Genomic DNA, 57,671 nt, shown 5'->3' with positions numbered 1-57,671 from the left:
TAAAAAATAAAGAAGGTCAAGTTTTTATCGATCCAACTGGGAAAGCAAATGGTCGTGGTGCTTATATCAAGCTCGATAACGAGGAAGCACTTCAAGCCAAGAAGAAGAAAGTCTTCAATCGCAGCTTTAGCATGGAAGTGGATGAAGCTTTCTACGATGAATTGATTGCTTATGTGGATCATAAGGTGAAAAGAAGAGAGTTAGGCCTTGAATAAGCAAAAAGTCAGTAATTTATTGGGATTGGCTCAGCGAGCAGGGAAAATCATCTCTGGAGAAGAGTTGGTCATCAAGTCTGTTCAAGAAGGAAAGGCTCGTTTGGTCTTTCTAGCAGATGATGCAGCTCCCAATCTTACCAAAAAAATCACAGATAAATGCCACTATTATGGCGTTCCGGTATTAACCGTGTTTTCAACACTAGAATTAAGTACTGCCATTGGTCGCTCACGAAAGGTAGCGACCGTGACAGATGCTGGATTTTCAAAGAAAATGAGGTCTCTTATGGAATAGAAGAGGAGGACAGCAATTGTCTAAGAAAAGATTGTATGAGATTGCCAAAGAACTAGGCAAGGAAAGTAAAGAAGTCGTCACACGGGCGAAAGAATTAGGGTTGGAGGTAAAGAGTCACGCTTCTAGTATCGAAGGTGAAGCGGTTGAGCGTTTGGTCAATAGTTTTGCATCAAAGGCGCCCCAAACTCCTAAAGTGAAGGAAGAAAAACAAGTAAAAGTTGCACCGGTTGCAAAAGAACCTGTTGCAAACCAACCAGAAAAGAAAACGGAAACAGCGGCAGCACCTGTTGTGAAGCCAAAGAGTCGTAATTTCAAGGCGGAACGCGAAGCCCGCGCAAAAGAGCAGGCGGAACGTCGTCAACAACAAGGAAATCGACCTAAGAAACAACAAAACGACCGTCGGGATGGGGATCGTTTCCAAAATCGTAATGAGCGAAAAAATCAAGGAAATGACCGCCGGAACCAAGGGAATGATCGTCGCCGTGAGCAATCTGGCAACGGTCAAGGACGTCCAAATCCTGTAAATGGCGCTCCGAAGATTGATTTCAAAGCCCGTGCGGCAGCATTAAAGGCAGAGCAAAATGCGGAATATGCACGTGGTAGTGAAGAACGCTACAAGCAAAACCAGGCAGCCAAGGTAGAGCAAGAACGTCAACAACGTCGTAAGCGTGAAGAGGCAGTTGCGACTGAAGTTGTCGCTCCACAACCGAAGGTAGAAGCAGCGAAGGCAACTCCGGTAGTGGCTCCAAGTCCTGCAGCAGTTGATACACGTCGGAAAAAGCAAGCTAGACCAGACAAAAAACGTGAAGATTTTGATCGCGAAGAAGATGGTCCAAGAAAACAACAAAAGAATCGAAGTAGTCAAAACCAAGTGAGAAATCAAAGAAATAGTAACTGGAACAACAACAAAAAGAATAAAAAAGGAAAGAATAACCGCAATGAAGCTCCAAAACCAGTAACAGAGCGTAAATTCCATGAGTTGCCAAGTGAACTTGAGTACACAGATGGAATGACGGTTGCGGAAATCGCAAAACGGATTAAGCGTGAGCCTGCGGAAATCGTTAAGAAACTCTTCATGATGGGAGTGATGGCGACACAAAACCAATCCTTGGATGGCGATACCATTGAACTTCTGTTAGTGGATTATGGAATTGAAGCCAAGAAAAAGGTTGAAGTGGACAATGCGGATATCGAACGCTTCTTCGTCGAAGATGGCTATTTGAATCCAGATGAACTGGTAGAGCGTCCACCAGTTGTCACCATCATGGGACACGTTGACCACGGGAAGACAACCCTTTTGGATACCCTTCGTAATTCACGTGTAGCGACAGGAGAAGCAGGAGGAATCACCCAACATATCGGTGCCTACCAAATCGTGGAAAATGGCAAGAAAATTACCTTCTTGGATACACCTGGACACGCGGCCTTTACCTCTATGCGGGCGCGTGGTGCATCTGTTACGGATATTACCATCTTGGTCGTAGCAGCAGATGACGGGGTGATGCCACAAACAATCGAAGCCATCAACCACTCAAAAGCGGCTAATGTTCCAATCATTGTGGCTATTAACAAGATTGATAAACCAGGTGCCAACCCAGAACGTGTCATCGGTGAATTGGCAGAGCATGGAGTTATGTCAACTGCCTGGGGTGGAGATTCTGAGTTTGTAGAAATCTCTGCCAAGTTCAACCAAAATATCGATGAGCTCTTGGAAACGGTCCTTCTTGTGGCTGAAATCCAAGAACTCAAAGCAGATCCAACTGTTCGTGCCATCGGTACGGTTATCGAAGCGCGCTTGGATAAAGGAAAAGGTGCGGTTGCAACCCTTCTGGTTCAACAAGGTACTTTGAATGTCCAAGACCCAATCGTTGTTGGTAATACTTTCGGACGTGTCCGTGCCATGACCAATGACCTTGGCCGTCGTGTGAAAGTAGCTGGACCATCTACTCCAGTTTCTATCACTGGTTTGAACGAAGCACCAATGGCGGGTGACCACTTTGCGGTTTATGAAGATGAAAAATCTGCGCGTGCAGCCGGTGAAGAACGTGCCAAACGTGCGCTGATGAAACAACGTCAAGCAACCAACCGTGTCAGCCTTGAAAATCTCTTTGATACCTTGAAGGCTGGAGAAGTGAAATCCGTTAATGTCATCATTAAAGCCGATGTACAAGGATCGGTTGAAGCCCTTGCTGCTTCCCTTCAAAAGATTGAAGTGGAAGGTGTGAAAGTGACCATCGTTCACTCAGCAGTTGGTGCCATCAACGAATCAGACGTCACCCTTGCAGAAGCTTCAAATGCCTTCATCATTGGATTTAACGTCCGCCCTACGCCTCAAGCACGTCAGCAAGCAGAAGCTGATGAGGTAGAAATCCGTCTTCACTCAATCATCTATAAAGTGATTGAAGAAATGGAAGATGCCATGAAGGGAATGTTGGATCCTGAGTTCGAAGAGAAAGTCATCGGGGAAGCAGTCATTCGTGAAACCTTTAAGGTCTCTAAAGTGGGTACCATTGGTGGATTTATGGTCCTCAGTGGTAAGGTCACTCGTGATTCCAAAGTTCGTGTCATTCGTGACGGTGTCGTGATTTATGATGGCGCTCTTGCTAGCTTGAAACATTATAAAGATGATGTCAAAGAAGTAACCAACGGTCGCGAAGGTGGATTGATGATCGAAGGCTACAATGATATCAAGACGGATGATACCATCGAAGCTTACATCATGGAAGAAATTAAAAAATAAACTGTTAACTAGGAAAGAAGAGAAGAAATCTCCCATTTCCTAGTTTTAAAGACAGATCAGAAAGGAGTTCCTATGGCAAGTCATTTTCGGACAGACCGAGTAGGGATGGAAATCAAGCGTGAAGTCAACGAAATTTTGCAAAAAAAAGTTCGTGACCCACGTGTTCAAGGTGTCACCATTACGGATGTTCAGATGCTAGGCGATTTGTCTATGGCTAAGGTCTACTATTCGATTATGAGTGACCTGGCTTCAGATAATCAGAAGGCTCAGACAGGGCTTGAAAAAGCAACAGGAACCATCAAGCGCGAATTAGGTCGGAATTTAAAATTATATAAGATTCCGGATTTAACCTTTATCAAAGATGAATCCATTGAATATGGAAACAAAATTGATCAAATGTTACGAGAGCTTGATAAAAAATAATGAACAAAACGATAGATTTTGTAGAGTCTATCGTTTTTTTAGGACAAAATTCAGAAGAAATTTCAAAAAAAAACTTGTGTCCAAGTGGTGGATGTTTTAAAATAGAGTGAGTAAACTTTTATCGAATGATGATGGAGGAAAGAAATGTCCATTGATTGGCAGAACATTTTATTTAACTTCTTAGGTGGCTTGGGTCTCTTTCTCTATAGTATTAAAACCATGGGAGAAGGCTTGCAACAGGCTGCAGGGGATCGCCTTCGATACTATATTGATAAATATACGAGTAATCCCTTTCTAGGGGTTCTAGTAGGGATTGGGATGACTGCTTTGATTCAGTCTAGTTCAGGGGTTACAGTGATTACGGTCGGTCTGGTGAGTGCTGGACTTCTAACCCTCCGTCAAGCTATTGGTATTGTTATGGGGGCCAATATTGGAACTACTGTTACCTCCTTTATCATTGGTTTTAAATTAGGAGACTACGCCTTGCCTATGCTTTTTATCGGAGCGATTTGTCTCTTCTTTACCAAAAATCGTTTGGTTAATAATGTTGGACGAATCGTTTTTGGTGTCGGTGGTATCTTCTTTGCCCTCAACTTGATGAGTGGGGCTATGGAACCTCTTAAAGATTTGCAAGTTTTTCGTGACTACATGGTGGAGTTGAGTAAAAGTCCTATCTTGGGTGTCTTTGTCGGATCAGGATTAACTCTTTTGATTCAGGCTTCCTCTGCAACCATTGGTATCTTACAAAATCTCTATGCTAGTCATTTGATTGACCTTAAAGGGGCTCTCCCAGTTCTCTTTGGTGATAATATCGGAACGACCATTACAGCCATCATTGCTTCCTTGGGAGCAAATATTGCGGCCAAACGTGTGGCGGGTGCCCATGTAGCCTTTAATGTTATCGGAACCATTATCTGTCTTGTCTTCCTTGTTCCGTTTACATCTTTGATTCAATGGTTTGAAACGACTCTTCATTTGTCTCCCGAGATGACCATAGCCTTTGCTCACGGGACCTTTAATATTACCAATACCATCATCCAGTTCCCCTTCATTGGAGCTTTGGCTTACTTTGTGACGAAATTGATTCCTGGTGAGGATGAAGTGGTCAAATACGAACCACTTTACTTGGATGAAAATCTGATTACCCAAGCTCCTTCGATTGCTTTAGGAAATGCCAAAAAAGAACTATTGCATTTAGGAACCTATGCTGAAAAGAGTTTCGACTTGGCCTATCGCTACATTGTAAATCAAGAAGAAAAGCTAGCTGAAAAAGGCCATAAAACAGAAGAAGCGATTAATACCATCGATGATCAGTTGACCAAATACTTGATCCGCTTGTCCAGTGAAGCTTTGAGTCCAAAAGAAAGCGAATCCTTGACCAATATTTTGGATTCTTCTCGAGATTTGGAGCGGATTGGAGACCACGCAGAAGCCTTGATCAACTTGACGGATTATCTCATTCGGAAGAAAGTTGTCTTTTCTGACAATGCCTTGGCTGAATTAGAAGATATCTACCAGCAAACGGCGACGTTTGTTAAAGATGCCCTTCGAAGTGTAGAAGAGGATAACCAAGAGTTGGCGGCAGAGTTGGAACAGCGCCATCAGGCAATTGAAAAACTCGAAAAGAAATTGCGGAAGACTCATATTTCTCGTCTGAACAAGGGCGAGTGTACACCTCAAGCAGGTGTCAACTTTATTGATATCATCTCTCACTATACACGTGTCGCAGACCATGCCATGAACTTAGCTGAGAAGGTACAATTGGAGCAGATCTAAAAAAACGAAAAATCCAGTTCTTTAGGACTGGATTTTAGAATGTAGACAAATTTTTTTCATAAAATAGCTAGAAAATTTTTTCAAAAAAATAATTTGTATTTTTAATTAATTAAACAAATTTATTACTTTCCGCTGTGAGAAAAGTGGCTGAAGCGCTAAAGTTTCAGCCACTCGGGAGTTTTGAAACTTTAGGTTCAAAACTAAGTCATGGAACTTCAAATAAGTTCGCTGACGTCCGTACTCACCTAAGGAAAGTTTTAAAGAAGACTTTATATTCAATCTGAAATCCAGCTCAAAAAAACTGGATTTTTTATCGTATTTATAGAGAATATTAATATATTTAAATAAAATAGGTCTAGACCATTTACAAATGCAGTACAAAGGATTATAATGTGTATGAATATATCGGTAGAAAAAGAAAGGAAATCACCATGACAACCTATATACAAGCAGATCAATTCTTTTATCCCCATGGCATTCGTAAGGGAGGATATCTAGAAATTGTCGATGGCAAATTTGGGAAACATGTAGATCAGCTACCAGAGGGAGCTACTGTTTTGGACTATACAGGCTATAGTATTGCTCCTGGTTTGGTCGATACGCACATCCATGGATTTGGTGGAGTTGATGTTATGGACAACAACATCGAGGGAACTCTTCATACTATGAGTGAGGGTCTCTTGAGCACAGGGGTCACTAGCTTTTTGCCAACAACCTTGACCTCTTCTTATGAGCAATTATTGGCAGTAACTGAAAACATTGGAGCACGCTACCAAGAAGCATCTGGTGCTAAGATTCGTGGCATTTACTTTGAAGGACCTTACTTTACAGAGAAGTACAAAGGGGCACAAAATCCAGCCTACATGAAAGATCCTCGAATGGATGAATTCCGTGCATGGCAAAAAGTAGCCAACGGCTTGCTCAATAAAATTGCCCTTGCTCCTGAGCGAGATGGTGTCGAAGACTTTGTCCGCACAGTGACAGGAGAAGGGGTAACGGTTGCGCTTGGTCACTCCAATGCAACCTTTGACGAAGCTAAAAAAGCAGTGGATGCTGGGGCTAGTGTCTGGGTGCATGCCTATAACGGAATGCGCGGTTTGACGCACCGTGAGTTGGGAATGGTTGGGGCTATGTACCAACTTCCTCATACTTATGCAGAGTTAATCTGTGATGGCCATCACGTTGATCCAAAAGCCTGCGACATCCTTCTCAAACAAAAAGGAGTGGAAAATATCGCCTTGATCACCGACTGTATGACAGCTGGTGGCTTGGAAGATGGCGACTACATGTTGGGTGAATTCCCTGTTGTCGTAGAAAATGGAACAGCCCGTTTGAAATCGACAGGGAATCTGGCTGGTTCGATCTTGAAGCTTAAAGATGGATTGAAGAATGTTGTTGAGTGGGGCATTGCCAATCCTCATGAAGCGGTCATGATGGCGAGTCTCAACCCTGCTAAATCTGTCCATATTGATGATGTCTGTGGCCAAATCCGTGAAGGGTATGACGCTGACTTTATTGTATTGGATAAAGATTTAGAGTTGGTAGCAACCTTCTTAGACGGTCAAAAACGATTTGAAGCTTAATGGTGAAAAAGAGGTTCAACTACGAATCGCTTGCTTTCGCCAAACTAAAAATTGAATGTATCCCATAAGCTGAGATGAAAGTCTCAGCTTATTTGAATAGGATTCCTTGATCTAGCCATTTGTCTCTTTGCTCTGATACATGGTATAATGAAAGTAATTGAATCGCGAGGTAGTTTTATGAATAAGATAAACGTACGTTTTTTATTGATGGGCTTGTTTTTCTTTATCTACGGTATGTTGCGCCGTAGTCCCGTCATTTTAGTGGCAGGTAGTGCCTTTTTACTCTATGCCTTTTTTAGTAAATCGATGGTGCAACCGAAGGAAAATATCTTTAAGCCAAAGTTGCGCTTGAATGCGAAGACTTCTAAGTCTGGTGAAAAAACAAAGGAAAGTGACGGGAAATAAGATGAAGAGTTACAAACTAAATGACGGACGCCACATTCCTGTACTTGGTTTTGGTACTTGGAAGGCGAAAGATGGCGAGGAAGCTTATCAAGCAGTAAAAGCAGCCTTAGAAGCGGGCTATCGCCATATTGATACGGCAGCCATCTATCAAAATGAAGAAAGCATCGGAAAGGCTATCAAAGATAGTGGTATTCCAAGAGATGAGCTTTTTGTAACGACCAAGTTGTGGAATAATCGTCACACCTATGAGGATGCTGTCAATGGTCTAGAAGAATCTTTGCACAAATTGGGACTAGATTATATCGATTTGTACCTCATCCACTGGCCGAATCCTGTGACTCACCGAGAAAATGAGGCCTGGAAAGAACGGAATCGTGAGGTTTGGAGAGCCATGGAAGATATGCAGGCAAAAGGAAAGATTCGCTCTATTGGTGTGAGTAACTTCCTGCCCCATCACCTGGATGCTTTGTTGGAGAGTGCAAAAGTTCTTCCGGCAGTCAATCAGATTCGCTTGGCCCCTGGAGTCTATCAAGAGGAAGTAGTCCGTTATTGTCGTGATAAAGGAATTTTATTGGAAGCTTGGGGGCCATTTGGCCAAGGAGAGTTGTTTCAAAATGAGACAGTCCTTACATTGGCTAAACAGTATGACGTGACACCAGCCCAGCTTCTGTTGGCCTGGAGTCTAGCAGAAGGATTTTTACCTCTGCCCAAGTCAGTGACTCCTGAACGCATTGCAAGTAACCTACAATGCTCTGCGATTGCATTATCCCCAGAAGATTGTGACCTTCTTCGGAAGATCCCAGTAGAGGCAGGAGCACCGAATCCAGATACCAAAGACTTTTAGGATTGTTTGTTTTTAATAGACAGTGAGAATTTGCTCTTACTGTCTTTTTTTGTGTAACGAGATGAAAAACGAATGATTTGTTTTAAATATCTAAATATTTGGATATCAAAACCATTAAAAAGCAAACAAAAAACAACTAATTAAAGATATTGTACGGGAATATTACAATTTGATAACAAAGTTAATGTTGAGTGAATTTTCTGAAAAATTAGGAGTATAATAAGAATAATTTAGTATATAGGGGGAATTTTATGAGTAAACAGCGTTTCTCATTGAGAAAATATAAGTTTGGTGTTGCATCGGTGCTGTTAGGATCTGTTCTTGTCTTTGGAGCAGGGAATGTAAGTGCTGATGAAGCGAAACAGCCAGAGACTGCAGTCGTTGCATCTGCAGAAGCAAATCCAGTATCGCCAAGTGAGTCTGCGTCTCCTGTAACGAATCAGGCAAGTGAGCAGACTACAGGCTCAGTAGTTGAAAATGGTAAAGTTGTTGACGAGCCGGTCTCCTCAGACAAAGGGGCAACAACTCCATCTGTCGAATCAGATAGCCAAGTTGTTACGCAGGAAGCCAAAACAGAGGCTCCAGCTACTGAAAAGCAAGCGGAAGTCGTAACTAAAACCGAAGAAAAAACTGCAGAAAAAACATCCGAAGGACAGGAAAAAACAGAAGCAAAACCTTCTTCAACAGAGGAGAAGAGTGAGGCTAAACCTGTAACGGAAGCAAGAACCGAAAAGAAAGCTGAAGATAAACCATTAAGTATTAGCAGCAATACGATTATTAATGTGCCCCAAACTTGGGAAAAAGGGTACAAGGGTGAAGGGACTGTTGTTGCGGTCATTGACTCTGGTTTAGATGTCTACCACGAAGTATTGCGGATTTCAGACCCTACAAAAGGGAAATTCAAAAATCAAACAGAATTAGAAGCTGCCAAAAAAGCAGCGGGAATTGACTACGGAAAATGGTACAACGATAAGGTTGTCTTTGCCTATGATTATATGGATGGAGATGACAATATCAAAGAAAAAGACCATGATTCACACGGTATGCACGTAACAGGGATTGCGACTGGGAACCCTGACAAAAAAGCTGGGGATGGCAACTACGTATATGGAGTTGCTCCAGAAGCCCAAGTGATGTTTATGCGGGTTTTCTCTGATCGTAGTGGATCCACCAGCGATGTTGTCTATGTAAAAGCGATTGATGACGCAGTGGCATTGGGAGCCGATGTCATTAATATGAGTTTAGGATCTGGGACAGGATCTACAGTGAATGCTAGTCCTGCTGTCAGAGAAGCGATTCAACGAGCACGCGCCAAAGGGGTTAGTGTCGTCATCGCGGCAGGTAATAGCAATACTTATGGATATGGTTATAACAACCCAAGTGCTGAAAACCCTGATTATGGTGTCGTGGGTAGTCCTTCAACCGTAGAAGAGTCTATTTCAGTTGCCTCAGTAAACGATTCATTCGTAACAGAAGAAGTCTTTACAGTTCGTGGTTTGGAAGACAATGCTGACTTGGATAAAGGAAAGTTCACCTATACAGCAGCTGAAACAGATGCCAATTTTGAAAATGGGAAAGAATATGACTATGTGGATGCTGGCTTGGGGCGTGAGAGTGATTTAGAGAGTCTCGATTTGACTGGTAAAGTCGCCCTCATCAAACGTGGTGAAATCACCTTCTCAGATAAGGTCGCTAATGTCTATAAAAAAGGAGCGATTGGTGCCCTCATTTACAACAGTGTCGAAGGCGCAAATGTCAAAATGGGTCTAGAAGGTGATGCGAGAAAGATTCCTGCGGTATTTATTTCCAAGCGCTATGGAGAAGCCATCAAAGACAAAGACTACAAGATAGTCTTTGATGGTAGTCTGGATAACCGTCCAAACCCTGACGCTGGGAAGATGTCTGAATTCTCTAGTTGGGGAGTCTCAACGGATGGACAATTAAAACCGGATGTCACAGCACCTGGTGGATCGATCTTCTCTTCACTAAATGATAATAGCTATGGCAGTATCAGCGGAACCAGTATGGCCTCTCCTCATGTGGCTGGGGTATCAGCTTTGGTGAAGGAATACCTTCAAGCTCATCATCCAGAACTTTCACCAGAGGAGCTATCTGCAACGGTTAAGGCCTTGATCATGTCGACTGCAAAACCGCACTTCAACAAAGAAACGGGGGCCTACACTTCGGTACGTCAACAAGGGGCAGGGATTGTAGATACTGCTGCAGCTGTCTCGACAGATTTATATGTAACGAATGAAGATGCTTACCCAAGCGTAACCCTTGGTAATGTAGAAGATCGATTCAGTTTTGATGTGACCGTTCATAATATTTCTGATACTGACAGAGAGTTGAAGATGATTGTGAATACCACTACCGACGATGTAAAAGACGATCACTTTACCTTGAAGCCACGGAAATTAACAGAGACAGTATGGCCAAATGTCACCGTAAAAGCCCATAGTAGTCAGACAGTGACGGTGACTGTCGATGCATCTAAGTTTGCGGAAGAATTGACTAAATTGATGCCGAACGGTTACTTCCTAGAAGGATTTGTTCGCTTTGTGGATCCAGCAGATGATGGCGATGTGGTTAGCATTCCATTTATGGGATTCCGTGGTTCCTTCCAAGATATCCCTGCGGTTGAAAAACCAATCTACAACTTGGTAAGAGAAGGGAAATCAGGATTCTACTATGATGTCCCAGAAACCAAACACGTGCCATCCAATGCGAACGTCACCTCTTTAGTTTCAAACGCGAATGATGTGCTCTATACGACTGCTAAGAAGGAAACAGCAGAACGAAGTCCAATCGTTCTTGGAACAGTGGAAACATCAGAAGGGTTGAATGTCCTTCATTTGGATACTGACGGCAATGTCCGTCTTGCTATTTCTCCAGATGGAGATGGGAACAAAGATTATGTGCAGTATCGTGCAGTCGTCTTGCGAAACCTAAAAAATATGAAAGCAGCTGTCTACAAGGCAGATGATCAAGCATTTGCTAATCCAATTTGGTCAAGTACAGGATCTTTCTCTGCTCGTAAGAATTATTTTGACGGACGTGGGAAACGATCTTATCTAGTCGACAATACGGCTTGGGAAGGAACGGATGCCAAGGGTGAAAAGGTAGCGGATGGTCACTATGTCTATGAAGTTCGCTATACGCCAGCCGTTCCAGGAGCAGAAGAGCAAGTTGTTCGCTTTAATCTCCAAATCGACACCCAAAAACCAGTCTTGACTTCAGGTTATACGACCAAGAAGGATGGGGTAGAAACCTTCTATGCTCGTAAAACAAAAGATATTGGCAATGGTGGAATCTTACGAGAGCAAGTCTTCTATGTCAAAGCCTTTGATGAAGAAGGAACCCTGGTTAAGGAGGGGAAAGACGCCCTAGGGAAGACCAGTCGCTTTGAAAACCGTGTCTATTTAACGGCGAATGAAGATGGTGGCTATACTCTTCCAGAAGGAATCAGTAAAGACTTACTTTACTATGTGGTAGAAGACTACGCTGGAAACCGCGACTTTGCCTCTCTTGCTGATTTTGCTGGTAGTGAAGATAGTGGCCGGATTAAGGTGTCAGTCCTAGATGCCGATACACATCAAGAATTAGATACTGATTTTGTCTACCGTATCAAAGATGAACAAGGGCAGTATGTCAACTTAGATAAAGGGAAAGAAATCAATTTCCTTAAGTTTGGTAGCTATGTTGCAGAACTCTTTGCCTATGACAAATCAGATCTGAAACTCGTCAGCGAACGAACTCAGAAATTTGAAATCACTGCAGAGGATAGCTTTAAGACCATCGAATTCTTGGCCAAAGAGATTGTCACTGCTCCTTTGAGCCTGGTCTTTGATCAAGCAGTACCTAGAACAACACCAGTTGTCTTGAAGAATCAAGCTGGTGAAACCTTTGTTCTTCCAGTTCAACGCTATGGCAAGAATGCTTTTGGGAAAGATGTCCCAGTTGGAACTTATACGATTTCAGTCAGTCTACCAACAGGCTATGAGTTGTTTGAGGATGCACCGACTGTGACCGTTCTGGCGGATCAAAACAACCTCGCAAAACTTTCTGTTGTCATTAAGACCCAATTGTTGCAATTGCTGGCTCAACAAGCTAACTTGACCAGCACTCCTCAGTACTTTAATGCAACAAGTGAAAAACGTTTAGCTTATGATGCAGCATACCAAGAAGCTCAGAAAGCTCTTGCGACTAAGTTATCACAAGCAGAAGTTGACCAAATCTTTTCAAATCTTGGATTGGTAACCAGTCAATTAGATGGGAAAGAGTCTGATTTCACAGCGCTAAAATCAGCTATTGCTGCCTATGATGCGACTTCAAAAACAGGCCGTTATGCGAACGCTAAGGATTCTGCTCGACGTGCCTTTGATCAAAGCTTTAAGGAGTTGGCTCTCTTGCTCGTCCGCGAAGGTGTGACACAAGAGCAAATCAACCAAGCGCTTGCGAACTACCAGGCGGCTGATCAACAATTAACTGGCAAAACAACCGATTTCTCAAGTCTTAAGAAATTGATTGCAGCAGAACTCCAGTTCCAAGCTAAGAACGCTAAGTTTATCTATGCAGCAGATAAGGTGAAGGTGAATTACCTTCAAGCCTTTATCCGCGCTCAAGCAGTACTGGCTAATCCTGGTGCTAGTCAACAGGAAGTCAAGGCGGCCTTAGCAGAGGTTAAAGCTGCTAAGAAAAAATTAAATGGGAAAAAACCAAAGGTTGCAAAACGCCCATAACAGTCACCTTTCTTTGAAAGGATTTGCAACAAGTCTGAAACACCTGTTTCGGACTTGTTTTTGGTTTACACTAGAGTAGAAATCTGCTATAATACTAGTCAAGAAAGAAAGGCTTATGGCGTTTTTTAAGCGAGCTTGGGATAGTGAAAGCCAAGCAGAACAAGATAAGCAAGTGGCGCTTTCTCTCAGTAAAAAGCTGAGTACAGTAGAATAAAATGAAGTAATAAATTAGGGTGGAACCGCGTTTTTGACGCCCCTAGGTCACTTGACTTAGGAGCAAAGACACGGTTTTTTTGTATCCAAAGTCGCAAGAAATTATAAAAAGGAGAAGAAGATGTCTAAAAAACTAACCTTCCAAGAAATTATTTTGACTTTGCAACAATACTGGAATGACCAGGGTTGTATGCTCATGCAGGCGTATGATAACGAGAAGGGTGCGGGAACCATGAGTCCTTATACCTTCCTTCGTGCCATCGGTCCTGAGCCATGGAATGCGGCTTATGTAGAGCCATCACGTCGTCCAGCTGATGGACGTTACGGGGAAAACCCAAACCGTCTTTACCAACACCACCAATTCCAAGTGGTCATGAAACCATCGCCTTCAAATATCCAAGAACTCTACCTCGAGTCTTTGGAAAAATTGGGCATCAACCCATTGGAACACGATATTCGTTTCGTTGAAGATAACTGGGAAAACCCATCAACTGGTTCAGCTGGTCTTGGTTGGGAAGTTTGGCTTGACGGTATGGAAATCACTCAGTTCACCTACTTCCAACAAGTCGGTGGTTTGGCAACTGGTCCTGTTACCGCTGAGGTCACTTATGGGTTGGAGCGTTTAGCTTCTTATATCCAAGAAGTAGATTCTGTTTACGATATTGAGTGGGCTCCAGGGGTAAAATACGGAGAAATCTTCCTTCAACCAGAATACGAGCACTCAAAATACAGCTTTGAAGTTTCTGACCAAGATATGTTGCTTGAAAACTTTGAGAAATTTGAAAAAGAAGCAGGACGTGCTTTGGAATTGGGCCTTGTTCACCCAGCCTATGACTATGTTTTGAAATGCTCACACACCTTCAACTTGCTAGATGCACGTGGTGCTGTTTCTGTTACAGAACGCGCTGGCTACATTGCACGCATCCGTAACTTGGCCCGTGTTGTAGCCAAAACCTTCGTCGCAGAACGCAAGAAACTCGGTTACCCACTGCTCGACGAAGCCACACGCGCAAAACTCCTAGCAGAAGAGGAAGAATAAAGAGAGCGTATTAGATGGGATTGGATGATAGAGCAATCCTACAGAACCAGTTGCCACAGTGATAAAGGTATCGTTAGAGAAACTAACGATACCAGGCAAAATTGGAGACCTTAGGCTCCAATTTTAGCAATGAAACGACGAAGTCGGTTGCTTGCGTGCCAATCACATAAGCCAAACTGGAAAAAAAGATATTTTTCGGAGAAAAAACATGACAAAAAACTTATTAGTAGAACTTGGACTTGAAGAGTTGCCAGCCTACGTTGTCACACCAAGTGAAAAACAACTCGGTGAGAAAATGGCAGCCTTCTTGGATGACAACCGTCTTTCATATGAAAGCATTCAAACCTTCTCAACACCACGTCGTTTAGCCGTCCGTGTGATTGGTTTGGCGGATCAACAATCTGATTTGACCGAAGATTTTAAAGGACCTTCTAAGAAAATCGCCTTGGATGCAGATGGAAACTTCTCAAAAGCAGCGCAAGGATTCGTCCGTGGAAAAGGCTTGACGGTTGATGATATCGAATTCCGTGAAGTCAAAGGGGAAGAGTACGTTTATGTTACGAAGCACGAAGCTGGAAAACCTGCCAAAGAAGTCTTGGCTGGCCTTCCAGAAGTGCTTGCTTCAATGACCTTCCCTGTTAGCATGCACTGGGCTAAAAACAGCTTTGAATACATTCGCCCAGTTCACACCTTGATCGTTCTTTTGGGTGATGAAGCGCTTGACCTTGATTTCTTGGATATCCAGTCAGGCCGTGTGAGTCGTGGACACCGTTTCCTTGGACACGAAGTGGAAATTACCAATGCGGATTCGTACGAAGAAGACCTTCGTACCGTTTACGTCATTGCAGACAGCAAAGAACGTGAAAACATGATTCGTGAGCAAATCAAAGCTATTGAAGCAGAACAAGGTGTGCAAGTCCAAATTGAAGAAGGCCTTTTGAATGAAGTCTTGAACTTGGTCGAATACCCAACTGCCTTTATGGGAAGTTTTGACACTAAATATTTGGACGTTCCAGAAGAGGTTTTGGTGACATCAATGGAAACACACCAACGTTACTTTGTTGTACGTGACCTTGATGGTAAGCTCAAACCAAACTTCATCTCAGTTCGTAATGGTAACGCTGAGCACTTGGAAAATGTCGTTCGAGGAAATGAAAAAGTCTTGGTGGCGCGTCTCGAAGATGGTGAATTCTTCTGGCGTGAAGACCAAAAACTTAAGATTGAAGACCTCGTTGCTAAATTGGCACACGTGACCTTCCATGAAAAAATTGGTTCTCTGTCTGAACACATGGCCCGTGCTGGTGTCATTGCAGCGTCATTAGCTGAGCAAGCTGGTTTGACTGCAGAAGAAAAGGCAGCCGTAGCTCGTGCAGCTGAAATTTACAAATTTGACCTCTTGACGGGTATGGTTGGAGAGTTCGATGAATTGCAGGGAATCATGGGTGAAAAATATGCCCTTCTCGCTGGGGAAGATGCTGCGGTAGCGACAGCTATCCGTGAGCACTACCTTCCTGATTCAGCAGACGGAGCCCTTCCTGAAACTAAGGTTGGTGCTATCCTTGCCCTTGCGGATAAATTGGATACCCTTCTTTCCTTCTTCTCAGTTGGCTTGATTCCATCAGGTTCAAATGACCCTTATGCGCTTCGCCGTGCAACACAAGGGATTGTTCGTATCTTGGATGCCTTTGGTTGGAACATCCCGATGGATGAGTTAATCGATAGTCTTTACGGACTTTCATTCGATAGTCTTTCGTATGCCAATCAAGCAGAAGTGCTCAACTTCATCAAGGCGCGTGTAGACAAGATGATGGGACGCACATCTAAAGACATCAAAGAAGCTGTACTTGCTGGTTCAAACTTCGTGGTAGCGGATATGCTGGAAGCAGCAGATGCCCTCTCAGAAGCTGCTAAGACGGATGGTTATAAGGCAGCTGTTGAGTCACTCTCACGTGCTTTCAACTTGGCAGAAAAAGCAGATGCTTCAGTAGAGGTCGATGCTAGTCTCTTTGAAAATGATCAAGAAAAAGCTCTTGCTAAGGCGATTGAAGAATTAGAATTGACAGGTTCAGCTAGCGACAAATTGGCTCAACTCTTTGCTCTTAGCCCAGTCATCGATGCTTTCTTTGACAATACCATGGTTATGGCAGAAGATGAGGCTGTTAAAAAGAATCGTTTGGCCCTTCTTGCTAGTCTAGTAGCAAAAGCCAATAAAGTCGCAGCCTTTAACCAATTAAATACAAAATAATGACCTGATGTCAGGTAGAAAGTAGGTTTTATTATGACACCTGAAAAAATTGCTCGAATCAATGAGCTTGCCAAAAAGAAAAAAGCAGAAGGCTTGACACCAGAAGAAGAGGTAGAACAAGCTAAACTTCGCGAAGAGTATATCGAAGGCTATCGTCGTTCCGTTCGTCATCACATTGAAGGGATCAAAGTTGTGGATGAAGAAGGAAATGACGTGACACCAGAAAAACTACGTCAAGTCCAACGGGAAAAAGGCTTACATGGTCGTAGCCTTGACGATCCCAATTCATAAATAGACAATAGAAAACTCGATCAGATGTTGAACTGATCGAGTTTTCTAATTCTATATGGGCTACTCTGACTCCTCATCTCTATTTTTGTAGTTTTTCCATTGATTTTTAAATATCCAAATGGAGACGGCAAGAACAAAGGTAGCTGTCCAAAAAATCCAAGGGACAGGAGTTCGTAGGAAAAAGTAAACTGCAATAAGATCGGCCACTAGCAGGCCAAGGAGAAGGTATTTCTTATCTTTCATAGAGTTATTGTATCACAATTTACTTCTCTAGGTCTATTGGTTGATAGAATGAGGTTTTTAAAGAATAGGAACTTTTTATCCCGAAACAGTGTGTGGATAGAGGAAAGAATCTCAAGTGCATCCTGATCAGATTTGTGGTAAAATAGATAGGATATGAGTAAAGAATTTCATCATGTAACGGTCTTGCTCCATGAAACGATTGATATGCTGGATATAAAGCCAGATGGAATCTATGTGGATGCCACATTAGGCGGAGCCGGCCATAGCGAATATTTATTAAGTCAATTAAGTGAAAAAGGACATTTATATGCCTTTGACCAGGATCAGCATGCGATTGATAATGCGGAGAAACGATTGGCTCCTTACGTTGAAAAAGGCATGGTAACCTTCATCAAAGACAATTTCCGGAATCTTCAAGCGCGTCTCCAAGAATTGGGAGTCAGTGAAATTGATGGCATTTGTTATGACTTGGGAGTCTCTAGTCCTCAGTTAGATGAGCGGTCTCGTGGTTTTTCTTATAAAAAAGACGCTCCCTTGGACATGCGGATGAATCAAGACGCTTCTTTGACAGCTTATGAAGTAGTCAATACCTATGATTACCATGATTTGGTTCGCATCTTTTTCAAGTATGGGGAAGATAAATTCTCCAAACAAATTGCTAGAAAGATCGAACAAGCGCGTGCGATAAAACCGATTGAAACGACGACAGAATTAGCAGAGATTATTAAGTCGGCAAAACCAGCCAAGGAACTCAAGAAAAAGGGGCATCCAGCCAAACAAATTTTTCAGGCTATTCGGATCGAAGTCAATGATGAATTGGGAGCGGCGGATGAATCAATCCAGCAGGCTATGGATTTGTTGGCAGTTGGTGGTCGTATTTCAGTCATTACCTTTCATTCCTTGGAAGATCGTTTGACCAAGCAATTGTTTAAAGAAGCTTCTACAGTAGATGTACCGAAGGGCTTGCCCTTCATCCCAGAGGACTTAAAACCAAAAATGGAATTAGTTTCTCGAAAACCGATTCTTCCAAGCCAAGAAGAGTTAGAAAATAACAACCGAGCTCATTCTGCAAAATTGCGGGTTGCTCAAAAAATTCATAAGTAAGAGGAAATGAACATGGCAGATCAACCATTACGATCTCGTGGCAGTCAATTGCAAGATCGTATTCGTCGCTTTACCAGAGTAGAGAAAGCCTTTTATGGCTCGATTGTCCTAACAGGGATTATCCTTGCTGTCAGTATTATTTTTATGCAGACGCGGATTCTACAAGTGCAAAGTGATTTGACAAACCTCAATACGGAACTAAAAACAAAAGAGACTGAACTAGAAGATATCCGGCAAGAAGTCAATGAGTTGACTCGATATGAACGCTTGTCTAAGTTAGCTAGTTCTCAGGGGATGACCCTCCAAAAAGAAAATCGAAAAGTGGTGAGTTCAAGTAGCGATGAGTAAATTAAAGAAGAAAATCATTCGTTATTCCCTTAAAAAAAGGAAACTTCCAGACCAAAATCGTCGGCAAGTAGCTAAGAATTTAAGTTTGCTTTCCATTCTTGTTTTCTTCATATTTCTCATTAATTTTGCAGTTATCATAGGTACTGATAGCAAATTCGGAAAAAATTTATCTGAGTTATCCCATCAAGTCCATCAGAAAACAGAGATTGTTCCAGCCAAACGAGGAACAATTTATGACCGAAATGGAGCTGTCATTGCTGAGGATGCGACGACTTATAATGTTTATGCGATCATCGACAAAACCTATAAATCGGCAAAAGGTGAAGTTTTATACGTTGAAAAAAGTCAATACAACCAAGTAGCGGACGTTTTTAATCGTTATTTGGGCATGGAAAAAGACTATGTCGTCCAACAACTGTCTCAGAAGAAGCTCAACCAGGTTTCTTTTGGTGCAGCGGGGAACGATATCAGCTATAGCAATATGGATGCTATCCGGAGTGAACTAGAAGCTGCCAACATTAAAGGTGTTGATTTTACGACGAGTCCAAACCGGAGTTATAAAAATGGGACCTTTGCCTCTCAATTTATTGGTCAAGCTCAATTGATAGAAGATAAAGAAGGCAATAAAACCCTGCAGGGAACAACGGGAATCGAAAAATCCTTGGATCGCATCCTGGGTGGTCAGGATGGCGTTGTGACCTATGAAAAGGATCGCAACGGAAATATTGTGCCGGGATCAGATAAGGTTGCCGTGAAGACCGAAGATGGGAAGGATGTCTACACAACCCTTTCTGCGGAACTTCAAACCTATCTCGAAACGCGAATGGATGTTTTCCAAGAAAAGGTAAAAGGTAAATATGTCAATGCGACCCTGGTCAGTGCTAAAACGGGGGAAATCCTTGCAACGACGCAACGTCCAACCTATAATGCAGATACCAAAGAAGGCTTGGATATTAAGAATCTGAGAACCTGGAACACGATTCTTTACCAGGATCAATACGAACCAGGTTCGACTATGAAGGTTATGACCTTGGCAGCGGCGATTGATCATGGGACTTTCCCAGCCTATAACGAGGTATATTACAATAACGAGTTGCAAGTGAAAGATGCAACCATCAAAGACTGGGAAATCAATATGGGCTTGTCAGAAGGTCGCTATATGAATATTGCCCAAGGTTTTGCCTTTTCAAGTAACATTGGGATGACCAAGCTAGAACAGAAGATGGGCAATAATGTCTGGATGAATTACCTCACCCTCTTTAAGTTCGGACTTCCTACGCGTTTTGGAATGGGAGACGAAGGTTTTGGAGGCTTGCCAGGTGATAACTATGTTACTCAAGCCATGTCTTCCTTTGGTCAAGGGATTTCGGTGACCCAAACGCAGATGTTGCGAGCATTCTCTGCCATTGCCAATGATGGCGTGATGTTAGAACCTAAGTTTATCAGTGGAATTTATGATGCTAAAAATGATGCAGCTCGTAAATCCAAAAAAGAAGTTGTCGGAAATCCAGTGTCGGCATCAGCTGCCCAACAAACCCGTAATTATATGATTACGGTAGGGACAGATCCCCAATTTGGTACTCTCTACTCTTCGGAAGGTCCGATTATTCAAGTAGCTGGCCAAAATGTTGCTGTTAAATCGGGGACAGCCCAAATTGCGACGGCTAACGGGTATTTGGATGGAGAAAATAACAATATCAACTCCATTGTAGTCATGACGCCTGCCGAGGATCCAGATTTTATCATGTATGTGACGGTTCAACAACCTGAGATCAGCTTTAGTCCAAAGAGCTGGCAAGAATTGGTCAATCCAGTCTTGGAAGATGCGGTTGCCTTGAAGGATGAGTTGAATCTGGTAACGGAAACCAAAGCCTTGGATGGGGTCACGAAAGAGGACACCTATAAGATGCCGTCGGCAGAATCCTTGTCGAAAGAATTGAACTTGAAGCAGACTATCAGCCCAGGTGGCTTCGCAGATGAACTGCGTCGCAATCTGATCCAGCCTGTCGTCCTAGGAACTGGAAAAAATATTAAAAAGATGTCTGTATCAGCAGGAACGAAATTAAAAGCAAATGAGCAAGTGTTACTGTTAACAGATGACTTGGATTCAGTTCCGGATATGTATGGCTGGACCAAGGAAAATGTTGATAAATTTGCGGAATGGACGGGCATTGAGATCACCTATAAAGGGGAAGGTTCTCGTGTGAGCAAACAAAACGTCAAAGTAGAAACTGCTTTAAAGAAGACGAAGAAAATAACAATTACATTAGGAGATTGATATGTTACTTGCTACCCTAGTAGTATCCTTTATACTGACGGTTATTGGCATTCCAGCCTTTATCCGTTTCTATCAACGGGCCCATATTTCGGGGCAACAAATGCACGAAGATGTGAAGCAACACAAAGCCAAGGCAGGCACTCCTACTATGGGGGGAGTGGTCTTCTTGATCACTTCAGTCTTTGTCACCCTTGTCTTTAGCTTCCTAACTGGGAACTTTACGCGTCCTGTTCAATTGATCCTCTTTATTTTGGTCTTGTATGGAATCGTCGGTTTCTTGGATGACTTCTTGAAGGTCTTTCGTAAGATCAATGAAGGGTTAAATCCCAAGCAAAAATTAGCCCTGCAATTGTTGGGAGGGATCATTTTCTATCTCTTCTCTGAACGCCATGGAGCTGGTAGTCTTCTCAATGTCTTTGGTTGGGATGTCTATTTGGGACATTTCTATATTATCTTTGCCTTGTTCTGGTTGGTTGGTTTTTCAAACGCAGTCAATTTAACGGACGGGATTGATGGCTTGGCAAGCATTTCGGTAACCATCAGCTTGATCGCTTATTCCATCATCGCTGTTTGGCAAAGACGAATCGATATCCTTTTTGTGACCATCAGTATGATTGGAGCTCTATTAGGTTTCTTCGTCTACAACCACAAGCCGGCCAAGATTTTCATGGGAGATGTTGGAAGCCTAGCCCTAGGTGGGATGCTTGCGACTCTATCCATGGCTCTCCACGTAGAGTGGACCTTGCTCTTGATTGGGATTGTCTACGTCTTTGAGACTAGCTCTGTCATGCTCCAAGTGTCCTATTTCAAATGGACCAAGAAACGGACAGGGGAAGGACGCCGAATCTTCCGCATGACGCCTTTCCATCACCATTTAGAGTTAGGTGGTCTGTCAGGTAATGGTCCTAAATGGTCTGAGTGGAAGGTCGATGCCTTTCTCTGGAGTGTCGGTGCAGGAATGAGCGCCTTGACCCTCTTGATCTACTATCTGATCAATTCATAAGCCATGAATCATAAAAGGTTGGGATTGCTATCTCAGCCTTTTTCGCTGGCTAGGAATTGCTGTCCAAAAGAAGAGCGGGAAGAGGAGTTTTCTGATATAATAGTAGAGATGATGAAAGGATAAGAGAATGAAATTTACAGATTTTAAGTTTAAGGACTATATCCAAGAGGCCTTAAAAGAGATTAATTTTATCGAAGCAACAGAAGTTCAAGAAAAGCTGATTCCGATTGTTTTAGCAGGCCGTGATCTGGTCGGTGAATCTAAAACAGGATCAGGGAAGACACATACTTTCCTCTTACCAATTTTTCAAACCTTAAATGAGGATAGTAGCAATGTCGAAGTGGTCATTACAGCGCCTAGTCGGGAATTGGCTACACAGATTTACCAAGCGGCTCGTCAGATTGCTAGCCACTGTGAAAAAGAAATTCGGATTGCCAACTACGTTGGGGGAACTGATAAGGCTCGTCAAATCGATAAGCTCCAAGTAGCCCAACCCCATATTGTCATTGGGACACCTGGACGGATCTATGATTTGGTCGCTTCTGGAGACTTGGCTATTCATAAGGCTCACACTTTTGTGGTTGATGAGGCGGATATGACTCTCGATATGGGCTTTTTGACGACGGTAGACAAGATTGCATCCAGTCTTCCCAAGAAGCTTCAGTTTTTAGTCTTCTCTGCTACGATTCCGCAAAAGTTACAACCCTTTTTGAAAAAATACCTGTCTAACCCTGTCATGGAGCAGATTAAAACCAAAACGGTAATTTCGGATACTATTGATAACTGGTTGGTATCGACAAAAGGGCGTGATAAGAACGAGCAAGTCTATCAACTGACGCAGGCTCTTCAACCTTATCTAGCTATGATTTTTGTGAATACCAAGGATAGAGCAGACGACTTGCATGCTTTTCTGGTAGAGAAGGGGCTTAAGGTCGCTAAAATCCATGGAGGGGTGCCTCCGCGGGAGCGCAAGCGCATCATGAACCAAGTCAAAAACCTGGATTTTGAATATATCGTGGCGACGGACTTGGCAGCGCGTGGTATTGATATTGAAGGAGTCAGTCATGTCATCAACGATGCCATTCCACAAGATTTGTCCTTCTTTGTTCACCGCGTTGGCCGGACTGGTCGGAATGGCCTTCCTGGTACAGCTATCACTCTTTATCAACCGAGTGATGACTCAGATATTCGAGAGCTTGAAAAATTGGGCATCCAGTTTGTCCCTAAGGTCTTGAAGGCTGGAGCTATCGAAGATACCTACGACCGGGATCGCCGGGTTAATCGTGAAAAACGCCAAGAAAAACTCGACATTGAGATGATTGGCTTGGTCAAGAAGAAAAAGAAAAAAATCAAACCAGGCTACAAGAAAAAAATCAAATGGGCCGTGGACGAGAAACGTAGGAAAGCCAAGCGTGCTGAGAACCGCGCTCGCGGTCGGGCAGAAAGAAAGGCTAAACGCCAAACCTTTTAGTGATAAAGAAATTTAAAGATTTCCATAAAAATTAACTATTTGGTCGCTGATTTATTTTGTGATAGACTATCTATAGATAGTCTATTTTTTTACTCTTAGAGGAGATTGTTGCTTGCTAGCACATCATATCTTGAGCATGATTTACGAACAATCGGTAGCAAAACTCAGCATTCTAAGAGCAAATATGATAGAATGATTCATTAATGAGGGAGGAAGTAACGAAGATGTTTACAACTACATATCTGGCGTCTGGTTGGTACGAAGAGTTTTTAAAATGGATACCAGAAGGAGAAATCTTTAACCTACGCGTCGTTTTTGAAGCTATTCCCGGAATTTTAAAAGAGCTTCCAAATACGATTTTGTTAACCTTGGCAGGAGCCTTTTTTGGTTTATTGCTAGCCCTATTGTTTGCCATTGTCAAAATCAATCGGGTAAAAATCCTTTATCCTATTCAAGCCTTGTTTGTGAGTTTTTTAAGAGGGACACCGATTTTGGTCCAGTTGATGCTGACCTATTATGGAATCCCGCTCCTATTGAAGGCCATTAACCAACAATATGGGACGACCTTTAATATCAACGATGTACCGGCTCATTTATTTGTCATTGTGGCCTTTGCCTTTAATGAGGCAGCCTATGCCAGTGAGACCATTCGGGCAGCGATTTTGTCTGTTGATGCGGGTGAAATTGAAGCGGCGAAGAGTCTCGGGATGACCAATACTCAAGTCTATCGACGGATTATCATTCCAAATGCAGCAGTGGTAGCGACACCGACCTTGATCAACTCTTTGATCGGTTTAACCAAGGGGACTTCTCTGGCCTTCTATGCAGGTGTTTTGGAAATCTTTGCCCAAGCCAAGATTATGTCGGGGAATGATAGCCGCTACTTTGAGCGCTTTATCTCTGTTTCATTGATTTATTGGGTCATTAATATTTTGATTGAACAATTGGGTCGCTGGATCGAACAGGTCCTCGCTATCAAAGATCCACAAGTCGTAAGCCAAACCTTGCAAGAGGAGGAAAGAGCAGCATGATTCGGATTTCACAATTATCAAAATCCTTTTCAGGTCAAGTGGTCCTAGACCATCTTGATTTAGAAATTCAAAAAGGGGAAGTTGTTGCCTTGATCGGTTCTTCTGGAGCTGGGAAATCAACCTTCTTGAGAAGCTTGAACTATCTGGAAGCTCCGGATAGTGGCAGCATTGATATCAATGGGGAAAAGGTAGACTTTGAAAACATCAGCAAGGACGAGATCCTGACCCTTCGAAGAAAGCTAGCTATGGTCTTTCAACAGTTTAATCTTTTCAGCCGCAAGACAGCCTTGGACAACGTCAAGGAAGGACTAATCGTCGTCAAAGGCTTATCCGACCAGGAAGCGACCAAGATTGCCAAAGAAGAACTCGCAAAAGTCGGTCTGTCGGACCGCGAAACCCATTACCCTCGTCATTTGTCAGGAGGGCAGAAACAGCGGGTGGCCTTGGCACGTGCCCTAGCCATGAAGCCGGAAGTCCTCTTATTGGATGAGCCAACTTCAGCCCTCGATCCGGAATTGGTCGGAGAGGTAGAAAAAGCTATCGCAGCAGCAGCTCAGGCAGGTCAAACCATGATTCTTGTCAGTCATGATATGAGCTTTGTTTCCCAGGTGGCAGACAAGGTCTTGTTCCTTGATAAGGGAAAAATTATTGAATCTGGGACTCCAGAAGAGATTATGAATGCTCCTAAAGAAGAGCGGACAAAAGAATTCTTTGCTAGTTACAAACGAACATTTGTTTGATATAATATATAAGAGCTCGAGTCTGGAACGCGATGTTTCAGACTCGGATTTTTCTTTGAGTAGGTGCCTCAGGAGAAGATGATGATTAGTAGTCTACTTTTCCGCATAGATAGGTGTGTCAAGTTGACCAACGGTTAACGAAACGAAGCGGCATCTCGTCCCCTCATTCCAAGTTTGGATACTAAGGAGATCTTATGTTAAACCAATTGCTATCTCTCTATATCGAGAGCTTAATCATCACTTCAGTTGGGGTGTTGGTTGCTTCAGCTGTTTGGATAGTCTTGCGAGCAGCTCGTAAGACGGATAAAACAGCTAAGGAACGCCAGTTACACCTCTATGATATTTTATTAATTGATATTATGACAATTCCAGTCCTTACCTTTGCAGTCATTGGAGTTCTGTTTATTCTTCGAGCAAGATAATTGCAAAATGGTTCAATTGGAGTTAGAATCAAGATAGTTACAACAAAAGGAGAAGCTTATGTATGATACACTGATTATCGGCGCAGGCCCAGCTGGAATGACTGCTGCCTTGTATGCAGCCCGTAGCAATCTCAAGGTTGCCTTGTTAGAAGCAGGAATTCCTGGCGGACAGATGAACAACACGTCCGATATCGAGAATTATCCAGGCTATGCTAATATCAGTGGACCTGAATTGGCAGAAAAAATGTTCGAGCCTTTAGAAGCACTAGGTGTGGAACACTTGTTCGGCAGAGCCGAAAACATTGTTGATCAAGGAAGCTACAAGGAAATTACGACAGATGATGGCCTCCTTCAAGCCAAAACCGTTATTATTGCGACAGGTTCCAACCATCGTTTGTTGGGAGTTCCAGGTGAAGAAGAATTGAATAGTCGTGGGGTTTCTTATTGTGCCGTCTGTGATGGGGCCTTCTTCCGTGATGAAGACCTCATGGTTGTTGGTGGAGGGGACTCAGCGGTTGAAGAGGCAATCTTCCTGACTCAGTTTGCTAAGTCTGTTACCATTGTTCACCGCCGCGATGCCCTACGTGCCCAAAAAGTTCTTCAAGACCGGGCTTTTGCCAATGAAAAGATTCACTTTGCTTGGAATACAGTGGTCGAAGAGATCAAAGGGGACAACCGTGTGACTAGCCTGATCTTAAAAGATGTTCAAACTGGTCAGGTTCGCGAGCAAGCAGCAGGTGGCGCCTTCATCTATGTGGGCTTGGATCCTGTCAGTGATTTTGCTAAAGACCTCGGTATTCTAGACGATCAGGGTTGGGTGATTACAGATGATCACATGAAAACCTCAGTGCCTGGTGTCTTTGCGGTTGGAGATGTCCGTCAAAAAGATCTTCGCCAGGTCACCACAGCTGTTGGGGACGGCGCTGTTGCCGGTCAAGAAGCCTATAAATACATTACTGAACACGAAGAATAAGAAAGAAGGGATGTTCGTCTGATGGAAAGAGACGGATAGCCCTTCTTTTTTACGATGAAAAATGAGGCTTAGCCCGGATTAAACTCATGTGGTCCTGCTTAAAATATGCTATAATGTGTTTAAAATTATTTTGGACTGTGCCAGTTGACGGAGCGTGACTGGTGCCACGACGTAAGAAAAAAGAAGAGGGATCAAAAATGTACCCAGATGATAGTTTAACTCTCCACACTGATTTGTACCAAATCAATATGATGCAGGTTTACTTTGAGCAAGGCATCCACAATAAAAAGGCAGTATTCGAGGCCTACTTCCGCCAGCAACCCTTTAAAAATGGCTATGCCGTCTTTGCGGGTCTTGAGCGCCTTGTCAACTATTTGAAGAATCTACGTTTTTCTGAGTCAGATATTGCCTACTTAGAATCCTTGGGCTATGAAGGAGCCTTCCTAGACTACTTGAAAAATTTCAAAATGGAATTGACCGTTCGTTCTGCCAAAGAAGGGGACCTGGTCTTTGCCAATGAGCCAATCGTTCAAGTAGAAGGACCGCTTGCCCAGTGTCAACTGGTCGAAACAGCCCTCCTCAATATTGTTAATTTCCAAACCTTGATCGCCACAAAAGCAGCTCGGATTAAGTCTGTTATTGAGGACGAACCGTTGATGGAGTTCGGAACTCGCAGGGCGCAAGAAATGGATGCGGCCATTTGGGGAACCCGTGCAGCCGTTATTGGAGGTGCTAGTGGGACCAGTAACGTTCGTGCAGGAAAACTCTTTGATATTCCAGTTCTTGGGACCCATGCCCATGCCTTGGTGCAGGTCTATGGTGATGATTACAAAGCTTTTAAGGCCTATGCTGAGACCCATCGCAACTGTGTCTTCCTAGTGGATACCTATGATACGCTACGCATCGGAGTTCCAGCTGCTATTCAGGTGGCGCGCGAGATGGGAGATCGTATCAACTTCCTAGGCGTGCGGATTGATTCTGGAGATATTGCCTACATCTCGAAAAAAGTTCGCCAGCAGTTGGATGAAGCTGGTTTCACAGAAGCGAAGATCTATGCCTCAAATGATTTGGATGAAAACACTATCCTCAACTTGAAGATGCAAAAGGCTAAGATTGATGTCTGGGGTGTTGGAACCAAGCTGATCACAGCCTATGACCAACCAGCCCTCGGAGCAGTCTATAAGATTGTGTCTATCGAAGACGAAAATGGCCAAATGCGGAATACCATCAAGCTGTCTAATAATGCTGAGAAGGTCTCAACTCCAGGGAAGAAACAAGTTTGGCGTATTACCAGTCGGGAAAAGGGCAAATCTGAAGGAGATTACATTACTTACGATGGAGTAGATGTCAATGAACTGACAGAAATCAAGATGTTCCATCCGACCTACACCTATATCAAGAAGACGGTTCGTGATTTTGATGCCATCCCACTCTTGGTTGACATTTTTAAAGATGGGAAACAAGTCTATGAATTGCCAGCTTTGATGGATATCCAAGCCTATGCTCGGAAGGAATTCGACAAACTCTGGGACGAATACAAACGTGTCCTTAATCCACAACATTACCCAGTGGACTTGGCCAAGGATGTTTGGCAAGATAAGATGGATCTGATTGATCAGATGCGTCAGAAAGCCTTGGGAGGTGATGAGGAATGAGCTTACAAGAAGACATTATTGCTCAATTAGGGGTCAAGCCGGTCATTGATCCTCAAGAAGAGATTCGTCGGTCGATTGATTTTTTGAAGGACTACTTGCAAAAACATCCCTTTCTGAAGACCTTTGTCTTAGGAATTTCAGGAGGACAGGACTCTACCCTAGCTGGTCGCCTGGCTCAATTGGCCATGGAGGAAATGCGGAGCGAGACTGGAGATGCCAGCTATCAGTTTGTTGCTGTCCGCTTGCCTTACGGTGTTCAAGCGGATGAAGCAGATGCCCAAAAGGCCTTAGCCTTCATCCAGCCAGATGTCAGCCTAGTCGTGAACATCAAGGAATCGGTCGATGCCATGGAACGTGCTGTGGAAGCGACAGGAACGGATGTCTCAGACTTTAACAAGGGCAATATCAAGGCGCGGAGCCGGATGATTGCTCAGTATGCTTTAGCTGGAGCCTACAGCGGAGCCGTCATTGGAACGGACCATGCAGCCGAAAATATCACTGGTTTCTTTACCAAGTTTGGAGATGGCGGAGCTGATATCCTTCCTCTCTATCGCCTCAACAAGCGCCAAGGCAAGCAGTTGCTTCAGGCACTGGGAGCTGAGCCAGCCTTGTATGAGAAGGTACCGATTGCCGATTTGGAAGAGGAAAAGCCTGGCATCGCTGATGAAGTAGCTCTTGGAGTGACCTATGCAGAAATTGATGACTACCTAGAAGGGAAATCAGTTAGCCCAGAAGCTCAAGCAACCATTGAAAGCTGGTGGCACAAAGGCCAACACAAACGCCATTTACCAATTACAGTATTTGATACCTTCTGGCGTTGATAAGAAAGAAAAAGTCGGTTGAGCCGACTTTTTTTAAACAGATAGGAGGAAAGAGGATGAGAAAATTGGGTTCTATTGAACTGGAGACCAATCGTTTATTATTAAGACGCTTTGGTTTAGAGGATGCAAAGGCAATGTTTGAAAATTGGGCGTCTGACACAGATAATCTTAAATATGTGACTTGGGATCCTCATCCAAATCCTAAAGTGACTCGGGCTTCGATCGAAAGGTGGCTCCGTCAGTACCAAGAGGAAAATAGCTACAAGTGGGCAATTTGCAAAAAAGATAATCCCGCACAAGTGATAGGAGATATCAGTGTCGTTTCCCAGGATTCACAAAAAGAAATATGTGAAGTTGGCTATATTCTAGGAAAAAAATTCTGGGGTCAAGGTCTGATGACAGAAGCCCTCCAAGCGGTTTTACACTTTTTGTTGGTAGAAGTGGGATTCAAGGAAGTTCAGGCCAAGTATGTCAGTTTGAACCCTGCTTCAGGAAGGGTCATGGCAAAAGCTGGAATGCATTATCTTGAAACTCTCCCAAATGCTGTCGCTAGAAAAGACTATGTCGGAGATCAAATCATCTACACGATCCATTCTTCTGACCTTTAAAACAATTTTTACTTGAAGATTTTGGTCAATGGTCTATAATGGTAAGTAGCTTTACAAAGGAGAATCTTATGTCAGAATTAACACAAGAATTTACAGATCAACTTTATGCAAATTACCAAGCAAATGTGAAATTTGCGGCTCTCGAAAATGCCATCACCCACAATGGGATTCATGCAGCTTTGGAGACACGCAAAAGTGCAGTAGAAAACACGCCCGTCTTTTCTCTTGATTTAACCAAGGACAAAGTAACAGACCAGAAAGCTTCTGGTCGTTGCTGGATGTTTGCGGCCTTAAATACCTTCCGCCACAAGATGATCTCAAACTTCCAATTAGAGGATTTTGAGTTGTCTCAAGCTCATACCTTCTTCTGGGATAAGTACGAAAAATCCAACTGGTTCTTGGAGCAAATCATTGCGACAGCGGATCAGGAATTGACTAGCCGTAAGGTTGCCTTCCTCCTTCAAACCCCTCAACAAGATGGTGGCCAATGGGATATGGTTGTTTCCCTCTTTGAAAAGTATGGGGTCGTACCTAAGTCTGTTTATCCAGAATCCATCTCTTCTAGCAATAGCCGAGAGCTCAATACCTACTTAAACAAATTGTTGCGCCAAGATGCTCAAATCCTTCGCGATTTGCTTGCAAGTGGTGCAGATCAAGCGACGGTTCAGAGCAAGAAAGAAGAGCTTCTACAAGAAATCTTTAATTTCTTGGCTATGTCTCTGGGCTTGCCTCCTCGTACATTTAGTTTCTCTTACCGCGATAAGGACAACAACTACCATACAGAAGCTGGATTGACGCCTCAAAGCTTTTACAAAAAATATGTGGATCTTCAGTTGGAGGACTACGTTTCTGTTATCAATGCGCCTACGGCAGATAAGCCTTATGGTCAGTCCTATACGGTTGAAATGCTTGGGAATGTGGTCGGTAGCCGTGAAGTCCGCTACCTCAATGTTCCGATGGAGCGTTTGAAAGAATTGGCTATTGCCCAAATGAAAGCTGGGGAAACTGTTTGGTTTGGATCGGATGTCGGCCAAGTCAGCAACCGCAAAGCTGGAATCCTTGCAACAGATGTCTACGACTTTGAAGCGGGAATGGATATCCAGCTGACTCAAGATAAGGCAGGGCGTTTGGATTATGCAGAAAGTCTCATGACCCATGCTATGGTCTTGACTGGTGTGGATCTGGACGAAGCTGGATGCCCTCTCAAATGGAAGGTTGAGAATTCTTGGGGAGAAAAAGTCGGAACAGATGGTTACTTTGTAGCTTCCGATGCCTGGATGGATGAATACACCTACCAAATAGTCATCCGCAAGGAACTGTTGACAGCCGAAGAATTGGCTGCTTATGAGGCAGAACCGATTGTTTTGGCTCCATGGGATCCGATGGGTGCCTTGGCTTCTAAGTAAGTTGAATTGAAAAGAGAGTGGGACAGAAATCGGTAATTGGTTAGAATTCGATTTCGTCGTCCCACCTCCGCACAGTTGAGTAGGGCTGTAAAAGCTGATGAAATCAGCGTAGTAGAGCCCACTCAACCACTGCGTCTTGCTCGACAATCCAAAGAAAATTGAGAGGCTAGGACTTTTGTCCTAGCCTCTTTATTTATATCGTGTAGTCTAATTAATGATTTTGCTCATTCTCTTTAGAAGATGATTCTGTATGTTCAGAATTTTCCTCTGAGCTAGATGAACTAGAGCTTTCCTCTGTTGATTCACTCGTTTCTTCAACTGTATAGCTTGGCTCATAATAGTAGTAATTGTTGTTCTTACCGTTGTTAAGGTAGAGATAAGAACCACTACGGTAAATACCACTTGGTTGAATCCAATCTGTTCCACCAGAATCGTATTGTTCATATAAGTATAGCATCATTTGTTTATAAACATCTGTTGCAACTTTGATTCCATCGTCCAGAACTGGGGTCAAGCGGTTGGTATATCCTGTCCAAACAGCCATAGCATACTGAGTTGTATATCCTACAAATGATTCGTCTGGTGTCACAATGCTTGAATATCTGTACTCTTTTGTGAGTTTCTTCAATTCATTGTCTGCATAGTTAGAAGTACCAGTTTTACCAGCATGATAAAGGCCAGGGATATTCGCATTGTATCCTAGACCAGCTGTGATAACCGATTTCAACATATCTGTCATCATGTAAGCCGTGGTTTCTTTCATCACTCTTGTTCCAGAGGTTTCAAAGTTCTTCGTTGTACCATCGCTAAAGACAACCCGATTCACATATTGAGGTTTGTAATAGGTCCCTCCATTGGCGAAGGTTGCATAAGCAGCAGCCATTTTCTCGCTGCTAGCCCCGTATTTGTTGCTAGAGTCACTCGTGTTACTTGAGATGGCATTTGCATACACCATTTCTGGATAATTGATTCCCATGTTGCTTAAGAATTTCTGAGCTTTCTTCAAACCAACCTTTTCAAGAGCCCGGACTGCAGTGACGTTACGAGATTGTTGGAGAGCATAAACCATGCTGATATTGCCATAGTACTGTCTATCCCAGTTATAAATTTGTGTATTTGTACCTGGGAAGTTGTACGGTGTATCAGGAATGGTTACTCCAGTGGAGCTATATTCTTCATGTTCAATCGCGGGAGCATAGTCTGAGATAGGTTTCATTGTAGAACCCCAATCTCGGTTCGTTTCGACTGCTTGGTTGGTACCGAAGGATACATTAGATGACTGATGACGGGATCCCAACTGAGCAATGACTTTTCCGTTTGTCACGTCAATGATAGTAGAAGCAACTTGCAACTCATTATCTGGATAATTGACATATTCGTCAGAGTTGTAAATATCCCACAGACGTTTTTGAGCTGCGGTATCGACGTTGGTGTAGACATCCATACCAGTTGTCAAGACATTGTAGCCTGTTTCTTCTTCGACTTGTTGGATGACTTCTTTGAGGTAGTTATCCATATAAGCAGGATAGTTGCTTGACCCGGTTAGACTTTGCAAGCCATCGGTAACAGGTGTATTAACGGCACTTTCGTATTGTTCGTTTGTAATGGACTTCATGTCCAACATTTCTTTGAGAACAAGATTACGGCGTTGGAGTGCAGCTTCTGGATTGGTATAAGGATCGTATTGGTTGGGTGCCTGAGGCATTCCAGCTAATAGGGCCACTTGCGGAAGAGAAAGGTCCTTCAAGTCTTTTGCATAGTAGCTACGAGCAGCTGTTTGCATTCCGTAGTTTCCATTAGACATATAGACTTTATTGATGTAGTAGGTCAAAATCTCTTGTTTGGTTGCTTTTTGTTCTAATTGTGTCGCAAGCCAAGCTTCTTGGATTTTCCGAGATAGGGTTTGGTCGGACGAAGAAGTAGAGAAGTAAGTGAGTTTGATCAACTGCTGTGTAAGAGTAGATCCCCCTTGGCGACCTCCTCGAAGGTTACTGAAGAAAGCTCCTCCGATACGAATAAAGTCGACCCCTCTGTGGTTGAAAAAGCGGTGGTCTTCAATCGCCACAATCGCATTGACCAAGTCGGTTGGGATTTCATTTGTTTTTACGTTGATTCGTTTTTCAGCCCCCAAGTCAGCAATCAGATTGTTTTGATTGTCATAAATTTTACTGGATGTCGTTGCAATGAGGTCTTTCTCAGAAAGAGTTGGTGCTTTTGAGGCATAGTATCCAAATACCAATCCACCTAGAATAAGTAAAAGGAAAAATAAGGAAATAGCCGCAATCGCTGCATATTTTAACCACTGGATAACTGTTTGTTTGTTCATTTAATTACCGCCTAGTAGATTCTGTTCGATAATATCGAGATAAGGGACGCTTGGAAGGCGATCTGTCTCGATACGATAACCATTTTCCTGTATAAAGGTCAATGGCATAGATTTACTGCCGTGATCGATGTTGTAAAAGTCGATTAAGGAAGGAGCGGGCAGTAGATAGGTCTCATTGAGCTTTGCAAAATGCAAGAGCACAAAACAAATTCCTCCCTGTTGGACGACCGCTGCCATGTGATCAATCTGGTGCTGATGAAAGTTTTTCATTGGCATGGATTGTTTCTGCTGGGTCTCTTTTGCTTCAAAATCAATGTAGTGTCCCTTATAAACACCAGAATAGTCTGTGGTAGACGCCTGGCGAAAATAAGCTTCCACAATCTTTGCCCGACTGCGATGAGGATAGTCCACCTTTACAATCTGGATGGGTGTCGGCTTTTTATGAATCACCGCTAGCCCTCTAGAAAGGTAGTACTGATTGCTCTCATTAATCATTTTTTCAAATGTCATCCCCCGATTGGCAAAGTTTACACTTTGCTTCCTCTGGATGGGCGAAGAAGATTTCTTGCTAAGTTTGTGAGGATAGTTGACCATAATTCTCCTTATTGGTACAATTACATCACTCTATTATATCACAAAATGAAGAAGGGAGGGGAAATAATGAATAGTTTACTGATTACAGGTTACAAGGCATTTGAATTGGGAATTCTGACAGCAAAGGACCCTAGACTTCCCATTATTAAAGAGGCGATTCGCAGGGATTTAGTCCGTTTTTTGGAAGAGGGCGTCAAGTGGCTGATTTTTACGGGGAATCTAGGTTTTGAAGCCTGGGCCTTAGAGGTTGCCCAGGAATTAAAAAAAGAATACGAGATACAGTTGGCCACGATTTTTATGTTTGAAAACCAAGGAGAGAACTGGAATGAGGCCAATCAAGATCTCCTTAGTCGCTTTAAACAGGTTGATTTTGTCAAGTATGCCTATCCCTCTTATAGCCAGCCAGGCCAATTTAAAGAATACAATACCTTTTTGTTAGAAAATACAGATGGTGCTTATTTATTTTACGATCCAGAACACGAAACAAATCTCAAATATCTTTACAAAATGATGCTAGAAATGGATCAGTATCATGTCAAAAGATTAAACTTTGATGACTTAAATGAAGTAGCGGAAAAAATTTACGAAAAATAAGTGATTTACCTTGATTTTTTCTCCTCATTTTTTATATAATGATTATGATTAACTAGAACGGAGAGAATGATGGCAAGTATTATTTTTACTGCGAAAGATATTTTTGATCAAGATTTCAAAAAAGAAGTTCGTGGATTTAGTAAAGTTGAGGTAAATGAGTTTTTGGATGATGTCATCAAAGACTATGAAACCTATGCTGCCTTAGTGAAGGAATTGAAAGAAGAAAATGCTCGGCTCCGTGAAGAATTAGCGAAGAAAACGAGCCAAGCAACTCCGAGTCCATCAGTTCCTGAATCTGCTCCAAAGCATGAGTTTCCTCAGGTCACTACTACGACAAACTTCGATATTTTGAAACGCTTAAATCGTCTAGAAAAAGAAGTCTTTGGGAAACAAGTCGTAGATCGTGATTTTTAAGACATAAAAGATGAATCGTGCAATTTTTGGATAATCGCGTGAGAGCTTTCTCTCATGAGGAAAGTCCATGCTAGCACAGGCTGTGATGCCTGTAGTGTTTGTGCTAGGTGAATCCATAAGCCTAGGGACTTGATCTTCAAGTTACGGCGAGCGAACGGGCTAAGTCTTAGGATAAGTTCTACTAGCTCTGAAAGTGCCACAGTGACGTAGTTTTTAGGGAAACCTAAAAAGTGGAACGCGGTAAACCCCTCAAGCTAGCAACCCAAACTTTGGTCGGGGCATGGGATGCATGGAAACGAACATAGCATTCTGACTGGAAACAGTAGACAGATGATTATCGAAGGAAATGGTACCTAGTCATTTCTGGAACAAAACATGGCTTATAGAAAATTGCATATAGGTGGTGAGGGGGAGAGAAATCTCAACCTCTTTTTTAAACAATGAGGAACACATGAAAAAACAATTTGAATTAATTGCGACAGTTGCTGCTGGATTAGAAGCAGTGGTTGGGCGTGAATTACGAGAGCTCGGCTACGATTGCCAAGTGGAAAATGGACGAGTCCGTTTCAAAGGCGATGTTCGTGCAATCATCGAAACCAATCTTTGGTTGCGGGCTGTAGACCGAATCAAGATCGTCGTAGGATCCTTTCCTGCCCGTACCTTTGAAGAACTCTTTCAAGGAGTTTTTGCCTTGGATTGGGACCAATACCTCCCTTTAGGAGCACGTTTCCCCATCTCCAAAGCAAAATGTGTCAAATCCAAACTGCATAACGAACCGAGTGTACAAGCGATTTCAAAAAAGGCTGTTGTTAAAAAGTTGCAAAAACACTATGCCCGCCCGGAAGGCGTTCCATTGATTGAAAATGGACCAGAATTTAAAATTGAAGTTTCCATTTTGAAGGACCAAGCGACTATTCTAATTGATACCACTGGTAGCAGCCTTTTCAAACGTGGTTATCGGACGGAAAAAGGGGGCGCACCCATTAAGGAAAATATGGCGGCAGCCATTCTTCAACTTTCCAATTGGTATCCAGATAAGCCTTTGGTTGATCCGACTTGTGGATCAGGGACCTTCTGTATCGAAGCAGCGATGATGGCTCGCCAGATAGCGCCAGGCTTGAGACGGACCTTCTCATTTGAAGAGTGGAATTGGGTGGATGATCGACTGATTCAAGAAGTTCGCACAGAGGCTAGTAAAAAAATCAATCGGGACCTTGTCCTAGACATCATGGGAACCGATATCGATGCGCGGATGGTTGAGATTGCCAAAGAAAATGCTCAAAAAGCTGGAGTTGCGAGCGATATCACCTTTAAGCAAATGCGGGTGCAAGATTTGCGATCGGAGAAGATCAATGGGGTCATTATCTCCAATCCACCGTATGGTGAACGCTTATCCGATGATGCTGGGGTGACAAAATTGTACGCTGAAATGGGAGAGGTCTTTGAGCCCTTGAAGACTTGGAGCAAATTTATCCTGACCAGCGATGAAAATTTTGAGAAGAAATTTGGGCGACAAGCAGATAAAAAACGAAAATTATATAACGGAACCTTAAAGGTTGACTTGTATCAGTTCTTTGGGGAGCGGGTACGTCGACAAGCGACTAGTGAGAAAGGAAACATATGACAAAAGAAGATAAACAACAGTTGGGCCAAGAGGCAGAGTCAGTTCTTGATTTTAAGGACGCTAAAGAGATGACGATTGGCCAAGCGAACCGCAAAGCTGAAGAAATCGAAGCAGGGGTCAAAGAAACAGATAATGTCCTCGATAAATACATCAAACAGCACCGTGAGGAAATCGAAGCTCATAAGTTTGATACCATCGTCATGCAAAAGGAAATGTTGGCTGAGGCAGAGGAAGCAGCCACTGTGGAAGCAACAGAGTCAATTCCAAACGAAGAACCTGCAACAGAAGTAAGTTCAGCAGAAGCAGCTAAAAAAGAGGTTGCATCTACTCGTATTCCAGATCCAATTCCTGGGGAACGCCCTGCAAAAATTAAGTTTGGTCCAGAGCCAACAGAACCATATGTGGATGAAGAAATTGAGATTCCTGAAGAGCCGAAAAAAAGCCGGGTCAAACCAATTTTGTTTTCAGTTTTAGCTCTGACAGCAGTTGCTACGGCTAGTTGGTTGTCTTATCAATGGATCCGTAACCAGTCTAAAGGGGAAACGACAGTGGTCTCTTCTACTAGCTCATCTAGCAAGAAGTCCTCTAGTTCTTCTTCCTCAACGAGCGCGAATACAGAGGCTTTGCTGAAGGATTTTAACGATCAGTATGCAGCTTTCTTTACAGATGACACGCAGACGAAGTTGAAAAATGATTCTTTTGGTAATTTGGAAAAACTAAAAGCCAGTTTAGATAAATTGAAAGACACCAAGGAATACGATGCAGCCAAAAGTAAATACGATGAATTGGTGAAGCAGGTTTCTGCTATTCAAACAGTAAACTCTCAGTTTACCAGCCCAGTTATTAAGGATGGGGCCATCGATACCAAGGCGCAGGTAAAGAGTGATGCAGTCTTTTCAGATGTGTCAACATCTAATACACAATTGAACCAATTATTGAAGGATGCAGCTTCTCAAGGACGCTCGCAACAAGTTGCGACTCCAGCACCCGTGACAGATGATGGTGGCAGTGCTACAGGTGGAAATGCAGTTTCTTCAGGAACGGTAACCAGTCCAGCTCCTACACCAGCCCCAGCTACTGAAGGCAACACGATAGGCGGAGTGAACCCAGGCTATTCTGGCTTTGGCCTTCAAAGTACTGGTGTGCCACTTCAACGAAACTTGAGCCGGGTGCCATACAACCAAGCAGCGCTTGACGATGTAAACAATCCTGCATGGACCTTTAACCCTGGTATTTTGGAGAAAGTTCTGAAGATTGCTCGGGAACGTGGGCATATCGTTGGAGATCAATACATCTTGGAACGCGTGAATATCATCAACGGCAATGGTTATTACAACCTCTTTAAGCCAGATGGAACTTATTTGTTTAGTATCAATGCTAAAACAGGCTACTTTGTCGGAAACGGAAAAGGCCATTCCGATGCATTGGATTATTAAGAATTAAAAAAACTTCTCTTTGAAAGAGAAGTCTTTTGTTTTTTATACGATATGGCGTGTGAATGGATCGTCAGAAATACCTTGTTCGAGAATCAATTTGCACCACTCTTTGGCAGAAAAGAGGCTGTGATCTTTATAGTTTCCGCAAGATTCAATCGTCGTTCCTGGGACGTCCTCCCAGCTAGTCGCTTCAGCAATTTCCTCTAGGGAGGATTTAATGACTTGTGCAATGGTTTTTGGATTGTGCTGTCCCCACATAATCATATGGAAGCCAGTACGACACCCAAATGGGGAACAATCGATCATTCCATCAATGCGTTTACGGATCAACATAGCTAATAGATGCTCAATTGTATGTAAACCAGCAGTCGGGATAGAGTCTTCATTTGGTTGAACCAAGCGGATATCGTAGTTTGAGATGACATCTCCTTTTGGTCCAGTTTCCTCTCCGATTAGGCGGACGTAAGGGGCTTTTACAGCAGTGTGGTCTAATTCAAAACTTTCCACAATAACTTCTTTCGTCATGTATCTTCCTCAATTTCTTTTTTCTTGATTATAGCACAATTGTCAGTGGATGAAAACATAAGAGAAGAGAGAGGCAAGTAGCCGTTGAAATAAGATTCAGAAGCTTGTTTTTAGGGTGTTTTTCCGTTAGAATCAAAGGAAAGAAGCATTAGAATAATAGCAGAAATAGATTAGTTTTCGCTAGAAAATTTGTTTGTTAATTTTGTAAAAATATGATAAAATAATAAAGAATTTTTTAATTCAACTATTCATTAGATTAGGGGTAAAAACATGGAATTTGGAATTGCAATTGTTTTTGCCGCAATCATTGGTTTAGTCATTGGATATGTAGGGATCTCAGTCAAGATGAAAGCATCGAAAGAGGCTGCAGAACTTACTCTTTTAAATGCTGAACAAGAAGCAACGAATTTACGTGGACAGGCAGAGCGCGAAGCTGATTTGATTTTGAAAGAAGCTAAGCACGAGTCTAGTTCACTTAAAAAAGAAGCACTTTTGGAGGCAAAGGAAGAAGCCAGAAAATATCGAGAAGAAGTCGATGCTGAGTTTAAATCAGAGCGTCAAGAATTAAAACAATTAGAAACCCGCTTAGCGGAACGTTCGAATAATCTTGATCGCAAAGATGACAATCTTACGAGCAAAGAGCAAGCTCTTGAACAAAAAGAGCAAAGTCTTTCAGATAGAACTAAACACATTGATGCGCGTGAAGAACAATTACATGAGCTAGAAAAGAGGAAAGAAGAAGAATTAGAAAAAATTGCTTCTCTGACTCAATCGGAAGCACGTGATATTATCTTAACGCAAACAGAAGAACGACTTTCCAAAGAGATTGAGACTCGAATTCGAGAAGCAGAAGTGGAAGTGAAAGAACGTTCAGATAAAGTTGCAAAAGATATCCTGGTTCAAGCCATGCAACGGATGGCCGGGGATTTTGTGGCAGAACAGACCAACTCAACGGTTCATTTACCAGATGATGGAATGAAGGGCCGGATTATTGGTCGCGAAGGTCGAAATATCCGAACCTTCGAAAGCTTGACAGGTGTGGATGTGATTATTGATGACACTCCAGAAGTAGTCACCCTGTCTGCATTTGATCCGATTCGTCGGGAAATCGCACGAATGACCATGGAAAGTCTCTTGAAAGATGGTCGCATCCATCCAGCTCGGATTGAAGAGTTGGTAGAGAAGAACCGTTTGGAAATTGACCAACGGATTCGTGAATATGGTGAAGCAGCAGCCTATGAAATTGGCGCACCAAATCTACATCCTGATTTGATGAAGATTATGGGACGCTTGCAATTCAGAACTTCTTATGGACAGAACGTCTTGCGTCACTCCATTGAGGTTGCTAAGTTATCTGGTATTATTGCTAGTGAGCTTGGTGAAAATGCTACCTTGGCTCGTCGAGCTGGTTTCCTTCATGATATTGGTAAAGCCATCGACCGTGAGGTAGAAGGTAGCCACGTAGAAATTGGTACTGAATTAGCTCGTAAATACAAAGAGCATCCAGTTGTTGTCAATACGATTGCTAGTCACCATGGTGATGTTGAACCAGAAAGTGTCATCGCAGTTATTGTTGCAGCAGCAGATGCCTTGAGTGCAGCGCGTCCAGGTGCCCGGAGCGAGTCTCTTGAAAGCTACATCAAACGCCTGCAAGATCTTGAAGAAATTGCAAATGGCTTTGAGGGAGTTAAGACAAGCTTTGCCTTGCAAGCAGGTCGTGAAATTCGAATTATGGTCAGCCCTGAAGAAGTCAAGGATGATAAGTTGACCATCTTGGCTCATGATATCCGTGAGAAGATTGAGTCCAACTTGGAGTACCCTGGTAACATCAAGGTAACCGTTATTCGTGAATTACGTGCCATTGATTATGCAAAATAGAGCTTGTTAAAAGCCATATATAAAAGATAGTCAGCGAAGGTGGAACAACCTTAGTTGGCTATTTTTTTGTGAGTCGTGTTAAAAATGGGTTAGCACAGATGAAATGGTTCATTGGTAGAGAAGTGGTTAGGGCCTTGCCTCTAGGAAAAATCTGTTGAAAAATCTTTCTATTTTTGTTACACTAGATAGAAAGACAGCGAAGGAGATAAAATGGCGGATCGAGGATTATTAATCGTTTTCTCAGGGCCCTCAGGTGTTGGGAAAGGAACGGTTAGACGTGAGATTTTTGAAAGCTCAGATAATCAGTTTCAATACTCAGTATCGATGACAACACGTGCACAACGTCCAGGTGAAGTGGACGGAGTAGATTATTTCTTCCGGACACGTGAAGAATTTGAGGAATTGATTCGTCAAGGTCAAATGCTCGAATATGCTGAATATGTTGGCAATTACTATGGGACTCCCTTGACCTATGTGAACGAAACCCTCGATAAAGGGATCGATGTTTTCCTTGAAATCGAGGTGCAAGGGGCTTTGCAGGTCAAGAAAAAGGTACCAGATGCCGTCTTCATTTTCTTAACTCCTCCAGATTTGGATGAATTGCAAGACCGTTTGGTTGGACGCGGCACAGATAGTGCGGAAGTCATTGCCCAGCGGATTGAAAAAGCAAAAGAAGAAATTGCCCTCATGCGGGAGTATGACTATGCCATTGTCAACGATCAAGTACCTTTGGCTGCAGAACGTGTTAAACGTGTGATTGAGGCAGAACATTTCCGTGTTGATCGGGTCATTGGTCACTACCAAGAAATGCTTCCCAAAGCCACTCAAGTGGTACGATAATTAGAATAGGAATTAGGTAAAAAGATTATGATGTTAAAACCATCTATTGACACATTGTTGGATAAAGTACCGTCAAAATACTCTTTGGTTATTCTTGAAGCCAAACGAGCTCATGAGTTAGAGAGTGGTGCAACTCCTACTCAAGAATTTCAATCAGTAAAATCTACCTTGCGTGCCTTGGAAGAGATTGAATCAGGAAATGTGGTGATTCACCCAGATCCAGAAGCTAAGCGTGAAGCGGTTCGTCGTCGAATCGAAGCAGAACGCTTGCGTAAAGAAGAAGAAGAGCGTAAAATTAAAGAACAAATCGCGAAAGAAAAAGAAGATGGTGAAAAAATTTAAGGTTGGGTTCGCTCAATCTTATTTTTTGCTATTTAGCGCTAGGACAGGAAGGAGGCGGAAGCATGCTAGCACAAGTCATCGTTGATGTTCCCTTGATGCAAACAGACAAGCCCTATAGCTACCAGGTACCAGAAGAGTTTTCTCCTTTCTTGGAAAAAGGAATGCGGGTGCATGTTCCCTTTGGAAAGGGAAATCGGCTCATTCAAGGGATTGTGGTTGGCCTTGAACAGACCACTCCAGCAGCTCAAGACCAAGAATTGAAAAGTATCGTGGAGGTCTTAGACTACCAACCAGTTCTAGGAGAGGAGCAATTTTGGCTGGCAGATCAGTTGCGAAAGACGGTTTTTGCCTACAAGATCACCCTCTTGAAAGCCATGCTACCGAGTGTTTTAAATTCTTCCTATGACAAAATTCTCCATCCGACAGAATTGTTATCGCCAGAGGATCGAGAAGACATTTTTGGAACAGCGACCAGCTTGGCCTTTTCTTCTTTGGATATTGATGCACAAGCACGAATGATGCGACTGACTCGTAAAGGAGAGTTGGAAGTAGAATACCAAGCAGTGGATCGTAAACATATCAAAACAGAAAAATGGTATCGAGTAAATCATCCCCTACTTGAAAATTTGGAAATCGCTAAGAATGCTAAAAAGCGCTTGGCCTTGCGAGACTTTGTCCAAGGTCAAGAAGTAGATGCGCCTTTGAGTGATTTATTGGCGGAATTCTCTCGTCCAGTGGTGAACTATTTCATCGACCAGGGTGCCTTGCTTATTTTTGAAAAAGAAGTCAATCGTGCGGCTGCCTACTTTAAAGACAAAGAGTCGACAGAGGCCTTGGTTTTAAATGCTGAACAAGAACGAGCTGTTCAAGCGGTAACCAGCAAAATTGGGCAACCTTCCAAACCCTTCTTGCTAGAAGGGGTAACGGGGAGTGGAAAGACGGAAGTTTACCTCCAAATCATCCAAGAGGTGCTGGAAAAGGGGAAAACAGCTATTATGTTGGTTCCCGAAATTTCCTTGACGCCTCAAGTGACGGATCGCTTCATTTCTCGCTTTGGGGATCGAGTGGCCATCCTTCATTCAGGTCTATCCAACGGTGAAAAATACGATGAGTGGAGACGTGTTGAACGTGGAGAAGCTCAAGTGGTCGTAGGAGCGCGGTCTGCTATCTTTGCACCTCTGAAGAACCTAGGGGCCATTATTATCGATGAAGAACATGAGGCTACCTATAAACAAGATAGCAATCCTCGCTACCATGCGCGTGAAGTGGCCTTACTACGAGCTCAGTATCACCAGGCTGTTTTGGTCTTGGGGTCGGCGACACCTAGTCTAGAAACACGAGCCCGTGCAGGAAAAGGAATCTATGAATTTCTTCAATTGACCCAACGAGCCAATCCTCTTGCCCGTATTCCAGAGGTGGAAGTGATTGATTTCAGGGATTATATTGGCCAGCAAGAATCCGGAACCTATACACCTAAGTTGCTAGAAGCGATAGCAGAACGTCTGCAACGAAAAGAGCAAGTCGTCCTCATGCTCAATCGCCGGGGTTATTCCAGTTTTGTCATGTGTCGGGAGTGCGGTCATGTAGATACCTGTCCGAATTGTGATATTTCCTTGACCCTTCACATGGATACCAAGACGATGGATTGCCATTATTGTAATTACCACAAGGCCATTCCAACAGTCTGCCCTAATTGTCAAAGTCGATCGATTCGTTATTACGGGACGGGGACCCAGAAGGCCTACGATGAGCTGCAAGAAATTTTCCCCGAGGCTCGTATTCTGCGGATGGACGTTGATACTACTCGGAAAAAAGGGAGTCACGAGGCCTTGTTGGACCAGTTCGGTCAAGGGCAAGTGGATATTTTGCTTGGGACCCAGATGATTGCCAAGGGCTTGGATTTCCCCAATGTAACGCTAGTCGGTGTCCTCAATGCTGATACAGCTCTAAATTTGCCTGATTTTCGCTCGTCAGAGCGGACTTTCCAACTGTTAACCCAGGTGGCAGGGCGGGCTGGTCGTGCGGATAAAGAAGGACAGGTTCTGATCCAGACCTATAATCCTCATCATTATGCCATTGAATATGCGAAACGCCAAGATTATGAAGGGTTTTATGCCTATGAAATGAAGGTGCGCCACCAGTTAGGTTATCCACCTTATTATTACACGGTAGGTTTGACCCTCTCTCACAAAAAAGAAGAGGTCGTGGTTAAAAAAGCTTATCAGGTGATGGATCTGTTGAAATCAGGTCTGTCCGATCAGGTCCAAATCTTGGGACCAACGCCAAAACCGATTGCTCGCACGCATAATTTATTCCATTACCAGATTCTGTTGAAGTACCGGTTTGAAGACCACTTACCACAGGTTTTAAATCAGATTTTGGACTATACTCAAGAGCGGGAAAATCAAGATCTTCGAGTCAGCATTGACAATGAACCGCAAAGTTTTATGTAGAAGGAGAAAAAATGACAAAAATACTATTTATGGGAACGCCTGATTTCTCAGCTACAGTCTTAAAAGGCTTGATTTCTGATGAACGCTATGAGATTCTAGCCGTTGTGACCCAACCAGATCGGGCAGTTGGCCGGAAAAAAGAAATTCGAATGACACCAGTAAAAGAAGCGGCTATAGAAGCAGGCTTGCCAATCTACCAGCCGGAGAAACTATCTGGAAGCCAAGAACTAGAAGACTTATTGGCTTTGGGAGCAGATGGGATTGTCACAGCAGCCTTTGGACAGTTTTTGCCGAGTCGTTTGTTAGAGGCGATGAAGTTTTCTGTCAATGTGCACGCTTCTCTTCTTCCAAAATACCGTGGTGGAGCGCCTATTCATTATGCCATTATGAATGGGGATAAAGAAGCTGGTGTGACCATCATGGAAATGGTCAAAGAGATGGATGCTGGAGATATGATTTCTTCTCGCGCCATCCCTATTTTAGAGGAAGACAATGTGGGAACCCTATTTGAGAAATTGGCTCTTGTTGGCCGGGATCTTCTTTTAGAAACTCTGCCAGCTTACCTTGCGGGAGAGCTTAAGCCCCAACCGCAGGATCCCCAACAAGTCACCTTCTCTCCAAATATCAAGCCAGAAGAAGAACGCCTGGATTGGACACGGACCAACCGTGAACTCTTTAACCAAGTTCGAGGCATGTATCCTTGGCCAGTTGCCCATACCCTATGGAAGGGTGAACGCTTTAAGATATACCAAGCAAAACCGTGTGAAGGTCAAGGAGAACCAGGAGAAATTTTAGCTCTCCATAAAAATGAAATCGTTGTTGCGACGGGTGAGGGAGCCTTGGCCTTGACCCTTGTTCAGCCAGCCGGTAAACCCAAGATGGCTGTTGGAGATTTCTTAAATGGTTTGGGGCGACAATTGCAAGTAGGTGATCAATTTGGTAAATAAGATGCAGACTGCACGAGGGGTGGCCCTATCTACCCTAGGAGAGATTTTCCAGGACGGTGCTTTTTCAAATATCGCCCTCAAAAAATCCTTGGGCAAGGCGACCTTGTCAGATGTGGATAAAAGTCTAGTAACCGAAATCGTCTATGGGACGGTTTCACGCAAACTAACCCTGGAATGGTATCTATCGCACTTTGTCGCTGATCGGGACCAAGTAGACCCATGGATCTATCATCTTTTATTGATGAGCCTCTATCAGTTCGTCTATTTGGAGAAGATTCCTCCCCATGCTGTTGTTCATGAAGCAGTAGAGCTTGCTAAGCAACGGAAAAAAGGGAGCGAAAAATATGTCAATGCTCTCTTACGGAAAATGCTACGAGAGGAGCTTCCATCAATCGACCAGATTAAACGAATCAACAAACGACTTTCAATCCGCTATTCTCTTCCGGTTTGGTTGGTGAAAAAGTTGATGGATGAGTATGGTGAAGAGCGGGCCATTGCGATTTTTGAGAGTCTCTATGTTCGCAACAAGGCCAGTGTTCGAGTTGTCGACCTAGACCAAAAAGAAGAGATCAAGGAGCAATTGCAGGCATCGGATTCCTTGTTGGCCTCAACAGCTCTTGTGAAAGAAAATGGCTATTTTGCAGGCTCTGATTACTTCAAACAAGGGAAATTAACCATTCAAGATGAGACCAGTCAATTGGTCGCTCCGGCTTTAGAGGTCCAACCATCAGACCAGGTATTAGATGCCTGTGCAGCACCTGGGGGCAAGACCACCCATCTAGCTTCTTATCTAGTCGATGGGAAGATCACAGCCTTGGACTTGTACGATCATAAGCTCCAATTAATTCAGGAAAACGCGGAACGTCTGGGAGTTGCAGATAAAATTCAGACAAAAAAACTGGATGCCAGCCAGGTCTTTGAAGCTTTTGGAGCGGATGTCTTTGATAAAATCTTGGTAGACGCCCCTTGCTCTGGGATTGGTTTGATCCGCCGTAAGCCAGATATCAAGTACAATAAAGACAATGCTGACTTTGCGTCTCTACAGGCGATTCAATTGGAAATATTGGATGGAGTTTGTCAAAGTGTGCGGAAAGATGGTATAATAGTCTACAGTACATGCACAATTATAGGAGAAGAGAATTTTGATGTGGTTGACCAGTTTTTAGAAACCCATCCAAATTTTGAACTCGTGCCATTAGATCATGAACGAAAAGTTATTCTGAAAGATGGCTGTATTTTAATTACACCAGAATTGTATGGAAGCGATGGTTTCTTTATTAGTCGTTTTCGAAGAATATCGTAATCTCAGGAGGATACGGACAGTATGGAAATTTCTATCTTAACCGATGTAGGTCAAAGACGGACAAATAACCAAGACTATGCAAATCAATATAAAAATAAAGCGGGAAAATCCATGATTTTTCTAGCTGACGGGATGGGGGGGCATCGTGCTGGTAATATTGCTAGTGAGATGGCTGTTACTGATCTTGGCGATGCTTGGGTAGCGACTGAAATCAGCACCATTAACGAAGTCAGAGAGTGGTTTGCAGAGAATTTGGAAAAAGAAAACCAGCAGATCCATCGCATTGGTCAAGATGAAGAACATAAAGGAATGGGAACAACTCTCGAAGCTGTTGCCGTTATCGATGACCAAGTCTTATTTGCACATGTAGGGGATTCCCGAATTGGACTCGTGCGTAATGGGGAATACCATCAATTAACCAGTGACCATTCTTTAGTAAACGCCTTGCTCAAGGCCGGACAGATTACGGAAGAAGAGGCAGCTCATCATCCCCAACGCAATATCATCACCCAATCCATTGGACAAAAAGATGAATTGCAACCGGACTTTGGCATGGTTACGGTTGAAGCGGGAGATTTCATTGTTATCAATAGTGATGGATTAACCAATATGATCTCTGGTGATGAAATCCGTGATATCGTTGTCAGCGATTTATCGGTTGAAGAAAAGGCAAAAACCTTGGTTCGCTTTGCGAATAATGCTGGCGGTTTGGACAATATTACAGTTGTACTGATTCACTTTGCTGAGGAGGATATGGCATGATTCAAATCGGCAAAATTTTTGCCGGACGATATAAGATAATCCGTCAAATCGGGCGTGGAGGGATGGCAGACGTCTACCTCGCTCGGGATTTAATCTTAGATGGTGAAGAAGTTGCAGTTAAAGTACTGAGGACCAATTACCAAACAGATCCAATTGCAGTTGCTCGCTTCCAACGAGAGGCCAAAGCGATGGCAGATTTGGATCATCCAAATATCGTTCGGATCACGGATATCGGTGAAGAGGATGGCCAGCAATACTTGGCGATGGAATATGTCGCTGGTTTGGACTTGAAACGCTATATCAAAGAAAATGCTCCTCTCTCAAATGAAGAAGCTGTTCGCTTGATGGGGCAAATCCTTCTTGCTATGCGCTTGGCGCATACCCAAGGCATTATTCACCGTGATTTGAAACCTCAAAATGTCCTTTTAACATCGGACGGAAATGCCAAGGTTTCTGACTTTGGGATTGCAGTAGCTTTTGCAGAGACCAGTCTCACCCAGACCAACTCTATGTTGGGTTCGGTTCATTATTTATCACCAGAGCAAGCCAGAGGATCGAAAGCTTCTATTCAAAGTGATATCTATGCAATGGGGATTATTTTCTACGAAATGCTGACAGGTCATATCCCTTATGATGGGGATAGTGCAGTGACCATTGCACTCCAACATTTCCAAAAACCTCTTCCGTCCATCATTGAAGAGAACAAAAATGTTCCGCAGGCTTTGGAAAATGTGGTGATTAAGGCGACAGCAAAGAAACTATCCGATCGCTATAAGTCGGTAGCTGAAATGTATGTCGACTTGTCAAGTTGCCTATCTTATGAACGTCGTAACGAGAAAAAATTAGTCTTTGATGACGCTTCAAAAGCGGATACCAAGACCTTACCAAAGGTGAACGTGGTTCCAAAACCGGCTCCACTTCCAACATCAGAGGCTCGTCCTACAGTTCATGAAGACCTACCAGTGGCTTCAGAGGATCGAACAGCTCCAGTTTCTCCAAAAAATAAGCCACGTCGTCGTTTGCGGACGCGCTACAAGGTCTTGTTTGTAGCCCTAGCTTTGGTACTAGCTGCCTTTGCATTTCTTCTTTATATGAGTCCAGCCAACAAAACAGTTCCGGATGTATCTGGAAAAACAGTAGCAGAAGCGCGTGCTATCATTGAAGATCAGGATCTTCAAGTTGGAGACGAAAAAGAAGAATACAGTGATTCGGTGCTGGAGGGCTATGTAATCCGTACCAATCCAAATGCAGGAGCTCAGAAAAAGGAAAACAGCAAGGTTGATTTGGTTGTCTCGAAAGGGCCAAGCACCTTTGACATGCCGGACTATACTGGTATGTCTAGAGAAGATGCGGAAAACAATCTGAAAACTACCTATAAGCTTTCTAGCAAGCTCATTTCGATTGAAGAAGTCGAGACCAATGACGTGGAGCCAGGAATCGTTATTGAGCAATCTCCTGCTGCTGGTCAAAAATATGATTTGACTTCTAATACCAAGGTTGTTCTGAAAGTATCGAAAGAAAGTAATTCGATTGAGTTACCAAGTTATGTCGGTTCTTATTATGAATTTGCTGTCTCTAATCTTGTACAGATTTACGGGGTGAAGGAAGCAAATATTGAACGGAAGACCACATCGCATCTTCCGGCTGGTGTAGAAGTTCTACCAGGTCAAATTGTGAGTCAGACTCCAGAAGCTCAATCGAGCATCGATATTAAAAAGACTCGCATTGTCTTGACTGTATACGAACCGAAGACGGAACCATCAAGTAGCACGAAAGCTTCAAGTAGTTCATCAGAAAGTTCAACCTCTACAACAGTAGAATCCCATTCCAATACGGAACCTTCGGCTACTACGGAACCAGAATCTTAACATGATGACCTTATAAAACCAGACCAATCGGTCTGGTTTTTTTAGTAGAGTGAGAGTTGCAATGAATCCTTCTAGAGGCGGAAGCGAATCCTTTAGAATTTTGATAAAATAGAATGGAGAGGTTCAATTATGTGGAAGATTCAATTGTTTGTGTTTGTCGAAGCTTTGTTACTCACCATGGCTGCAATCACTATTTTGGCGGGAAATATATCTCGTATCGTCCTAATCGTGGTCCTTTGCTTGCTTCTATTGTATTATTACATTGGAAAACAGCGGAGTAATTTTCTTTTAGTGGCATCCAGCATTCTGCTGTTTTTTATTGTCATGTTAAATCCTTATGTCATTGCTGCGCTTTTGTTTGCCGTCGTCTATGCCATGCTGGTGGCTTATCCCTATTTTTACCGTGAAAACGAAGAAGTGAAGATAGATTATGAGGAAGATGTAGAAATCCGACAAGAGAAAACGCCTTGGATTGGGGATCTGCATCATTTTTCAAAGGTAAACTGCCATTTTCGTGATCTAACGATTACTCGTTTAGTGGGGCGGGATACGATCCATTTGGACGAAGTGATTGTTGTGAATCATGACAATGTCATCATCATGAGAAAGATGTTTGGCAATACGAAAATTATTTTGCCGGTAGATGTGGAGCTGAGCTTGCAGGTGAATACCTTGTATGGAGAATTGCGCCTCTTCTCTCAAAAACCTAGAAAATTGAGAAATGAGACAGTAAGCATGGAGACGCCGAATTATCGCAGTTCCCATCGAACAGTGAAGCTTGTTATTGCGGGGATTGTAGGAGATGTGGAGGTCGTCAGAGGATGAAACGAACAGACTATCTTTTAATCTTCCTTTATACGGTCTTAATTCTAGCTGTTATTATCCATTCTATCTTTGGTCTCTTTGACTTTCAGTGGACTTATCTATTGGAAGATTTATCCAAACTGCGTGCTTTTCTGTTTATCGGCTTTGGTTTGACGGTTGCTCTGACTATTTTGATGATTTTATTGATTAAATTGATTCAATTTACAATCATGAACACCGTTCAAAAAAACCTGAGAAACTTGCTCGAAGGCAAGAAGCTAAAACTCGGAGAAAACAAAGAGATTAATGAAGAGTTTCAACGCTTGGATCGCAAGCTCAAACGCCTGACAGAAAATTTGCAACGAACAGAAAATCGGGTTATGCAAAATGAAGAAGAGATTGTGGAGAGAGAACGCAGGCGAATTGCCCGAGATCTCCATGATACGGTGAGCCAGGAATTATTTGCAGCTAATATGATTTTGTCTGGTGTAGCCAATCAGGATCAAGTTCTTCAACTCCCTAAAGTAGGGCAACAGTTGAAGGGGGTCACAGAAATTTTAAATACTGCTCAAAACGACTTGCGGATTCTATTGTTACACTTGCGGCCGACAGAATTAGAAGGTCGAAACTTGGTAGAAGGTCTCCAGGTGATTTTTAGAGAACTACAAGAAAAGAGTAATTTAGAAGTTCATTTTGAACACGATGTTCAAAAATTAACAAAATCAATTGAAGAGCATATTTTTCGAATTGTACAAGAAGTTGTGAGCAATACACTAAAACATGCCCATGCGAAGCGCTTGGATGTTTATCTGTTGCAAACAGAACAATCTCTCCATCTCAAATTAGCAGATGATGGAGTGGGGTTTGATCCAGAATCGCTGGGTGAACTAAGTTACGGTATGAAGAATATTCAGGATCGAGTAGATGACATGGCAGGAAGAATTAAGATTTTGACCAGTCCCAAAAAGGGAGTGGCTATTGATATTAAAGTGCCGTTAGTAGAAGGAGAAGATGATGAAATTATTACTAGTAGATGATCATGAAATGGTCCGATTAGGCTTGAAAAGCTATTTAAGTATGCAAGATGGGATTGATCAAGTCCTAGAGGCCAGTGATGGTCAGGAGGGTGTTGAGTTAGCCCTAAAGGAGCGACCAGATGTCATCATTATGGATATTGTCATGCCCCATATGACTGGGATTGAAGCGACACTCTCAATCCTAAAGGAGTGGCCAGATGCAAAAATATTGATCCTAACATCCTATTTGGACAATGAAAAAATCTATCCTGTCTTGGATGCGGGAGCCAAGGGCTATATGCTCAAAACTTCCAGTGCAGAGGAAATTTTACGGGCTATTCGTAAGGTGGAGCAAGGAGAGTTGGCAATTGAGACAGAGGTCAGCCAAAAAGTAGAGTATCGAAAAAACCACGTGGAACTTCATGATGACTTGACGGCGCGTGAACGAGATATCTTGGCTTTGCTAACCAAGGGATATGAAAATCAACGGATAGCTGATGAATTATTCATTTCATTAAAAACAGTCAAGACCCATGTGTCGAATATTTTGTCAAAATTAGAAGTGAGCGACCGTACTCAGGCAGTGGTCTATGCCTTCCAGCATCACTTGGTTTCTCAGGAAGATTTTTAGTCAAAAACATGCTATAATAGACAGCATACTGAATGGAGACCTACATGGATGCAAAAACACGCTACAAAGCAAAAAAGATTAAAATAGTATTTTTTGATATTGACGATACCTTACGAAACGTTGAGACCGGCTATGTTCCGGCTTCGGTCACCAGAGTATTCTCTCAATTACGAGAAAAAGGAATTTACACAGCTATTGCTAGTGGAAGAGGGATTTTTGGAGTGCCAGAAGAAATCAAGGCTCTCCAACCCGATTTCTATGTCACTCTGAATGGTTCCTACGTGATTGATCGTAAGGAGCATGTCATTTATGAAGAAAGGGTACCAAATCCACTTGTTCAGAACTTTATTGCTTGGGCTAAGCAGGTAGGTATTCATTATGGTTTGGTTGGGAGTCATCAAGCAGCTCTTTCGACTCGGACAGAAGAGATAAGTCGGGCTATTGATCCCATTTATCCAAAGCTACCAGTAGATCCCGATTTTGCTGCCAAGTATCCCATTTATCAGATGTGGACATTCGAGACTGGTAAAACATTCGATTCCCTCCCAGAAGCTTTGGGGCAGGAATTACGTTTGGTTCGCTGGCACCCAATCTCATCAGATGTTGTCTTAGATCAGCAATCCAAAGCTCACGGTGTCTCAAAAGTAGTCGAAAAATTGGGATTCAAACCAGAAAATGTCTTAACATTTGGGGATGGATTGAACGACTTAGAACTATTTGACTATGCTGGTTTAGCGATTGCCATGGGAAACGCCCAGGATGCATTAAAAGCTAAAGCAGATTATGTCACAAAAAATTTAGAAGAAGATGGCATCTTACATGCCTTAGAGGAGTTAAAAATGGTTGAAAAAGAATTGCACTTACCACAAACAAAAATGGATCAAGAAACAGGACCAATTGCGACGATTCATACCAACTATGGAGATCTAAAGATTCGTCTCTTCCCTGAACAAGCTCCGAAAACAGTAGCAAACTTTATTGCGCTAGCGAAAGATGGCTACTACAATGGAGTGATTTTCCACCGCATCATTAAAGATTTCATGATCCAAGGTGGGGACCCAACTGGAACCGGTATGGGTGGAGAATCCATCTATGGAGAATCGTTTGAAGATGAATTCTCAGAAGAGTTGTACAATATCCGTGGTGCGCTATCCATGGCCAATGCTGGTCCAAATACCAACGGCAGTCAATTCTTCATTGTTCAAAACCAACACCTTCCTTATTCTAAAAAGGAAATTGCCCGTGGTGGTTGGCCTGAACCCATTGCAGAGATTTATGCAGAAGAAGGAGGAACTCCTCATTTGGACCGTCGTCACACAGTATTCGGGCAACTGATGGATGAAGCTTCTTATCAAGTATTGGATACAATTGCGGCAGTTGAGACAGGTGCCATGGACAAACCTAAAGAAGATGTGGTCATGGAATCGATTGACATTGAGGAAGAAGCATGAGAATCGGGGATAAACTCAAGGGTGTTGTGACAGGCTTGCAACCTTATGGAGCCTTTGTTGAATTAGAGACAGGGGTAACCGGTTTGATCCATATTTCTGAAATCCGCAGTGGATATATCGACAACATTCATGATATCTTAAAAATTGGGGATCAAGTTTGTACCCAGGTTATTGATATAGATGAATACTCTGGGAAGGCTAGCTTGTCCCTTCGAACCTTAGAAGCTGGGAACAGAAAGCATTTTCGCCATCATCGTTTTTCAAATGATCGCCATAAGATCGGTTTTACTCCCTTAGCCAAACAATTACCTATTTGGATTAAAGAAAGTAAAGAATTTTTGAGTGACACCAGTCAGGGAAAATAAGAATTTGTTTCAGCAGATAGAAAGAAAAGAGGCTACATCGTAGCCTCTTTTTTATTCTTGATCAAAATCGTAAAGGGTAGTTGAAAGGTAACGTTCTCCATTATCCGGTGCCAAAGCCAAGACTTTTTTACCAGCTCCAAGCTCTTTAGCGACTTCAATTGCTGCATAGATAGCGGCAGCAGATGAAATTCCAACTAAGAATCCTTCTTTTCCACCAATGTAGCGACCTAATTCTAAAGCTTGTTCAGAAGTGACGCGGATTACGCCATCATAAGAATTGGTATCCAACGTTTCTGGAATGAAACCTGCTGACAATCCTTGGATTTTGTGTGGTCCAGGTTTTTCACCAGAAAGAATCGCTGATTCATCTGCTTCGACTGCATAAACTTGGACAGCTGGGTTGACTTTTTTCAAGGCATGAGAAACACCTGAAATAGTTCCACCAGTTCCAACACCACTGACATAAGCATCCAATCCATTTGGTCCAAAAGCTTCTAAAATTTCTTGTCCTGTTGTTGCTTCATGGACTTCTGGGTTGGCGCTGTTGTTAAATTGGAGGGGAAGGAAACCGTTTCGTTCTGCAGCGATTTCTTCTGCTTTAGCGATAGCTCCTTTCATTCCTTCGCTACCTGGAGTTAAGACAAGTTCTGCACCATAAGCTTGAATGATTTTTCGACGTTCAACACTCATGGTTTCAGGCATGACGATGACCACTTTATACCCTTTGGCAGCTCCGACCCATGACAAACCAATTCCTGTATTTCCGCTGGTTGCTTCAACGATAGTAGAACCGGGTTGAAGAAGTCCGTCTCGTTCTGCTTTTTCAATCATGCTAAGAGCAATCCGGTCTTTAACAGATGACCCAGGGTTGAAGGCTTCTAATTTAACATAGACCTCAGCAGCCCCTTCAGGTACTAGGTGGTTCAATTTTACAATAGGTGTTTTTCCGATTAATTCTGTAATATTTTGATAGATTGGCATACGATATACACTCCTTTGTTAGTGTATCCAGTATACCGCCAGTAAGAAGGTTTGTAAAATATAAAAAAGCTATCGATGCGATAGCCTTTTTTTATAACGGAATAGGAACTTCCACTTCCTTTAATCCCTGATCACTAATCTCAACTTTTCCATGGTAAAAATCAATCAGGTCTGCAATCACATCTTCTTTTTGCCCTTTATCTACATAGATCAGACTAAAGACAGCATCGGTGAAGTCTGTCTGGTATTCTGTTAATTGGTGAGCGGATAAAAAGTTCGCAAACTCTTGGTATTGGGGATAAGTTAAGCTAATCCCTAGACCAACCTGCTCTTTGATTTCAACGAGACCGATTTCTTTTACAGCTTGTGCAACACTGCCAGCATAAGCGCGAATGAGTCCACCTGCTCCAAGCTTGATGCCTCCAAAATAACGAGTGACGACACAGCAGACATTGGTCAGTTCGTGATTCTCTAAAACGCCAAGCATGGGTACGCCAGCAGTCCCACTCGGTTCGCCATCGTCACTGGTCCGTTTGATTTCAAACTGCTCCCCAATGACAAAAGCAGAACAATTGTGAGTTGCCTTATAATGTTCTTTCTTGATAGCGGCTATAAAGTCGCGAGCTTCCTCTTCAGTATAAACTCGTTTAACATGGCAAAGAAAGCGGGATTTTTTAATTTCTTCTTGGACGAGACCGTCCTCTTTAAAAGTCTTGTATTCCATACATTTATTTTACAAAAAAACTCTTAAAACTGCGAGCTTTTACGAATATATAAGTATGAAACTTGAAGATTGTTATGGACGCTTGTTCACCCAAGACCAACTGGAGGATGACCTGCTTGAGCAGGCTCAGCAACTACCAGCTATAGTGCAGGAAAAGATGGGGTTAATTTGTAATCGGTGCGGAACCAAGATTGATAAGGCTAGATGGAAACTACAGATAGGAAGCTACTATTGTAGAGCCTGCATTCAATTGGGAAGAGTTAGAAGTGACCAAGCACTTTATTATTTTCCCCAACAAGCCTTTTCGCAAGAAGAAGTCTTAAGATGGCAGGGGACCTTAACTCCTTTTCAAAGTCGGGTTTCCCAGGAGTTGGTTCAATCCTTAACAGAAAGCAAGCCAATGATGGTACACGCGGTAACAGGAGCAGGTAAAACGGAAATGATGTACCAAGTGGTGGCGGAGATGATTAAAAAAGGGAGATGTGTATGCATTGCTACACCGAGGATTGACGTGTGTATTGAATTGTATAAACGGATGACGCTGGACTTTTCCTGTCCCATCTCCTTGTTGCACGGTGATTCAGACCCTTATTTCCGAACGCCTCTTATCATATCCACTACTCATCAATTACTCAAATTTTATCAAGCTTTCGATCTCCTCATAATCGATGAAGTCGATGCCTTTCCTTTTGTTGACAACCCCGTTCTCTATCATGCCGTTTCAAATGCCGTAACCAAGAATGGGAAGCTCATCTATTTGACAGCAACCTCCACAGAAGAATTGGATAAAAAAGTCAAAAAACAAGAGATAAAACGCGTTAGCCTACCCAGACGCTTTCATGGCAATCCCCTTGTGGTCCCAAAGAAAGTATGGTTAAAAGATCTACGTAAAAAAGTAGAAAAGAAACAAGTGCCAATGAAGTTGCTCAAGCTAATAAAAGAACAACGGAAAACCTCCTTCCCCCTGCTCCTATTTGTATCAGAAATCGAATTAGGAGGAAAAATCCTCAGTCTATTAAGAAGGGCCTTCAAGAATGAGATCATCGAACTAGTAACCTCAAAAACGGATAATAGGTTGGAACTGGTAGAAAAATTTCGCAATCAAGAAATCACCATCCTTGTGTCAACGACCATTCTTGAACGGGGGGTCACCTTCCCTAAAGTAGACGTGTTTGTAATCGAGGCCAATCATCGATTGTTTACCAAGAGCGCTCTGGTTCAAATCGCTGGTCGTGTGGGAAGAAGTATGGAAAGACCCACAGGGGAATTACTATACTTGGCAGAAGGTAGCAGCAAAGAGATGATGCAAGCTATTAAAGAAATAAAAGAAATGAATCGGGAGGCAGGTTTTTGAGTAATTGTTTACTATGTGATGAAGAGTTTTCCAATCAAGAATCCTTAAAAAGCCTCATCCTAATGAAAAAGGATAATCCAACGATGTGTGACAACTGTAAAAACAAGTTTGAACCAGTAAGTGAAGCTGGTTGCCAGTCTTGTTATAAGAAATCCTCAGAAACCTATTGTGAAGATTGCAAAGAGTGGAAACGAAAAGGAAAGAAGGTAAACCATAGAGCACTTTACTATTATAATGAAGAAATGAAGGAATATTTTCAAAGGTACAAATTTCAGGGTGACCAATTATTAGCTTGTCTCTTTACTGAAGAAATGAAGGCAGAGCTAAAAAAATATAAAGGTTATACCATAGTTCCCATACCTTTGAGCGATGAGAGAAAAGAGAAGAGAGGCTTTAATCAAGTAACAGTCATTTTAGAATCTGCAGGGATCCCCTATCAAGACCTATTGAGAAAAAAGGATACAAAGGCCCAATCACAAAAAAATAAAAAGGAAAGATTGAAAGCAGAACAAGCCTTTGAACGCATAGAGCTGGAAAATCAAAGCTGGCCTGAGAATATAGTGATAGTGGATGATATTTATACAACAGGAGCAACCATTGAAAGAGCCAAAGAAATGTTAATTGTAAATGGGGTGAAAGAAATAAGATCTTTTTCATTAGCAAGATAGAATATTCAAAAATATATTTGCAAAAAAAAAATGAAAGCGTTATAATATAGATATAAAAAGAAAAACGTTTAGAAAGAAGGTACTTATATGATTAAATATAGTATCCGTGGTGAAAACCTAGAAGTAACAGAAGCCATTCACGACTACGTCGTTTCTAAACTCGAAAAAATTGAAAAATATTTTCAAGCAGAGCAAGAATTGGATGCCCGCGTAAACCTAAAAGTTTATCGTGAAAAAACTGCAAAAGTTGAGGTCACGATTCCACTTGGTTCCATAACACTTCGTGCAGAAGATGTTTCTCAAGATATGTATGGATCAATCGACTTGGTAGTTGATAAGATTGAACGTCAAATTCGAAAGAATAAAACAAAGATTGAAAAGAAAAATCGTAGCAAATCTGCAACCAGCAAAATCTTTACAGACGCTCTGGTTGAGGAAAGTGTTGCTCTTGAAAAAGTTGTCCGTACAAAAACGATTGACATTGAACCAATGGAACTAGATGAAGCCATTCTACAAATGGAACTATTGGGACATGACTTCTTCATCTATAAGGATGTGGAAGATAACACAACAAACGTCATCTATCGTCGTGAAGATGGAGATGTAGGACTTCTTGAAGTCAAAGAAAAATAAGCTAATACAATAAGAAAGCTCCTGTAGAACATACAGGAGCTTTCTTATATTATAGGAAGATAAAGTTTCTAAAATCAAAAAAAATAAAAAATTTAAAAAAATAGAAAAAAGATATTGACAAGTTTTTATGGACGTGATATACTAATATAGTTGTCGCGCGAGAGCGACAAAGACCTTTGAAAACTGAACAAGACGAACCAATGTGCAGGGCGCTACAACTGAAGTTG

49 protein-coding genes, 1 other RNA gene and 2 pseudogenes (1 of these 52 running past the window's edge) are annotated in these 57,671 nt (G+C 42.7%); 47 read left to right on the top strand and 5 right to left on the bottom strand.

Going from position 1 to position 57,671, the window contains the following annotated elements:
- The 26 genes and pseudogenes from rnpM to pepC form a co-directional block, all read left to right on the top strand.
- On the top strand, positions 1-215 hold the 3' portion of the coding sequence (gene rnpM, locus LXO72_RS09395; RefSeq protein ID WP_006596879.1) for an RNase P modulator RnpM. The gene continues 82 nt to the left of window position 1, outside the view; the window shows 215 of its 297 coding nt (coding positions 83-297); its start codon lies off the left edge, out of view; its stop codon occupies positions 213-215.
- Entirely contained in the window at positions 208-507 is a 300-nt protein-coding gene (locus tag LXO72_RS09390; protein WP_154859378.1) for a YlxQ-related RNA-binding protein, read from the top strand. Before rnpM ends, LXO72_RS09390 begins: the two co-directional genes overlap by 8 nt.
- Before the next feature lie 16 nt (positions 508-523).
- Positions 524-911: pseudogene (locus LXO72_RS10230) on the top strand (translation initiation factor IF-2 N-terminal domain-containing protein); the annotation flags it as partial.
- A 128-nt stretch (positions 912-1,039) separates the two neighbouring features.
- Positions 1,040-3,247: pseudogene (infB, locus tag LXO72_RS09385) on the top strand (translation initiation factor IF-2); the annotation flags it as partial.
- Between the two features lie 72 nt (positions 3,248-3,319).
- Complete coding sequence (gene rbfA, locus LXO72_RS09380; protein ID WP_023022291.1) at positions 3,320-3,670, top strand: 30S ribosome-binding factor RbfA; 351 nt, start codon at positions 3,320-3,322, stop codon at positions 3,668-3,670.
- A 144-nt stretch (positions 3,671-3,814) separates the two neighbouring features.
- The gene (locus LXO72_RS09375) at positions 3,815-5,446 is read left to right on the top strand and encodes a Na/Pi cotransporter family protein (protein WP_233332362.1); all 1,632 of its coding nucleotides are present in this window, start codon (positions 3,815-3,817) and stop codon (positions 5,444-5,446) included.
- A 431-nt stretch (positions 5,447-5,877) separates the two neighbouring features.
- A complete protein-coding gene (gene nagA / locus LXO72_RS09370; protein WP_048789459.1) occupies positions 5,878-7,029 on the top strand; it encodes an N-acetylglucosamine-6-phosphate deacetylase in 1,152 nt (383 codons plus the stop codon).
- Between the two features lie 177 nt (positions 7,030-7,206).
- Entirely contained in the window at positions 7,207-7,434 is a 228-nt protein-coding gene (locus LXO72_RS09365) for a hypothetical protein (protein ID WP_006597076.1), read from the top strand.
- Between the two features lies 1 nt (position 7,435).
- Entirely contained in the window at positions 7,436-8,278 is an 843-nt protein-coding gene (locus tag LXO72_RS09360; RefSeq protein WP_048789458.1) for an aldo/keto reductase, read from the top strand.
- 251 nt (positions 8,279-8,529) lie between these two features.
- Positions 8,530-13,020, top strand: a complete 4,491-nt coding sequence (locus LXO72_RS09355) for a S8 family serine peptidase (RefSeq protein ID WP_233332360.1) — start codon at positions 8,530-8,532, stop codon at positions 13,018-13,020.
- A gap of 334 nt (positions 13,021-13,354) precedes the next feature.
- Positions 13,355-14,272, top strand: coding sequence for a glycine--tRNA ligase subunit alpha (gene glyQ / locus LXO72_RS09350; RefSeq protein ID WP_000038760.1), 918 nt, complete (start codon positions 13,355-13,357; stop codon positions 14,270-14,272).
- Between the two features lie 208 nt (positions 14,273-14,480).
- The gene (gene glyS, locus LXO72_RS09345) at positions 14,481-16,517 is read left to right on the top strand and encodes a glycine--tRNA ligase subunit beta (protein WP_233332358.1); all 2,037 of its coding nucleotides are present in this window, start codon (positions 14,481-14,483) and stop codon (positions 16,515-16,517) included.
- 33 nt (positions 16,518-16,550) lie between these two features.
- On the top strand, positions 16,551-16,808 hold the full coding sequence (locus tag LXO72_RS09340; RefSeq protein WP_023022306.1) for a DUF896 family protein: 258 nt from the start codon (positions 16,551-16,553) through the stop codon (positions 16,806-16,808).
- 396 nt (positions 16,809-17,204) lie between these two features.
- Positions 17,205-18,155, top strand: coding sequence for a 16S rRNA (cytosine(1402)-N(4))-methyltransferase RsmH (rsmH, locus tag LXO72_RS09335; protein WP_023022310.1), 951 nt, complete (start codon positions 17,205-17,207; stop codon positions 18,153-18,155).
- Between the two features lie 12 nt (positions 18,156-18,167).
- On the top strand, positions 18,168-18,503 hold the full coding sequence (gene ftsL, locus LXO72_RS09330) for a cell division protein FtsL (RefSeq protein ID WP_006596866.1): 336 nt from the start codon (positions 18,168-18,170) through the stop codon (positions 18,501-18,503).
- The gene (gene pbp2x / locus LXO72_RS09325; protein WP_233332355.1) at positions 18,496-20,781 is read left to right on the top strand and encodes a penicillin-binding protein PBP2X; all 2,286 of its coding nucleotides are present in this window, start codon (positions 18,496-18,498) and stop codon (positions 20,779-20,781) included. The genes ftsL and pbp2x overlap by 8 nt, the downstream gene beginning before the upstream one ends.
- Position 20,782: 1 nt before the next feature.
- Complete coding sequence (mraY, locus tag LXO72_RS09320; protein ID WP_125329905.1) at positions 20,783-21,784, top strand: phospho-N-acetylmuramoyl-pentapeptide-transferase; 1,002 nt, start codon at positions 20,783-20,785, stop codon at positions 21,782-21,784.
- Positions 21,785-21,911: 127 nt separating this feature from the next.
- The gene (locus LXO72_RS09315) at positions 21,912-23,255 is read left to right on the top strand and encodes a DEAD/DEAH box helicase (protein ID WP_233332353.1); all 1,344 of its coding nucleotides are present in this window, start codon (positions 21,912-21,914) and stop codon (positions 23,253-23,255) included.
- 224 nt (positions 23,256-23,479) lie between these two features.
- A complete protein-coding gene (locus LXO72_RS09310) occupies positions 23,480-24,286 on the top strand; it encodes an amino acid ABC transporter permease (RefSeq protein WP_135783369.1) in 807 nt (268 codons plus the stop codon).
- A complete protein-coding gene (locus LXO72_RS09305) occupies positions 24,283-25,026 on the top strand; it encodes an amino acid ABC transporter ATP-binding protein (RefSeq protein ID WP_233332351.1) in 744 nt (247 codons plus the stop codon). Before LXO72_RS09310 ends, LXO72_RS09305 begins: the two co-directional genes overlap by 4 nt.
- 194 nt (positions 25,027-25,220) lie before the next feature.
- Positions 25,221-25,448 carry a DUF4059 family protein gene (locus LXO72_RS09300; protein ID WP_233332349.1) on the top strand — a complete coding sequence of 76 codons (228 nt, stop codon included), beginning with the start codon at positions 25,221-25,223 and terminating at the stop codon, positions 25,446-25,448.
- A gap of 58 nt (positions 25,449-25,506) precedes the next feature.
- Positions 25,507-26,421, top strand: coding sequence for a thioredoxin-disulfide reductase (trxB, locus tag LXO72_RS09295; protein WP_233332346.1), 915 nt, complete (start codon positions 25,507-25,509; stop codon positions 26,419-26,421).
- A gap of 197 nt (positions 26,422-26,618) precedes the next feature.
- Positions 26,619-28,076 (top strand): nicotinate phosphoribosyltransferase, encoded by a 1,458-nt coding sequence (locus LXO72_RS09290; protein WP_233332419.1) that lies wholly within the window; start codon positions 26,619-26,621, stop codon positions 28,074-28,076.
- Positions 28,073-28,897 carry an ammonia-dependent NAD(+) synthetase gene (nadE, locus tag LXO72_RS09285; RefSeq protein WP_233332337.1) on the top strand — a complete coding sequence of 275 codons (825 nt, stop codon included), beginning with the start codon at positions 28,073-28,075 and terminating at the stop codon, positions 28,895-28,897. The genes LXO72_RS09290 and nadE overlap by 4 nt, the downstream gene beginning before the upstream one ends.
- Before the next feature lie 56 nt (positions 28,898-28,953).
- Positions 28,954-29,505, top strand: coding sequence for a GNAT family N-acetyltransferase (locus tag LXO72_RS09280; protein ID WP_233332328.1), 552 nt, complete (start codon positions 28,954-28,956; stop codon positions 29,503-29,505).
- Positions 29,506-29,573: 68 nt separating this feature from the next.
- The gene (pepC, locus tag LXO72_RS09275) at positions 29,574-30,911 is read left to right on the top strand and encodes a C1 family peptidase (protein WP_233332326.1); all 1,338 of its coding nucleotides are present in this window, start codon (positions 29,574-29,576) and stop codon (positions 30,909-30,911) included.
- A gap of 211 nt (positions 30,912-31,122) precedes the next feature.
- On the opposite strand, the gene pbp1a is transcribed toward pepC, so the two are convergent.
- Complete coding sequence (gene pbp1a / locus LXO72_RS09270; RefSeq protein ID WP_233332314.1) at positions 31,123-33,237, bottom strand: penicillin-binding protein PBP1A; 2,115 nt, start codon at positions 33,235-33,237, stop codon at positions 31,123-31,125.
- On the bottom strand, positions 33,238-33,831 hold the full coding sequence (recU, locus tag LXO72_RS09265) for a Holliday junction resolvase RecU (RefSeq protein ID WP_154859346.1): 594 nt from the start codon (positions 33,829-33,831) through the stop codon (positions 33,238-33,240).
- Between the two features lie 66 nt (positions 33,832-33,897).
- On the opposite strand from recU, the gene LXO72_RS09260 reads away from it, so the two are divergent.
- The 5 genes from LXO72_RS09260 to LXO72_RS09240 all read left to right on the top strand — a co-directional run bounded on the left by LXO72_RS09260 (position 33,898) and on the right by LXO72_RS09240 (position 37,899).
- Positions 33,898-34,425: a DUF1273 domain-containing protein gene (locus LXO72_RS09260; RefSeq protein WP_233332307.1), complete on the top strand. Its 528-nt coding sequence runs from the start codon at positions 33,898-33,900 to the stop codon at positions 34,423-34,425.
- A 69-nt stretch (positions 34,426-34,494) separates the two neighbouring features.
- Positions 34,495-34,839, top strand: a complete 345-nt coding sequence (gene gpsB, locus LXO72_RS09255; protein WP_006597079.1) for a cell division regulator GpsB — start codon at positions 34,495-34,497, stop codon at positions 34,837-34,839.
- Between the two features lie 22 nt (positions 34,840-34,861).
- An RNA gene (rnpB, locus tag LXO72_RS09250) (RNase P RNA component class B) lies at positions 34,862-35,227 on the top strand.
- 63 nt (positions 35,228-35,290) lie between these two features.
- On the top strand, positions 35,291-36,463 hold the full coding sequence (locus LXO72_RS09245) for a THUMP domain-containing class I SAM-dependent RNA methyltransferase (RefSeq protein WP_233332305.1): 1,173 nt from the start codon (positions 35,291-35,293) through the stop codon (positions 36,461-36,463).
- The gene (locus LXO72_RS09240; protein ID WP_233332303.1) at positions 36,460-37,899 is read left to right on the top strand and encodes a cell division site-positioning protein MapZ family protein; all 1,440 of its coding nucleotides are present in this window, start codon (positions 36,460-36,462) and stop codon (positions 37,897-37,899) included. Before LXO72_RS09245 ends, LXO72_RS09240 begins: the two co-directional genes overlap by 4 nt.
- A 42-nt stretch (positions 37,900-37,941) precedes the next feature.
- Here LXO72_RS09240 and LXO72_RS09235 read toward each other — a convergent pair whose 3' ends face one another.
- Positions 37,942-38,424 carry an S-ribosylhomocysteine lyase gene (locus LXO72_RS09235; protein ID WP_048691946.1) on the bottom strand — a complete coding sequence of 161 codons (483 nt, stop codon included), beginning with the start codon at positions 38,422-38,424 and terminating at the stop codon, positions 37,942-37,944.
- 270 nt (positions 38,425-38,694) lie between these two features.
- Here LXO72_RS09235 and LXO72_RS09230 point away from each other — a divergent pair, with 270 nt between their 5' ends.
- The 13 genes from LXO72_RS09230 to LXO72_RS09170 all read left to right on the top strand — a co-directional run bounded on the left by LXO72_RS09230 (position 38,695) and on the right by LXO72_RS09170 (position 53,084).
- Positions 38,695-40,302, top strand: coding sequence for a ribonuclease Y (locus LXO72_RS09230; protein ID WP_154854835.1), 1,608 nt, complete (start codon positions 38,695-38,697; stop codon positions 40,300-40,302).
- A gap of 210 nt (positions 40,303-40,512) precedes the next feature.
- Complete coding sequence (gmk, locus tag LXO72_RS09225; protein ID WP_006596846.1) at positions 40,513-41,142, top strand: guanylate kinase; 630 nt, start codon at positions 40,513-40,515, stop codon at positions 41,140-41,142.
- Positions 41,143-41,169: 27 nt separating this feature from the next.
- Positions 41,170-41,484: a DNA-directed RNA polymerase subunit omega gene (gene rpoZ / locus LXO72_RS09220; protein ID WP_006596845.1), complete on the top strand. Its 315-nt coding sequence runs from the start codon at positions 41,170-41,172 to the stop codon at positions 41,482-41,484.
- 62 nt (positions 41,485-41,546) lie between these two features.
- Positions 41,547-43,937 (top strand): primosomal protein N', encoded by a 2,391-nt coding sequence (locus tag LXO72_RS09215; RefSeq protein WP_233332294.1) that lies wholly within the window; start codon positions 41,547-41,549, stop codon positions 43,935-43,937.
- Between the two features lie 11 nt (positions 43,938-43,948).
- Positions 43,949-44,884, top strand: a complete 936-nt coding sequence (fmt, locus tag LXO72_RS09210; RefSeq protein ID WP_195348305.1) for a methionyl-tRNA formyltransferase — start codon at positions 43,949-43,951, stop codon at positions 44,882-44,884.
- Positions 44,874-46,187, top strand: a complete 1,314-nt coding sequence (gene rsmB / locus LXO72_RS09205) for a 16S rRNA (cytosine(967)-C(5))-methyltransferase RsmB (protein WP_233332292.1) — start codon at positions 44,874-44,876, stop codon at positions 46,185-46,187. Before fmt ends, rsmB begins: the two co-directional genes overlap by 11 nt.
- A 21-nt stretch (positions 46,188-46,208) precedes the next feature.
- Positions 46,209-46,949 (top strand): Stp1/IreP family PP2C-type Ser/Thr phosphatase, encoded by a 741-nt coding sequence (locus tag LXO72_RS09200; protein ID WP_233332290.1) that lies wholly within the window; start codon positions 46,209-46,211, stop codon positions 46,947-46,949.
- A complete protein-coding gene (pknB, locus tag LXO72_RS09195) occupies positions 46,946-48,817 on the top strand; it encodes a Stk1 family PASTA domain-containing Ser/Thr kinase (protein ID WP_233332288.1) in 1,872 nt (623 codons plus the stop codon). Before LXO72_RS09200 ends, pknB begins: the two co-directional genes overlap by 4 nt.
- 129 nt (positions 48,818-48,946) lie before the next feature.
- Complete coding sequence (gene liaF, locus LXO72_RS09190) at positions 48,947-49,642, top strand: cell wall-active antibiotics response protein LiaF (protein ID WP_048691924.1); 696 nt, start codon at positions 48,947-48,949, stop codon at positions 49,640-49,642.
- A complete protein-coding gene (locus LXO72_RS09185) occupies positions 49,639-50,658 on the top strand; it encodes a sensor histidine kinase (protein ID WP_233332286.1) in 1,020 nt (339 codons plus the stop codon). Before liaF ends, LXO72_RS09185 begins: the two co-directional genes overlap by 4 nt.
- Positions 50,636-51,268 carry a response regulator transcription factor gene (locus tag LXO72_RS09180; RefSeq protein ID WP_233332284.1) on the top strand — a complete coding sequence of 211 codons (633 nt, stop codon included), beginning with the start codon at positions 50,636-50,638 and terminating at the stop codon, positions 51,266-51,268. Before LXO72_RS09185 ends, LXO72_RS09180 begins: the two co-directional genes overlap by 23 nt.
- A 44-nt stretch (positions 51,269-51,312) precedes the next feature.
- Positions 51,313-52,719: a bifunctional Cof-type HAD-IIB family hydrolase/peptidylprolyl isomerase gene (locus tag LXO72_RS09175; protein WP_233332282.1), complete on the top strand. Its 1,407-nt coding sequence runs from the start codon at positions 51,313-51,315 to the stop codon at positions 52,717-52,719.
- Positions 52,716-53,084: a S1 RNA-binding domain-containing protein gene (locus tag LXO72_RS09170; RefSeq protein WP_223363586.1), complete on the top strand. Its 369-nt coding sequence runs from the start codon at positions 52,716-52,718 to the stop codon at positions 53,082-53,084. Before LXO72_RS09175 ends, LXO72_RS09170 begins: the two co-directional genes overlap by 4 nt.
- A 51-nt stretch (positions 53,085-53,135) precedes the next feature.
- On the opposite strand, the gene cysK is transcribed toward LXO72_RS09170, so the two are convergent.
- Both cysK and LXO72_RS09160 read right to left on the bottom strand, forming a co-directional pair.
- Positions 53,136-54,065 carry a cysteine synthase A gene (cysK, locus tag LXO72_RS09165; protein ID WP_048715306.1) on the bottom strand — a complete coding sequence of 310 codons (930 nt, stop codon included), beginning with the start codon at positions 54,063-54,065 and terminating at the stop codon, positions 53,136-53,138.
- A gap of 91 nt (positions 54,066-54,156) precedes the next feature.
- Positions 54,157-54,789, bottom strand: coding sequence for a YigZ family protein (locus LXO72_RS09160; protein ID WP_233332280.1), 633 nt, complete (start codon positions 54,787-54,789; stop codon positions 54,157-54,159).
- A 55-nt stretch (positions 54,790-54,844) separates the two neighbouring features.
- Here LXO72_RS09160 and LXO72_RS09155 point away from each other — a divergent pair, with 55 nt between their 5' ends.
- From LXO72_RS09155 to hpf, 3 genes are all read left to right on the top strand, one after another.
- Positions 54,845-56,143: a DEAD/DEAH box helicase gene (locus LXO72_RS09155; RefSeq protein ID WP_233332270.1), complete on the top strand. Its 1,299-nt coding sequence runs from the start codon at positions 54,845-54,847 to the stop codon at positions 56,141-56,143.
- Positions 56,140-56,811 (top strand): ComF family protein, encoded by a 672-nt coding sequence (locus LXO72_RS09150; RefSeq protein WP_233332268.1) that lies wholly within the window; start codon positions 56,140-56,142, stop codon positions 56,809-56,811. The genes LXO72_RS09155 and LXO72_RS09150 overlap by 4 nt, the downstream gene beginning before the upstream one ends.
- 87 nt (positions 56,812-56,898) lie before the next feature.
- On the top strand, positions 56,899-57,444 hold the full coding sequence (gene hpf / locus LXO72_RS09145) for a ribosome hibernation-promoting factor, HPF/YfiA family (protein ID WP_006596830.1): 546 nt from the start codon (positions 56,899-56,901) through the stop codon (positions 57,442-57,444).
- Positions 57,445-57,671 lie beyond the last annotated feature (227 nt).

This window comes from Streptococcus sp. XMC (genome assembly GCF_021341835.1).
In the GTDB taxonomy this organism is placed as follows: domain Bacteria; phylum Bacillota; class Bacilli; order Lactobacillales; family Streptococcaceae; genus Streptococcus.
This window is presented reverse-complemented; position numbering and strand designations above follow the sequence as displayed.

Excerpts from the sequence above, each read along its gene's own strand:
- rbfA (WP_023022291.1), top strand. The coding sequence starts at position 3,320 with ATGGCAAGTCATTTTCGGACAGACCGAGTAGGGATGGAAATCAAGCGT.
- LXO72_RS09375 (WP_233332362.1), top strand. The coding sequence starts at position 3,815 with ATGTCCATTGATTGGCAGAACATTTTATTTAACTTCTTAGGTGGCTTG.
- nagA (WP_048789459.1), top strand. The coding sequence starts at position 5,878 with ATGACAACCTATATACAAGCAGATCAATTCTTTTATCCCCATGGCATT.
- LXO72_RS09365 (WP_006597076.1), top strand. The coding sequence starts at position 7,207 with ATGAATAAGATAAACGTACGTTTTTTATTGATGGGCTTGTTTTTCTTT.
- LXO72_RS09360 (WP_048789458.1), top strand. The coding sequence starts at position 7,436 with ATGAAGAGTTACAAACTAAATGACGGACGCCACATTCCTGTACTTGGT.
- LXO72_RS09355 (WP_233332360.1), top strand. The coding sequence starts at position 8,530 with ATGAGTAAACAGCGTTTCTCATTGAGAAAATATAAGTTTGGTGTTGCA.
- glyQ (WP_000038760.1), top strand. The coding sequence starts at position 13,355 with ATGTCTAAAAAACTAACCTTCCAAGAAATTATTTTGACTTTGCAACAA.
- glyS (WP_233332358.1), top strand. The coding sequence starts at position 14,481 with ATGACAAAAAACTTATTAGTAGAACTTGGACTTGAAGAGTTGCCAGCC.
- LXO72_RS09340 (WP_023022306.1), top strand. The coding sequence starts at position 16,551 with ATGACACCTGAAAAAATTGCTCGAATCAATGAGCTTGCCAAAAAGAAA.
- rsmH (WP_023022310.1), top strand. The coding sequence starts at position 17,205 with ATGAGTAAAGAATTTCATCATGTAACGGTCTTGCTCCATGAAACGATT.
- ftsL (WP_006596866.1), top strand. The coding sequence starts at position 18,168 with ATGGCAGATCAACCATTACGATCTCGTGGCAGTCAATTGCAAGATCGT.
- pbp2x (WP_233332355.1), top strand. The coding sequence starts at position 18,496 with ATGAGTAAATTAAAGAAGAAAATCATTCGTTATTCCCTTAAAAAAAGG.
- mraY (WP_125329905.1), top strand. The coding sequence starts at position 20,783 with ATGTTACTTGCTACCCTAGTAGTATCCTTTATACTGACGGTTATTGGC.
- LXO72_RS09315 (WP_233332353.1), top strand. The coding sequence starts at position 21,912 with ATGAAATTTACAGATTTTAAGTTTAAGGACTATATCCAAGAGGCCTTA.
- LXO72_RS09310 (WP_135783369.1), top strand. The coding sequence starts at position 23,480 with ATGTTTACAACTACATATCTGGCGTCTGGTTGGTACGAAGAGTTTTTA.
- LXO72_RS09305 (WP_233332351.1), top strand. The coding sequence starts at position 24,283 with ATGATTCGGATTTCACAATTATCAAAATCCTTTTCAGGTCAAGTGGTC.
- LXO72_RS09300 (WP_233332349.1), top strand. The coding sequence starts at position 25,221 with ATGTTAAACCAATTGCTATCTCTCTATATCGAGAGCTTAATCATCACT.
- trxB (WP_233332346.1), top strand. The coding sequence starts at position 25,507 with ATGTATGATACACTGATTATCGGCGCAGGCCCAGCTGGAATGACTGCT.
- LXO72_RS09290 (WP_233332419.1), top strand. The coding sequence starts at position 26,619 with ATGTACCCAGATGATAGTTTAACTCTCCACACTGATTTGTACCAAATC.
- nadE (WP_233332337.1), top strand. The coding sequence starts at position 28,073 with ATGAGCTTACAAGAAGACATTATTGCTCAATTAGGGGTCAAGCCGGTC.
- LXO72_RS09280 (WP_233332328.1), top strand. The coding sequence starts at position 28,954 with ATGAGAAAATTGGGTTCTATTGAACTGGAGACCAATCGTTTATTATTA.
- pepC (WP_233332326.1), top strand. The coding sequence starts at position 29,574 with ATGTCAGAATTAACACAAGAATTTACAGATCAACTTTATGCAAATTAC.
- pbp1a (WP_233332314.1), bottom strand. The coding sequence starts at position 33,237 with ATGAACAAACAAACAGTTATCCAGTGGTTAAAATATGCAGCGATTGCG.
- recU (WP_154859346.1), bottom strand. The coding sequence starts at position 33,831 with ATGGTCAACTATCCTCACAAACTTAGCAAGAAATCTTCTTCGCCCATC.
- LXO72_RS09260 (WP_233332307.1), top strand. The coding sequence starts at position 33,898 with ATGAATAGTTTACTGATTACAGGTTACAAGGCATTTGAATTGGGAATT.
- gpsB (WP_006597079.1), top strand. The coding sequence starts at position 34,495 with ATGGCAAGTATTATTTTTACTGCGAAAGATATTTTTGATCAAGATTTC.
- LXO72_RS09245 (WP_233332305.1), top strand. The coding sequence starts at position 35,291 with ATGAAAAAACAATTTGAATTAATTGCGACAGTTGCTGCTGGATTAGAA.
- LXO72_RS09240 (WP_233332303.1), top strand. The coding sequence starts at position 36,460 with ATGACAAAAGAAGATAAACAACAGTTGGGCCAAGAGGCAGAGTCAGTT.
- LXO72_RS09235 (WP_048691946.1), bottom strand. The coding sequence starts at position 38,424 with ATGACGAAAGAAGTTATTGTGGAAAGTTTTGAATTAGACCACACTGCT.
- LXO72_RS09230 (WP_154854835.1), top strand. The coding sequence starts at position 38,695 with ATGGAATTTGGAATTGCAATTGTTTTTGCCGCAATCATTGGTTTAGTC.
- gmk (WP_006596846.1), top strand. The coding sequence starts at position 40,513 with ATGGCGGATCGAGGATTATTAATCGTTTTCTCAGGGCCCTCAGGTGTT.
- rpoZ (WP_006596845.1), top strand. The coding sequence starts at position 41,170 with ATGATGTTAAAACCATCTATTGACACATTGTTGGATAAAGTACCGTCA.
- LXO72_RS09215 (WP_233332294.1), top strand. The coding sequence starts at position 41,547 with ATGCTAGCACAAGTCATCGTTGATGTTCCCTTGATGCAAACAGACAAG.
- fmt (WP_195348305.1), top strand. The coding sequence starts at position 43,949 with ATGACAAAAATACTATTTATGGGAACGCCTGATTTCTCAGCTACAGTC.
- LXO72_RS09200 (WP_233332290.1), top strand. The coding sequence starts at position 46,209 with ATGGAAATTTCTATCTTAACCGATGTAGGTCAAAGACGGACAAATAAC.
- pknB (WP_233332288.1), top strand. The coding sequence starts at position 46,946 with ATGATTCAAATCGGCAAAATTTTTGCCGGACGATATAAGATAATCCGT.
- liaF (WP_048691924.1), top strand. The coding sequence starts at position 48,947 with ATGTGGAAGATTCAATTGTTTGTGTTTGTCGAAGCTTTGTTACTCACC.
- LXO72_RS09185 (WP_233332286.1), top strand. The coding sequence starts at position 49,639 with ATGAAACGAACAGACTATCTTTTAATCTTCCTTTATACGGTCTTAATT.
- LXO72_RS09180 (WP_233332284.1), top strand. The coding sequence starts at position 50,636 with ATGAAATTATTACTAGTAGATGATCATGAAATGGTCCGATTAGGCTTG.
- LXO72_RS09175 (WP_233332282.1), top strand. The coding sequence starts at position 51,313 with ATGGATGCAAAAACACGCTACAAAGCAAAAAAGATTAAAATAGTATTT.
- LXO72_RS09170 (WP_223363586.1), top strand. The coding sequence starts at position 52,716 with ATGAGAATCGGGGATAAACTCAAGGGTGTTGTGACAGGCTTGCAACCT.
- cysK (WP_048715306.1), bottom strand. The coding sequence starts at position 54,065 with ATGCCAATCTATCAAAATATTACAGAATTAATCGGAAAAACACCTATT.
- LXO72_RS09160 (WP_233332280.1), bottom strand. The coding sequence starts at position 54,789 with ATGGAATACAAGACTTTTAAAGAGGACGGTCTCGTCCAAGAAGAAATT.
- LXO72_RS09155 (WP_233332270.1), top strand. The coding sequence starts at position 54,845 with ATGAAACTTGAAGATTGTTATGGACGCTTGTTCACCCAAGACCAACTG.
- hpf (WP_006596830.1), top strand. The coding sequence starts at position 56,899 with ATGATTAAATATAGTATCCGTGGTGAAAACCTAGAAGTAACAGAAGCC.